The organism is Chloroflexota bacterium, from assembly GCA_009840355.1.
In the GTDB taxonomy this organism is placed as follows: Bacteria; Chloroflexota; Dehalococcoidia; order Lucifugimonadales; family JADFKI01; genus Bin90.
In genome coordinates this window covers 1-57,671 of sequence record VXNZ01000011.1, presented here as the reverse complement: position 1 = coordinate 57,671, position 57,671 = coordinate 1, and the positions used below count along the sequence as shown (strand labels likewise).

General features: G+C 57.7%; 56 protein-coding genes (1 of these 56 running past the window's edge). 29 read left to right on the top strand and 27 right to left on the bottom strand.

All coding sequences use genetic code 11. From position 1 onward, the window contains the following. The 3 genes from F4X57_02680 to F4X57_02670 all read left to right on the top strand — a co-directional run. Positions 1-175, top strand: the end of a protein-coding gene (locus F4X57_02680) for an electron transfer flavoprotein alpha/ beta subunit (protein ID MYC06075.1). Its footprint begins 1,715 nt before the window's first position; 175 of the gene's 1,890 nt are visible here — the last part of the coding sequence; its start codon lies beyond the left edge, outside the window; the stop codon is at positions 173-175. A gap of 233 nt (positions 176-408) precedes the next feature. After that, a complete protein-coding gene (locus F4X57_02675) occupies positions 409-603 on the top strand; it encodes a CDGSH iron-sulfur domain-containing protein (GenBank protein ID MYC06074.1) in 195 nt (64 codons plus the stop codon). Between the two features lie 141 nt (positions 604-744). Continuing rightward, positions 745-2,481 (top strand): NAD(P)/FAD-dependent oxidoreductase, encoded by a 1,737-nt coding sequence (locus tag F4X57_02670; GenBank protein MYC06073.1) that lies wholly within the window; start codon positions 745-747, stop codon positions 2,479-2,481. An 81-nt stretch (positions 2,482-2,562) separates the two neighbouring features. Here F4X57_02670 and F4X57_02665 read toward each other — a convergent pair whose 3' ends face one another. From F4X57_02665 to F4X57_02655, 3 genes are read right to left on the bottom strand one after another with little or no spacing between them, the layout of a single operon-like run. Beyond that, positions 2,563-3,066 (bottom strand): cytochrome c maturation protein CcmE, encoded by a 504-nt coding sequence (locus tag F4X57_02665; GenBank protein ID MYC06072.1) that lies wholly within the window; start codon positions 3,064-3,066, stop codon positions 2,563-2,565. Between the two features lie 60 nt (positions 3,067-3,126). Next, positions 3,127-3,450: a CcmD family protein gene (locus tag F4X57_02660; GenBank protein MYC06071.1), complete on the bottom strand. Its 324-nt coding sequence runs from the start codon at positions 3,448-3,450 to the stop codon at positions 3,127-3,129. A gap of 17 nt (positions 3,451-3,467) precedes the next feature. Then, complete coding sequence (locus F4X57_02655) at positions 3,468-4,196, bottom strand: cytochrome C assembly protein (protein MYC06070.1); 729 nt, start codon at positions 4,194-4,196, stop codon at positions 3,468-3,470. Between the two features lie 310 nt (positions 4,197-4,506). Between F4X57_02655 and F4X57_02650 the strand changes: the two genes are divergently transcribed. The 6 genes from F4X57_02650 (at position 4,507) to F4X57_02625 (ending at position 9,836) form a co-directional block, all read left to right on the top strand. Next, on the top strand, positions 4,507-5,328 hold the full coding sequence (locus tag F4X57_02650) for a class I SAM-dependent methyltransferase (GenBank protein ID MYC06069.1): 822 nt from the start codon (positions 4,507-4,509) through the stop codon (positions 5,326-5,328). Positions 5,329-5,410: 82 nt separating this feature from the next. Then, a complete protein-coding gene (locus F4X57_02645; GenBank protein MYC06068.1) occupies positions 5,411-6,343 on the top strand; it encodes an ornithine cyclodeaminase family protein in 933 nt (310 codons plus the stop codon). Positions 6,344-6,378: 35 nt separating this feature from the next. After that, positions 6,379-7,755 carry an adenylosuccinate lyase gene (gene purB, locus F4X57_02640; GenBank protein MYC06067.1) on the top strand — a complete coding sequence of 459 codons (1,377 nt, stop codon included), beginning with the start codon at positions 6,379-6,381 and terminating at the stop codon, positions 7,753-7,755. Further along, complete coding sequence (locus tag F4X57_02635) at positions 7,742-8,350, top strand: DUF402 domain-containing protein (GenBank protein MYC06066.1); 609 nt, start codon at positions 7,742-7,744, stop codon at positions 8,348-8,350. Before purB ends, F4X57_02635 begins: the two co-directional genes overlap by 14 nt. 253 nt (positions 8,351-8,603) lie before the next feature. After that, complete coding sequence (locus tag F4X57_02630) at positions 8,604-8,903, top strand: putative toxin-antitoxin system toxin component, PIN family (GenBank protein MYC06065.1); 300 nt, start codon at positions 8,604-8,606, stop codon at positions 8,901-8,903. 189 nt (positions 8,904-9,092) lie between these two features. Further along, the gene (locus F4X57_02625) at positions 9,093-9,836 is read left to right on the top strand and encodes a hypothetical protein (GenBank protein MYC06064.1); all 744 of its coding nucleotides are present in this window, start codon (positions 9,093-9,095) and stop codon (positions 9,834-9,836) included. Between the two features lie 58 nt (positions 9,837-9,894). Here the strand turns inward: F4X57_02625 and F4X57_02620 are convergent, their stop codons facing one another. Next, positions 9,895-10,311 carry a PPOX class F420-dependent oxidoreductase gene (locus tag F4X57_02620; GenBank protein ID MYC06063.1) on the bottom strand — a complete coding sequence of 139 codons (417 nt, stop codon included), beginning with the start codon at positions 10,309-10,311 and terminating at the stop codon, positions 9,895-9,897. A gap of 107 nt (positions 10,312-10,418) precedes the next feature. After that, complete coding sequence (locus F4X57_02615; protein ID MYC06062.1) at positions 10,419-10,922, bottom strand: GNAT family N-acetyltransferase; 504 nt, start codon at positions 10,920-10,922, stop codon at positions 10,419-10,421. A gap of 52 nt (positions 10,923-10,974) precedes the next feature. Here F4X57_02615 and F4X57_02610 point away from each other — a divergent pair, with 52 nt between their 5' ends. The 6 genes from F4X57_02610 to F4X57_02585 all read left to right on the top strand — a co-directional run bounded on the left by F4X57_02610 (position 10,975) and on the right by F4X57_02585 (position 14,164). Next, complete coding sequence (locus F4X57_02610; GenBank protein ID MYC06061.1) at positions 10,975-11,307, top strand: cupin domain-containing protein; 333 nt, start codon at positions 10,975-10,977, stop codon at positions 11,305-11,307. 173 nt (positions 11,308-11,480) lie between these two features. Beyond that, positions 11,481-12,191 (top strand): 3-oxoacid CoA-transferase subunit A, encoded by a 711-nt coding sequence (locus F4X57_02605; GenBank protein ID MYC06060.1) that lies wholly within the window; start codon positions 11,481-11,483, stop codon positions 12,189-12,191. 20 nt (positions 12,192-12,211) lie between these two features. Continuing rightward, positions 12,212-12,463 carry a hypothetical protein gene (locus F4X57_02600; protein MYC06059.1) on the top strand — a complete coding sequence of 84 codons (252 nt, stop codon included), beginning with the start codon at positions 12,212-12,214 and terminating at the stop codon, positions 12,461-12,463. A gap of 62 nt (positions 12,464-12,525) precedes the next feature. After that, on the top strand, positions 12,526-13,437 hold the full coding sequence (locus F4X57_02595) for a fumarylacetoacetate hydrolase family protein (GenBank protein MYC06058.1): 912 nt from the start codon (positions 12,526-12,528) through the stop codon (positions 13,435-13,437). Between the two features lie 39 nt (positions 13,438-13,476). Next, a complete protein-coding gene (locus F4X57_02590; protein ID MYC06057.1) occupies positions 13,477-13,830 on the top strand; it encodes a hypothetical protein in 354 nt (117 codons plus the stop codon). 64 nt (positions 13,831-13,894) lie between these two features. Then, positions 13,895-14,164: a DUF1640 domain-containing protein gene (locus tag F4X57_02585; protein MYC06056.1), complete on the top strand. Its 270-nt coding sequence runs from the start codon at positions 13,895-13,897 to the stop codon at positions 14,162-14,164. A gap of 345 nt (positions 14,165-14,509) precedes the next feature. On the opposite strand, the gene F4X57_02580 is transcribed toward F4X57_02585, so the two are convergent. Further along, positions 14,510-15,199, bottom strand: coding sequence for a hypothetical protein (locus F4X57_02580; protein ID MYC06055.1), 690 nt, complete (start codon positions 15,197-15,199; stop codon positions 14,510-14,512). Positions 15,200-15,471: 272 nt separating this feature from the next. Between F4X57_02580 and F4X57_02575 the strand changes: the two genes are divergently transcribed. Further along, positions 15,472-16,758 (top strand): MFS transporter, encoded by a 1,287-nt coding sequence (locus tag F4X57_02575; protein MYC06054.1) that lies wholly within the window; start codon positions 15,472-15,474, stop codon positions 16,756-16,758. Positions 16,759-16,923: 165 nt separating this feature from the next. After that, positions 16,924-17,601: a 3-oxoacid CoA-transferase subunit B gene (locus F4X57_02570; GenBank protein ID MYC06053.1), complete on the top strand. Its 678-nt coding sequence runs from the start codon at positions 16,924-16,926 to the stop codon at positions 17,599-17,601. A gap of 384 nt (positions 17,602-17,985) precedes the next feature. On the opposite strand, the gene F4X57_02565 is transcribed toward F4X57_02570, so the two are convergent. The 11 genes from F4X57_02565 to pyrR form a co-directional block, all read right to left on the bottom strand. Next, positions 17,986-20,577, bottom strand: coding sequence for an SMC family ATPase (locus tag F4X57_02565; GenBank protein MYC06052.1), 2,592 nt, complete (start codon positions 20,575-20,577; stop codon positions 17,986-17,988). 140 nt (positions 20,578-20,717) lie between these two features. Beyond that, positions 20,718-24,104 carry a carbamoyl-phosphate synthase large subunit gene (carB, locus tag F4X57_02560; protein MYC06051.1) on the bottom strand — a complete coding sequence of 1,129 codons (3,387 nt, stop codon included), beginning with the start codon at positions 24,102-24,104 and terminating at the stop codon, positions 20,718-20,720. Next, the gene (locus F4X57_02555) at positions 24,101-24,352 is read right to left on the bottom strand and encodes a hypothetical protein (GenBank protein MYC06050.1); all 252 of its coding nucleotides are present in this window, start codon (positions 24,350-24,352) and stop codon (positions 24,101-24,103) included. The genes carB and F4X57_02555 overlap by 4 nt, the downstream gene beginning before the upstream one ends. A 38-nt stretch (positions 24,353-24,390) precedes the next feature. After that, positions 24,391-25,146 (bottom strand): hypothetical protein, encoded by a 756-nt coding sequence (locus F4X57_02550; GenBank protein MYC06049.1) that lies wholly within the window; start codon positions 25,144-25,146, stop codon positions 24,391-24,393. A gap of 177 nt (positions 25,147-25,323) precedes the next feature. Then, on the bottom strand, positions 25,324-27,693 hold the full coding sequence (locus F4X57_02545; protein MYC06048.1) for an ABC transporter substrate-binding protein: 2,370 nt from the start codon (positions 27,691-27,693) through the stop codon (positions 25,324-25,326). A gap of 97 nt (positions 27,694-27,790) precedes the next feature. After that, positions 27,791-28,903 carry a glutamine-hydrolyzing carbamoyl-phosphate synthase small subunit gene (carA, locus tag F4X57_02540; protein ID MYC06047.1) on the bottom strand — a complete coding sequence of 371 codons (1,113 nt, stop codon included), beginning with the start codon at positions 28,901-28,903 and terminating at the stop codon, positions 27,791-27,793. A gap of 95 nt (positions 28,904-28,998) precedes the next feature. After that, complete coding sequence (locus F4X57_02535; GenBank protein ID MYC06046.1) at positions 28,999-29,622, bottom strand: hypothetical protein; 624 nt, start codon at positions 29,620-29,622, stop codon at positions 28,999-29,001. A 165-nt stretch (positions 29,623-29,787) separates the two neighbouring features. Continuing rightward, positions 29,788-31,116, bottom strand: coding sequence for a dihydroorotase (locus F4X57_02530; protein MYC06045.1), 1,329 nt, complete (start codon positions 31,114-31,116; stop codon positions 29,788-29,790). Further along, positions 31,113-31,967 (bottom strand): NUDIX domain-containing protein, encoded by an 855-nt coding sequence (locus F4X57_02525; GenBank protein MYC06044.1) that lies wholly within the window; start codon positions 31,965-31,967, stop codon positions 31,113-31,115. The genes F4X57_02530 and F4X57_02525 overlap by 4 nt, the downstream gene beginning before the upstream one ends. Beyond that, positions 31,939-32,973, bottom strand: coding sequence for an aspartate carbamoyltransferase catalytic subunit (locus F4X57_02520; protein ID MYC06043.1), 1,035 nt, complete (start codon positions 32,971-32,973; stop codon positions 31,939-31,941). Before F4X57_02520 ends, F4X57_02525 begins: the two co-directional genes overlap by 29 nt. Before the next feature lie 59 nt (positions 32,974-33,032). Continuing rightward, positions 33,033-33,563 carry a bifunctional pyr operon transcriptional regulator/uracil phosphoribosyltransferase PyrR gene (gene pyrR / locus F4X57_02515; GenBank protein MYC06042.1) on the bottom strand — a complete coding sequence of 177 codons (531 nt, stop codon included), beginning with the start codon at positions 33,561-33,563 and terminating at the stop codon, positions 33,033-33,035. A gap of 564 nt (positions 33,564-34,127) precedes the next feature. Here pyrR and F4X57_02510 point away from each other — a divergent pair. Together F4X57_02510 and F4X57_02505 are read left to right on the top strand one after the other, a co-directional pair. Then, positions 34,128-34,580 carry an NUDIX domain-containing protein gene (locus F4X57_02510; GenBank protein ID MYC06041.1) on the top strand — a complete coding sequence of 151 codons (453 nt, stop codon included), beginning with the start codon at positions 34,128-34,130 and terminating at the stop codon, positions 34,578-34,580. After that, positions 34,540-35,121 carry a GNAT family N-acetyltransferase gene (locus tag F4X57_02505; protein MYC06040.1) on the top strand — a complete coding sequence of 194 codons (582 nt, stop codon included), beginning with the start codon at positions 34,540-34,542 and terminating at the stop codon, positions 35,119-35,121. Before F4X57_02510 ends, F4X57_02505 begins: the two co-directional genes overlap by 41 nt. Here the strand turns inward: F4X57_02505 and F4X57_02500 are convergent. After that, on the bottom strand, positions 35,118-36,050 hold the full coding sequence (locus F4X57_02500; protein MYC06039.1) for a methionyl-tRNA formyltransferase: 933 nt from the start codon (positions 36,048-36,050) through the stop codon (positions 35,118-35,120). The two genes, F4X57_02505 and F4X57_02500, sit on opposite strands and share 4 nt — an antisense overlap. Before the next feature lie 111 nt (positions 36,051-36,161). Then, positions 36,162-37,175: a hypothetical protein gene (locus F4X57_02495; protein MYC06038.1), complete on the bottom strand. Its 1,014-nt coding sequence runs from the start codon at positions 37,173-37,175 to the stop codon at positions 36,162-36,164. Positions 37,176-37,342: 167 nt separating this feature from the next. Between F4X57_02495 and F4X57_02490 the strand changes: the two genes are divergently transcribed. The 3 genes from F4X57_02490 (at position 37,343) to F4X57_02480 (ending at position 40,790) form a co-directional block, all read left to right on the top strand. Further along, positions 37,343-38,659, top strand: a complete 1,317-nt coding sequence (locus tag F4X57_02490) for an MFS transporter (protein ID MYC06037.1) — start codon at positions 37,343-37,345, stop codon at positions 38,657-38,659. A gap of 115 nt (positions 38,660-38,774) precedes the next feature. Continuing rightward, positions 38,775-40,304: an ATP-binding protein gene (locus F4X57_02485; protein MYC06036.1), complete on the top strand. Its 1,530-nt coding sequence runs from the start codon at positions 38,775-38,777 to the stop codon at positions 40,302-40,304. A gap of 117 nt (positions 40,305-40,421) precedes the next feature. Beyond that, on the top strand, positions 40,422-40,790 hold the full coding sequence (locus F4X57_02480) for a cupin domain-containing protein (protein MYC06035.1): 369 nt from the start codon (positions 40,422-40,424) through the stop codon (positions 40,788-40,790). Positions 40,791-40,984: 194 nt separating this feature from the next. Here F4X57_02480 and F4X57_02475 read toward each other — a convergent pair whose 3' ends face one another. From F4X57_02475 to F4X57_02465, 3 genes are all read right to left on the bottom strand, one after another. Further along, complete coding sequence (locus tag F4X57_02475; protein ID MYC06034.1) at positions 40,985-41,401, bottom strand: thioredoxin domain-containing protein; 417 nt, start codon at positions 41,399-41,401, stop codon at positions 40,985-40,987. A 39-nt stretch (positions 41,402-41,440) separates the two neighbouring features. Continuing rightward, positions 41,441-42,406: a YceI family protein gene (locus F4X57_02470; protein MYC06033.1), complete on the bottom strand. Its 966-nt coding sequence runs from the start codon at positions 42,404-42,406 to the stop codon at positions 41,441-41,443. Between the two features lie 309 nt (positions 42,407-42,715). Next, positions 42,716-43,720 (bottom strand): hydrogenase expression/formation protein, encoded by a 1,005-nt coding sequence (locus tag F4X57_02465; protein MYC06032.1) that lies wholly within the window; start codon positions 43,718-43,720, stop codon positions 42,716-42,718. Between the two features lie 249 nt (positions 43,721-43,969). Here F4X57_02465 and F4X57_02460 point away from each other — a divergent pair, with 249 nt between their 5' ends. Continuing rightward, positions 43,970-44,680, top strand: coding sequence for an HAD-IA family hydrolase (locus F4X57_02460; protein MYC06031.1), 711 nt, complete (start codon positions 43,970-43,972; stop codon positions 44,678-44,680). Between the two features lie 580 nt (positions 44,681-45,260). Here the strand turns inward: F4X57_02460 and F4X57_02455 are convergent. Further along, positions 45,261-46,085 (bottom strand): SDR family NAD(P)-dependent oxidoreductase, encoded by an 825-nt coding sequence (locus F4X57_02455; GenBank protein MYC06030.1) that lies wholly within the window; start codon positions 46,083-46,085, stop codon positions 45,261-45,263. A gap of 98 nt (positions 46,086-46,183) precedes the next feature. On the opposite strand from F4X57_02455, the gene F4X57_02450 reads away from it, so the two are divergent. Together F4X57_02450 and F4X57_02445 are read left to right on the top strand one after the other, a co-directional pair. Then, a complete protein-coding gene (locus tag F4X57_02450) occupies positions 46,184-47,392 on the top strand; it encodes an LLM class flavin-dependent oxidoreductase (GenBank protein ID MYC06029.1) in 1,209 nt (402 codons plus the stop codon). Between the two features lie 61 nt (positions 47,393-47,453). After that, on the top strand, positions 47,454-48,122 hold the full coding sequence (locus F4X57_02445) for a hypothetical protein (GenBank protein MYC06028.1): 669 nt from the start codon (positions 47,454-47,456) through the stop codon (positions 48,120-48,122). A 336-nt stretch (positions 48,123-48,458) separates the two neighbouring features. Here F4X57_02445 and F4X57_02440 read toward each other — a convergent pair whose 3' ends face one another. Then, a complete protein-coding gene (locus F4X57_02440) occupies positions 48,459-49,181 on the bottom strand; it encodes a type II restriction endonuclease (GenBank protein ID MYC06027.1) in 723 nt (240 codons plus the stop codon). After that, complete coding sequence (locus tag F4X57_02435) at positions 49,171-50,130, bottom strand: site-specific DNA-methyltransferase (GenBank protein MYC06026.1); 960 nt, start codon at positions 50,128-50,130, stop codon at positions 49,171-49,173. Before F4X57_02435 ends, F4X57_02440 begins: the two co-directional genes overlap by 11 nt. 95 nt (positions 50,131-50,225) lie before the next feature. Between F4X57_02435 and F4X57_02430 the strand changes: the two genes are divergently transcribed. The 4 genes from F4X57_02430 to F4X57_02415 all read left to right on the top strand — a co-directional run bounded on the left by F4X57_02430 (position 50,226) and on the right by F4X57_02415 (position 54,325). After that, positions 50,226-51,284 (top strand): hypothetical protein, encoded by a 1,059-nt coding sequence (locus F4X57_02430; GenBank protein MYC06025.1) that lies wholly within the window; start codon positions 50,226-50,228, stop codon positions 51,282-51,284. A gap of 299 nt (positions 51,285-51,583) precedes the next feature. Then, positions 51,584-52,465: an amidohydrolase gene (locus F4X57_02425; protein ID MYC06024.1), complete on the top strand. Its 882-nt coding sequence runs from the start codon at positions 51,584-51,586 to the stop codon at positions 52,463-52,465. A 286-nt stretch (positions 52,466-52,751) separates the two neighbouring features. Continuing rightward, positions 52,752-53,903 (top strand): histidine decarboxylase, encoded by a 1,152-nt coding sequence (locus F4X57_02420; protein MYC06023.1) that lies wholly within the window; start codon positions 52,752-52,754, stop codon positions 53,901-53,903. Then, on the top strand, positions 53,882-54,325 hold the full coding sequence (locus F4X57_02415) for an ACT domain-containing protein (GenBank protein ID MYC06022.1): 444 nt from the start codon (positions 53,882-53,884) through the stop codon (positions 54,323-54,325). The genes F4X57_02420 and F4X57_02415 overlap by 22 nt, the downstream gene beginning before the upstream one ends. Before the next feature lie 110 nt (positions 54,326-54,435). Here the strand turns inward: F4X57_02415 and F4X57_02410 are convergent, their stop codons facing one another. Further along, the gene (locus F4X57_02410; GenBank protein ID MYC06021.1) at positions 54,436-56,082 is read right to left on the bottom strand and encodes a hypothetical protein; all 1,647 of its coding nucleotides are present in this window, start codon (positions 56,080-56,082) and stop codon (positions 54,436-54,438) included. A gap of 165 nt (positions 56,083-56,247) precedes the next feature. Next, a complete protein-coding gene (locus F4X57_02405; protein ID MYC06020.1) occupies positions 56,248-57,450 on the bottom strand; it encodes a PLP-dependent aminotransferase family protein in 1,203 nt (400 codons plus the stop codon). Positions 57,451-57,671 lie beyond the last annotated feature (221 nt).

Sequence of the window (57,671 nt, the reverse complement as noted above, 5' to 3'; positions counted from 1 at the left end):
GGCGCTGAGCGGCGTGTTCAATCACACCGTCGGCATAGGCAAGGCAGGCACGGTAGTAGCCATCAACAACACCGCGCGCGCCCCAATCTTCCGCGCTGCAGACTTCGGCATAGTAGGCGATTACACCGAAGTAGTCCCCGCGCTAATCAAAGCACTGAAAACTCGCGGCGCCTAATGTAAGACATGAGATAAGACACGGATAGGCGAAGTCGCCGCCCCGCCGGGTACGCAGATGTCCCTTCCCCCGTGGGAAAAGCCTAGAAAGGGGGGCAACCGAAATCCTACGCAGCCCCCGGAAACCCCTGCCGGAGCATCATCCGGCTATTGGGGAAAAGCCTTCCAATTTGGGAAATGGAAGGTTCGGTTATTGGCATGTAGTGCAAACGAGAAAGGTACAAGGAGGGTACAATGGCAGACACGACGGTTACTACGCGGAAGAATGGTCCCTACATGGTGCAGGGCGGCATCAAGATTGTGGACGCGGACGGCAACGAGGTCGCGATTGACGGCGACAGCGACATGGTTTTCTTGTGCCGCTGCGGCGAGTCCGCGAACAAGCCCTTCTGCGACGGCCAGCACCGGAAGGTAGGTTTCGAGGCATAGCCCGCGGAGTTATGCCTTTGGTATTGCGAGAGGGCTTGGCGAGCGTATGTATAACGACATTGCCAAGCCCTCTTTCATCGCCCGAGAAATCGAAGAATGCAAGCCATTTGCGAAATCGTTTGGAATAAGTGAGGCGGCTGAATGTCGGCTGGCAATCCTGTAATAGTCATCGGCGGCGGACCGGCGGGCGCTTGCGTCAGCACGCTGCTCGCGCGCATGGGCTTTCCGGTCGTGCTGCTGGAACGCGAGCGCTTTCCCCGAGCGCATGTTGGTGAGTCGCTGCTGCCCGGCAGCATCCCCATATTGGAAAGCCTCGGCGTGATGGATGAAGTTCGCAAAGCGCGTTTCACCGTTAAGCCCGGCGCGACGATGATCTGGGGCACGGAACGCGAGCCATGGAGTTGGCGCTTCAGCGAGACGCACGCCAGCAATCCGCATGCGTATCAGGTCTGGCGTCCCGAATTCGACGCCATATTGCTAAACAACGCACGGCGCTCCGGCGTCGATGTGCGAGAAGGCTGGCAAGTTGCGCGCGTCCTCTTCGACAATGACGGCGCCGCCGCCGCCGTCCGCTGCCGCCCGATGGATAACGCATCGTCACACGGCGCATCCGCCGGCGCATCATCCATGGATAGAGCCGCGGATAGAGCGACGGCAAGAGAATTATCGCCGGACGACCTATCGCCGACAGACGGCGTAAAAGCGGGCGCATTTCCGACGGAAGTCGAGCTACAAGCGCGCTTTGTCGTTGACGCGAGCGGGCAGAGCGGCGTGTTATCGAGACAGTTGGGGCTGCGCGAGTGGGACGACTTCTTCCGCAATCTCGCGGTGTACGGCTATTACAAGGGCGGCGCGCGCCTGCCATCGCCGGACGCGGGCAATATCCTCATCGAATCGCAGGCGGACGGCTGGCTATGGCACATCCCCTTGCGCGACGGATGGGCGAGCGTCGGCGCGGTCGTGGACGCGGAAGTGGGTCAGCGCGGCATCCGCGAGCAGGGCACGGTGCGTTTTCTGCAATCGCAAATAGCCGCCGCGCCATACCTCGCAAATATGCTGGAATCCGCAGAGTTGGCGACCGAGCCGGAGGTCGTACGCGACTGGTCGTACCGCTGCCGATCGCTGCACGGTCGCGGGTACATACTGGTAGGAGACGCGGGCTGCTTCATCGACCCGCTGTTTTCGTCGGGCGTGCATCTTGCGCTGACATACGCCGCGCTCGCCGCCGTCGTGGTCGCGTCCGCGCTCGAAGACCCAACGATTGCAAGCCCCGCCGCGCAGATGTACGAGCAGATGTATTACCGAGAGTACGGGCATTTTCGCGAGCTTGCGCGGCTGTTCTACTCCAGCAACCGCACGGCGGATTCGTACTTCTGGGAGGCGCGCCGTCTGCTCGACGACGACCCCGCATTGACTCCGCGACAGTCGTTCATCCAGCTCGTCGCCGGGCAGCCATCGCGCGGTTACGAGCGTGTCGCATTGTCTAAAGGAATGCTGCCACCGGCGTTCGGCAACAGTGTCGCCGCAGTCGAATCAGAACGCCGCCGCCGCGCACAAGGCTTGCCGCAAAACGTGCCACTGCAACTCGCGGCGGGCGCACGCCTGCAACGACAGCCCGTGCTAGAAGACGACAGATTCGTCTGGGGAGTAGGCTTAGTAACGGACGCGCATTCCGAAGGCATCCCCTGCAGCGCACTAGTCTCGCAATTGCTAAGCCGCCTAGACGGACAAGCCACCGCATCCGAAGCCATAGCATCCCTCTGCTCCTCCATCCCGCCGGAAATGGCGACACAAGCCGAGCAAGCCGCCATGCAAGCGCTTGAGTTGCTGTATGTGGACGGCGCGATTACGCCCTCGCTCGGAAATACGGAAGGCTAGGATGATAACTCAAAAGTGCTTTGATCCGGGCAAGTGTCGGTGTCTAGCAGTGGAATAGGGGACGGTGAATAGAATGCGTCCCTACGCCGCCGGCTTTTCGTAATCGCTGTAGTCGCCGGTGGACTCGTCGCCGGCTTCGATGTACTTAGAAGGGCATTTTACCAGCACGTTTTGGCTGTGGAAGATGCCGTCCGTGCCGTATTGCCCTTCGAGGATTATCTCGGAGTGGGGGTTGAAGAAGAGGTCAGGCAGCACGCCTTCGTAGTTCGCGGCGATGATTAGCGCGCCGTCTTGCGCGTCCGTATCAGTCAGCCGGAAATGCGCTATCGTAGAGCCGTCCTGGCGCACAAACGAATCCTCGACGAGACTACCGCTCACACGCACCAGCTTGCCGTCGGGCGTTGGCCCCATCTCCGCGAGTTCGCTGACCGTGTAGGAATACACCGTCGCGCTCTGGAACGCGATGAAGCCTAGGTAGCCGAGCGCGCCTATCAGCACTATCGCCGCGGCGATGAACTTGCCCTTGGACGCGAACAATCCACCTTCGGCTTGTTCCAATTCAGGTTGTATGGTGTCTTCTGTCATATTGTTCCGCTTGTCTTACAGTGCCAAAACCCGGCGCGTTGCAGTACGCCCTACGCACCCTCAATCTTCCTTGGCTTCTAGGGCGCGCTTGAGTGTTTCGATTTCGCGCTGCATCTCGCGCTGACGGCGAGACATCACGAAGACATACCCGAAGAACGCCGCCCAAGTGATTGCGTACACGGCGAACAGCCACGGCAATTCCGCCTCGCCTCGCCGCTGCTGCGCCGGTATGTCCGTCGTTGTGTCGAGCGTTATGGCGTCGGCTGACGTGCCGCTGTCGTAGGCGAGCGCGGCAGCGCCGGGTATCGCGGCTGTGGTCAGAATTATCAGGGCTGCTGCGGCTATGATGACGCTTCGCAAGGTATTTCTCCGGAGCATTAACATCTTTAGGACAAGGATATTCAGGATAGGCGTGACGCGAACGCTTGGTGCAGGCCGTCGAGCGCGGATTCGGAGCGGCGCAGATGGAATCGTTCGACCAGCAGGTGTATGTACAAGACCGTGAACGCAAGCACCGACACCAGCAGCGTCAGGTAGATTTTGCCAGACTCGATAGCATCCCTTTCAGCGGCGGCGGGACCTACATTCAATTCCGGGTGCGCTGAACTCCACCACACGGTCGCGAAGTAGATTATGGGCGCGTCGATAGCGCCGAAGAGTGCGATGACCGATGAGAACCGCGCAGACTGCGACCCTTTCGGGGCATAAGCGCGCACCATCAGGTAGCCGATGTATATGAACCACAACACCAGCGTCGTGGTCAGCTTGGCGTCCCATGTCCACCACCAGCCGAGGTCGCCGCGCGCCCAGATGACGCCCGTTACTAGGATGAGGCTCGCGAATATGACGCCTATCTCCGCCGTAGTGTACGCGAGATCATCCCACCACTGCCTGCCGGTTACCAGATGCGTGATGCTCGCCACCGCGACCACGATAATGGACAACATGCCAAGCCATCCCAGCGGCACATGGAAGTAGAAGATGCGCTGTGATACGCCGAGATTCACCTCGGTCGGCACCCAGAGGAAGACCATGTAGAGCGTTACGAGCATCAGCGCTGCGCTCGCTGCGAGAAGTCCGTTGCGTACTATCATGTTGTAAAATATATCACAAAGTCGTGTGCCTGTCATAGCAAGAGACGATTTCACAAATCCCTAATGTCTTCATTCCGCATTACTTTTATGTCATTCCGAACGCAGTGAGGAATCTTAAGCTTGTCCCTGCGAAGGCAGGGATCGTTAAATGCAGCCTGTTCCCAACTTTAGATTTCTCGCGTTGCTCGAAATGACAAGGATAAACCCCGTTTGTGAAATCGTCTTCATAGCAGCTAACATCGGTTCGATCTACGGGACAGGCAGGATGAACAGGCTAATTCCTTTTGCGCATAATTTCCGTTATAATTGCGCTGCGTAGTGGAGCGCCAGAATCAGGAGGAGCGCCATGACAACCCAAGACTATTCGTTCAGCAAGTTTTCCCAAAACTCCTTCTATGAAGGGCTAAATGCCCATTTGGTGGACATGGCGGACCTTAGCAGAGACAAACGCATCGTTGACCTCGCCTGTGGCACGGGCGGCGTAACGAGCCTTATCGTCGGACGATTGAACAACGCCCGCGATTCCGTGGTCATCGCAGTTGACCATTCCGCCGGCGCGCTCAAACAGGCGATGGAGAACCTGAGGGGCAGAGGAGACTCTGTCATCCAGTTCGTCCACAGTCAGGTTGAAGGACTGTCCGAATCGCTCAATAGGGAATCGGTGGACACGGTCGTGTTCTGCAACGCCATACACTACATCCCGGACAAGGACGCGCTGCTCGAAGACATAACGAGGTCGCTGAACCCCGGCGGCAAGTTCGCCTTCAACACATCGTTCTACGAAGGCAGCCATCCGCCCGAAAGCCTCGAATACTATCGCAAGTGGATGTTCAAGTCTATCCGCACGCTGCGGCGCGAATACGGCTTGAAGCCCACGCGCGCCGAGAAGGTCGAATCCCGCAAGCAGTTAACGGTGGATCAGTACCGAGAGCTGCTGGAAAAGCACGGCATGACAATCGTGAAGCAGGACATCGAGACGGTGCAGGTGCCGATCGAGGGCTGGCTGGACATCAGCGGCTTCCAGGATTTCATCGAAGGGACGCTGCCCGGCGTGCCGCTGAAAGAAGCGAGCGCCGCGCTGCAATCCGGCGTGCGCCAAACCTTCGAAGAGATGAACATCACGCATGTCCCCCGAAGCTGGCTCGGCATCATCGCGGTGCGAAGTTAATCCCCAGAAACTTACAAGGCTTATCATTGCCTACAGGGATTGACAGGATAAGCAACCTCAAGCAAATGACTGGCAATTCTCTATGTCTCCTCTGTGGATAACGGATGCCGATGTCAGACGCCTGCTGAGCGTGGAGGAAGCGATTCCTTTGGTGGAGGCGGTGCTGCGGCAGCAGGCGGTAGGCGCGGCGACGAACATACCGCGCGGACACACCGTCGCCGGGCCGGGCGTGATGCTCGCACACATGTCGGCGGCGCTGCACGAACAGGGCGTCTTCGGCTTCAAGGTATATTCCATCGTCGGCGGCGAATACCGCTTCTTCGTGTTGCTGTATGGCATGCAGACCGGCGACCTGCTCGCGGTCATAGAAGCGTCGTCGCTCGGGCGGCTGCGAACGGGCGCGGCGTCCGGTGTCAGCGTGATGCACATGGCGCGCGAGAACTCCGCTGAAATCGGCATACTAGGCAGCGGCTTTCAGGCGGACGCGCAGCTTGAGGCAATATGCAGCGTGCGTACCATTGAGCGCGTGCGCGTCTTCAGCCGCAACCCCACGAACCGCAGCGATTTCGCGCGACGAATGACGAACACGCTCGGCATCGAAGTGCAGGCGGCGGACAATCCCCGCGATGTCGTGGAACGCGCGGACATTCTCGTTACGATTACGAACTCTCCTACGCCCGTGTTCAGCGGCGAATGGCTGTGTCCTGGAACGCACATCTGCGCGGTCGGCGGCGCAAACGAGTATGTAACCGAGCTGGACGACGCCACGATTAGCCGTGCGGACATCATCGCCGTGGACAGCATCGCGCAGGCGAAAATCGAATGCGGCGAGCTGATGATGCCCACATCGCGCGGCTTGTTGCTGTGGGAGCAGGTCAGCGAACTGCATCAGATAGTCGGCGGCATGAAGCCGGGCAGGCGCGGCGCAGACGATATCACGCTGTTCAAGTCGCTGGGCATGGCGATGTGGGATCTCGCGGCGGCGAAGGCGGTTTACGATAGATATATCAGTTGACATGATGAACAGGATGTAGAGGATACATGACGATGCTGGCGATTAGGGCGATTACGCCGTTGGACGGACGATACGCGACTCAGGTGAGCGGGCTTGCCGACCACCTGTCGGAGTGGGCGCTCATCAAGCGGCGCGTTGAAGTGGAAGTGGAATGGCTGCTGGAGATGGCGGCGTGCGCGGACATCGCGGATATGCGCGCGCTGACCGGCGCAGAGCAGAACTACCTGCGCGGGCTAGTGGCAGATTTCGATGACGATGCGGCGCAGCGCGTGAAGGCGATGGAGCGTACGACGAATCACGATGTCAAGGCGGTGGAGTACTACATCCGCGAGCGTCTGCAAGGCACTTCGCTGGAAGATGTTAGCGAGTGGGTGCACTTTTGCTGCACATCGGAGGACATCAACAACCTATCGCACGCGCTGATGGTCAAATCTGCGCTTGAAAACGAATGGCTGCCGCAGGCGCGCGCGCTGGTGGACAGTGTTGCTGCGCTTGCTGAGTCCACGGCGGATACCTCGATGCTGGCATATACTCACGGGCAGGCGGCATCCCCAACCACGCTCGGCAAGGAGCTCGCGGTGTTCGTGTATCGCTGGCGGCGGCAGATGCGGCAGATGGAATGCGCCGAGTATCTCGGCAAGTTCAACGGTGCGGTGGGCGGCTACAACGCGCACGCCATTGCGTATCCGGACGCCGATTGGCAGGACATATCGCGCCGCTTCGTAGAGCGCTTGGGCTTGACGCACAACCCGCTGACCACGCAGATTGAGCCGCATGACTACATTTCTGAGATATTCCACGCGCTAATTCGCTTCAACACAATCACGCTGGACTTCGACCGCGACATGTGGTCGTACATATCGCTGGGCGTGTTCAGGCAGCGCGCGGTAGAAGGCGAAGTCGGCTCATCGACAATGCCGCACAAAGTCAACCCCATCAACTTCGAGAACTCGGAGGCGAATCTCGGCATCAGCAACGCGCTGTTGGAGCATCTGGCGACTAAGCTGCCCGTATCGCGGCTACAGCGAGACCTGACCGATTCGTCAGCGCTGCGGAACTTGGGACCCGCCATCGGACACAGCCTAGTTGGCTTGAAATCGGCGCAGCGCGGCTTGCGTCAAGTAGGCGTGGACGAGCACCTGCTTGCCGCCGAACTGGACGATGCGTGGGAAGTGCTGGCAGAGGCGGTGCAAACCGTAATGCGCAAACAAGGCGGCGAGGACGCATACGAATTGCTGAAGGGGTTTACGCGGGGGCAGCGTGTAACGGAAGCCGATATGCGCCATTTCGTCAAAGGGCTGGAACTGCCGTCCGACGACAAGAAGCGGCTGATGGCGCTGACGCCGGCGGGCTATACGGGGATTGCGGCGGAGCTGGTGGCGCGGATGGGCGGACTGGATGAATCCAATTAGCAGATGGATTCCCGGCGACCGGATAGTAATGCGAAGTGTCTGGGGTGACAGGATTCAGGCGGCGTGGCCAGTGACGGTGGTATGCGATACAACGGAAGCCCTTGTGCTCTATCTGGCTGCGGGCACAGTTTATAAAATGCGGACATACACATCCGAAGGTCGGCTGCCTATTGGCGAGTGGAATCATCTTGAGCGTGAATGGACAGCCGACATGCTCCGTATCATGCTCCCGGGCGATCAGCATGCCTATCTAGCATTTTGGGATCAAGAACTTCGGTTCAGTCGATGGTATGTCAATCTTGAGCGTGAATACATTCGGACAGACATGGGTATCGATTTCATCGATCATTTCTTGGACATCGTTATCGAGGCGGACTTGAAGACTTGGCGGTGGAAGGACGAGGCAGAACTCAGCCGAGCCGTATCGCTCAACCTTGTTTCTCGAAAACAGGCGGAGGAAATTAGAGCGGAGGGATGTTTGGCTTTGAGCAGACGGGATGCCGGAATACCTCCATTCGGGCAAGGTTGGGAATGTTGGACTCCCAATTCTGAGTGGTCTGTTCCTACGTTACCACTGGATTGGTGGGATTTGTAAGGAATGGGAAGGAGAATTAGCTATGAAGAAGACAATAACCATCACCGTGCCGGATGAGTTTGTTGCGGAAGTCCAAGCGCGAGGTGTCGTTGTATTTGAAGAGGATGTCCTAAATAGCATCTCGTGAGGATAGTATTCGACACCAACTATCTGATTTCTGCATTCATCAGCTGTGATTGTATGTGCGGGCAGCAACGCAATTCAATTGCTTAGAAACAAACAGATACAGTAGTCCTTTCAGAGTTTGTATTGACTGAATGAGTTCTGGCGAGTACTCATTCGAAAGTTTAGAGTTAGAGCCGAAGCGATTCCTAATGTCATTCAGTCTATACTCCCCGATGTGGAAATCGTCGAACCCGCTACTTTCCCCGCGCAAATTTGCCGCGACCCTGACGACGATGCGATTCTCGGCACTGCGGTCGCTGGCAATGCCGACTGCATTGTGACCGGTGACAGCGACCTGCTTGTGCTCGAACGCCTAGTCTGCGCCGGCGTTGCTATTGACATCATCACTCCTGTGGACTTCCCACGCTATGAAGAAAAGCGTTTGTAGCGCAAAAGTGCGTGCTTGGCGCAAACGCATACTGTGAACCATGTCTGTGAAATATGTTATGATTGCGCCGCGCAAGTCATGCTCCCATTCTAACTTTCCCACATTAAGCCCACATAATGGGAAGGGACTCCTGAATGCCAATTCATCCATCCAATCCCAACGAAATGCTAGGTCGGAAATAGTGAGCGCATGAGCCATATAGTCCCCTTAACTAGGGCGCGAGCCGTGTTGCTGGCTGCCGTTGCGCTGGCGGTCTTTTTGCTTTTAGCGGCGCTGACTAGCGATGCCTCCCACGCGTTCGGCTGGCCCAAGGACTTCGATGGCAGCGGCTCTGGCAATTCGGTCATTACGAATGCGGACGAATGCGACTCAACGGGCAGGTGCAAGATCGAGCTTGTCGGCGAATTTGACGCGGGCGAGATGGGCGTAGGCACACTTCAGTTTCGCTTTACCGAAGACTGGTCGGATGTTACCGGAGAGCGCGGCTCTTGCAGCGTTCCCGTCGAAGGCTCGAACAGCTTCACATGGGAGACGCCGGACGGCGATGGGCTGGTGATGGTGCAGACTCTCGGATTCGCATGCCCGTCGGACAACGGTGAGTTCTGGCAGTGGAAGCGATGGCTGCGTGTCGTAGAAGGCACGGGCAAGTTCGACGGCGTGCAGGGTACGGTGTTTGTCTCCGGCAGCCGCATTGTGGCGACCGGCGAAGATACGCTGACATTCGACGGCAGTCTCACATTCCCGCGAGAAGAGCGCGACGGCTGCTTCAGGGCATACTTCATCGGCGACATAATCGTGATACCGCCGCGCGATATGCCGCCGCCGGGGCAGCCTAGTCTCAAGCTCTGGCTATGCGCGGACGATGTGCGACTGCAGGGACCACACCCGCGCGAGGGCTACGAGATTTTTAATCCGTTGGAGCCGACGGGATAATGCGCATGGCGTAATGAGTTTACGGTGCGCCGGGTGATTTCGCCGCTGCCGTTACACGCTATAGCGCCGTGCCGTAGATGCGATCAGGCACGACCACGACCACGGCGCGCTTGTCTTCGACCATTGCGCGATCGTATTCCTCCCAGTCCGGGTGCTCGCCGGATATGGAGCGATACACTTCGCGGAACGCCTGCCGCAGTTCTCCGGCATCCGTGTTGTCCGCGGACAGGATGCGCGCCGTGCCTTCCAGCACCACGAATCCCCACCAGCTGTCCTGCGACACCAGCAGCGAACATCGCGAATCGCGCCGCAGATTGAGCAGCTTTGCGCGATCCTCCGTCGTGGTGAACGCCGCGCCGTCGCCGTATGCGCCCACGACGACGATGCTCAGCTGCGCCGCACCGTTGCGCCGGAACGTGCTGAGCACGGCCTTGTCATTTTTAGCGATAAAGTCCCTAACATTTTCTGGCAGCATCTTCTGTCCTCACAAATGCAGTGGCGGCGTGTGTAATGCGCCGCCTTGTCCAATCGTTCTTCCGCTTATGTTATTCACGCCGTCCAAGCGCCCCATACCCTTCACGACTAGAAGACAATCTCGTACATGTCGTAATGCGAGTGGCTCATGCCGAGCGCGCCGTAGGTTTGCTGCGCCACAGTGTTCGTGCGTTCGACATACAGGCGAATGCCGCAAATATCGTCGCGCCCATCGGTCATTGCGAGAATGTGCTCGTACAGCGTGCGATAGATGCCCTTGCGCCGCCAAGCCGCATCGACATACACACTCTGAATCCACCACCAAGTCGCCGCGCTCCAATCGCTCCACTCGTATGTGATGAGCAGACTGCCCACGACCTTGCCCGTATCGTCATTATCGTCTGAATCGCCGCCCGCATCCCCGTCCGCTTCATCCGCGACAGCGACGATGTAAAAGCCCTTCAACGGGTCGTCGAACACCGCCGTAACGCCGAGCCGTATGGTGTCGGCGTCGAGCGTTCTGCCTTCCGTTTCCATCGCCATCGCCTGCTGAAACCCGGCGATTCGGTTTATGTCCGCGCGAGTTGCGTCGCGCACGCTTATGTTCGTCATGCAATCTAGTTTATGATATGCGCGGCAAACTTGGAAGGGAGTATGGAAGTCAATGGACATATTTGAAATGGCAGACCTCATATCGGAGCAAGGCGAACTCGGCGAGCGCTACCTCGAATTCTTCACTGCGGACACGGACACACTGAGCCTCGGACTGTATGTGCTGCCTGCCGGTGACGACGACCCGCAGCAGCCGCACACTGAGGACGAAATCTACTATGTCGTCAGCGGCTCGGGCATGCTTCGCGTCGGAGACGAAGACAGGCAAGTGCGGGCGGGGATGGTCGTGTTCGTGGAAACGGCGGCGCCGCACAAGTTCCACTCCATCACGGAGACGCTGACGCTGTTGGTCGTCTTCGCGCCGCCTCGTCGCTCAAGGGCGTAGGCGAATTAGCATCGATGGGCGGGATGGGGATGGACAGGTTGGGTAGGATGGTGATTGATTCGTCCCGCCGCCCAAGCCGCCGCGCTTGTCAAGCATGGTAGAATCCGCCATGTTAGAATCGGCAGTAGGCGGCAGCATAAGGGCGGAATAACCATTTTGGGGCAGTTGAGCGTATGGCGATAAATAAAGTTGTGGCGTCCTTCGACGATGCGGTTGCGGATATTCCCGACGGCGCGACTCTGATGATAGACGGCTTCGCGGGACCGGGCGGTACGCCGCAAAATCTCATCCGCGCGCTGCGAGACCACGGCGCGCGCGATCTAACGATTATCAGCAACACGGCAGGGCTTGCGAGCGTCATCGGCTTCGGCACGATACCCGGCGACCGCCCGATAGACATCGGTATCCTCGTGGACAATGAGCAAATCAAGAAGGTCGTGGCGTCGTTCCCCGTGTCGCCGTCGCCATCGCGCCCGACATCGTATGAACGCGCGTACAGAGAAGGCAAGGTCGAGCTGGAACTCGTCCCCCAGGGGACGCTCGCGGAGCGCATACGCGCCGGCGGCGCCGGCATACCGGCGTTCTACACGCCCACAGCCGCCGGCACGCTGCTCGCCGAGGGCAAGGAGACGCGCGATTTCGACGGCAAGCCGCATGTGCTGGAACACGCGCTCAAGGCGGACTACGCGCTGCTGCGGGCGTACAAGGCAGACCCGCTTGGTAACATCGTTTATCGAGGCACATCACGCAACTTCAACGGCGTCATGGCGACCGCCGCGCGCACGACCATCATGGAAGTTGACGAAGTGGTGAATGTCGGCGACATAGACGGGCACGGCGTCCACACGCCCGCGATATATGTCAACCGTATCGTCAAGATATAAAGCCTAGAAGGGCTGACGCTATGGAACTCATAGTCACTATCCTGATCGTAGTCGTCATAGCGTTGGTGATTAGGAAATTCGCCACACCTTCCGACTACACGGACGCCAAGGGCAGGAATCGCTGCGGACGATGCAAGAAGATCGTGTATGGCGACGGGGAAAGCGCTCACAGCGCGGCTGAGAATGCTTTGAGCAGAGGCATGTATCTCCGCGCCTACTACAATAACCGATGCGGCTACTGGCATCTGACTTCCCAGCAGCCGCGATACTGACGGTTTTGCTCTTGGCTGATAAACTAGTTCAATGGAACATCTACTAACGAAGGGAGTTAAACATGAAACTGGTATTCTTCGACGACTTTAAGCTGGGCGCGCTCAAAGGCGACAGTGTAGTTGACCTATCGGACGCGGCGAGCCACATCCCGCATGTCCGCCCGCAGGACATCCTGTCAGGGCTGATAGCCGACTTCGACACGCACAAGCCGCACATCGAGCAGGCGCTCGCCAACAGCGACGGCGTGCCATTGGACAGCGTCCGCTTGCGCTCGCCCGCGCCGGGGCCTCTTAACATCATCTGTATGGCAGTGAACTACATGGAGAACGGCACGCGCTCTGAGCTTGCGCCTATAAACGCCTTCAACAAGTCGCCGAACGCAGTGATAGGCGACGGCGATACTATCCTACTGCCGGATGTGGGCGCAACGATATTCGAGCATGAGGCGGAGCTTGGGCTGGTCATCAGCAAGCCCGCGTGGCAGGTCAAGGCGGAAGACGCCTACGACTACATCTTCGGCTACATCAACTTCATCGACGTGTCCGCGCGCGGGATTCCGGCGTTCTACCAGATGAAATCACGCGAGACCTTCGCGCCGATGGGTCCGTATCTCGTGACCGCGGACGAAATCGCCGATCCGCAAAGTCTGCCCGTCAAGCTGTGGGTCAACGACCGTCTCTGCCAAGACTTCAACACCGACGACATGGCGCACAAGATCCCGCGCGTAATCGAGTGGGTAACATCCGTGCACTCGCTCGGACCGGGCGATGTGGTGGCGACCGGCACGAACCACTTCGGCCTGAGCGCGATACAAGACGGCGACACTATCGACATGGAAGTCGAGGGGCTGGGCAAGATGCACCTAAATGTGCGGGACGACCTGAAGCGCACCTGGGGTAGGGAGACGCGCCACGAGTGGGAGTCAGCCGGCAACGAAGGCACCACCCCGCAGCTGACGGGGAAGTATGCGTAGGCTCTGACTCCTATCGAATGCCAGAATGGAAGGGATGCTATGTCCAGAGAGCCGCAGCGTGATTGGCGTTCGGAAGTGGCAAGGTTAGATACCAGCGCCAGCCATGAGAACCTGAACACACAGGTAACGATATTCAGGTGGATTCTGCGCCTGATATTCCTTCCTTTCTGGCTGCCCTTCTACCTTTACGGAGTGGCGAAGCGGCGCAGGGCGATAAAAGAGTTCGTCTTGGAGCGCGCGAGGAACAGGTTTGTTGATGCCGCGCTAATCAGTGAAATCGCTCTCGCCTGGGCAGAGGCGCACCCGGATGACTATCCGTTGGGCGAGTATGACCCTGGTTTGGGCAAGCTCCGCAGCCGCTTCAGGCGTATCATCGAGAGCGATAGCCGTTAGCGCGCCGATTAGGAACCGCGCTCATCAATCGAGGTGGTAGAATGGGCAGAAGGGAGGAAAGATAATGGCTGTTTCCACTTTCGACACGCTGCGCATAGCCAATGCCCTAAAGGATGCGGGCTTCGATGATGAACAAGCTAAGGCAATCGTCGTCGCCATTCAGGATTCGCTCGGCGAAAATCTTGTAACCAAATCCGAGCATGCCGCTGGGCTATCCGACATGAAATTGGCGATAGCCGAGTTGCGCGCGGATATGCACCGTTCATTTTGGGTGTTGGGCGGCGGGTTGGTGATGATAATGGTCGCGCTGTTCACCCTGTTCGAATTGCTCTGACGGCGCCAAGCCTGCGGCGAAGCTACGATGAAAGGGACGACGTTATGGCAACCAGTTCCGTTTGACACGTTGCGCGCGGCGCAGGCGTTGCGAGACACCGGCTTCGACGAAAAGCAGTCAGAGGCGATAGTCGCCACTATCCAGCGGTCGCTCGGCGAGAATGTTGCAATCATCGCATTGATTGCTATAGCGTGAGGAAGTCCCGCGCAAAGATAAGCGCTCTTGCGCGGGGTCTTTCTTTGCGCGTTGCTCTGGCAAGACAGGCGGCGAGCGTATGTTGTGTCCGCCGCCTGTATGATTAAGGCGAGCTATTTCAGCTGCACTTTGTAGAGGGCGCAGTCGAAGCTATGGCAATTTATCACCTATCAGTCCCATAATTTTGTAATTCTTGCTTCTGAGTCCAGCTTTGATGTGGATTACATCGGGATCATCTAAGAGATTCAGTATAGCGTCATCAAGATGCTCTTTGATTGAGTTAGTCAATACAATCCATGGGATTTCGCTATCGGCTGACGAATTTCTTAAGAGTTTGATGAACTCCCTTGATGCACCCCTTTCTTGTTGTAGTATAGATTCAAGAACGGGTCTTCTGTTCACTAACAATCTCCGATTTCTGCGGGCATGATTGTCATTCTTTCCGTGAATTTCGCACTCTTGCTGCCACGACATGAAATGCAGACGATACTCCTTTTGGCTCTTAGTCGAGTGAACTTGTGCCTTCAATCTCTTGTCGTCACGCCAGTGAGGTATCGTATGCAATGGTGTGAAAGGGTTGAAGTCAGATTCACTGTCCAACTTCGGTGAGGACATCCCGATTAGAACTACCGCATCTGTGCCTTTCAACTCCTTGACAGTCATGGGTATCCCATATAACGAATGTCCATCACCATACCTCTTCATCTCTCGATGTAGTTTCTTCGAGTAAGACTCGCCATAAATTTCTATGATAGTCGATTCAGGAATTTTGGCGAGTTCGTTACGAGTTTGCTTGTGGCATTTCTTCAGGTTGTCCAAGGATTTATTTAGTTCGTTCATAATTCGCTCCATTCACAATTTCGTTTAATCACAAATAAAAACACTCCAAATCGGAGTGTTTCAAATAATTTGGGCGCAGGTCGCCCGCCGTATGTGTGTTCCCTGTCGCTAAGTCATGCTCAAACCTCCTTTTTTTCATGCCTCATAAAGGAAAGATGCGCTCCCTTGCGAGAACGCTTATTGTGAAATGGGTAAATCTCCCCCGCTCCACTTCAGCAGTATTATACTACATATAGGTTTCTCTGACCTAATCTCCCGTGTTTAAGCCGTGCATGGCTTCGAGAATCGCCAATTTCGCTATTCCGAAAGTTCGCCAGTTCTTTAAATTAATGCTATCTCCAACTTCGCATCCTGACGGCATAGAACGCACATCCCTGCGAGGGTGGATCGTGCTGATGCTGTGCCAACTGCAGCTGAGCAGCCTGCGCCTATCGTCGTTCGTGCTGGGTGTGCTGCTGCCGTTTATCGCGCAAGACCTCGCGCTTAGTCCGGTGCAAGTCGGGTTGCTGCAAGGCGTGTGGTGGGTTACGGCGGCGGTTGCGCTGCTGCCGTTCGGCGTCTGGTTCTCGCGCTACCGTCCCGTCTCAATTACTTGGCTTTCGATGCTTGTGGTCGCGCCCGTGCTGCTTCTGCAAGGGCTTGCGAACGGCTTCCTTATGCTGTTCGTGGCGCGTTTTCTGGCGGTTCTGTTCCACTCGCTCACGATAGCCGTGCGCCCGCTGCTGTTCCATCAATGGGCAGAAAGGCGGCAGTATGCCCTAATCAACGCGGTCGGCTTGTCGTTGCACAGCCTGCTGCTTGCTATCGCGGTCAGCGCCGGCGCGCTGCTGATAGTCTGGCTCGGAAGCTGGCGAAGCGCATACTACCTGCAGGCGGCATTCGTCGCAGCTCAGGCGATTGCCTTCGTTCTCGTCGCGCGTGAGAGCAAGGCACCGGCGCAGGACATCGACGATGCCCTGCAAAACCAGCCGACTAATCCCCTATCGGCGCTGCGAAAATACAAGCAAGGTTGGCTAATCGCGATAACGATGTTCTCGCTGGCATCGGTGTGGACGGGCATCGTAACATTCCTGCCCACGCTGCTGCAGGAAGACAGAGGCATCGAAATAACGCTGGGCGGACCTCTGCTGGGTTTCCTGTATTACGGCCTGATACCCGGCGCGCTTGCGGGCGGATGGGTAAACTGGAAGTTCAGCAATCGGCGGGTGCTGCTTGCCGTTCCCGCGCTGCTGAATGTGCTGCTTGCGCTCGCCATCGTGCTGACAACCGACACGATGCTGCTGGCTCTGGCGATTACGGCGCTGGGCTTGGTGTGGATAGCAGTGCCCGCGCTAGAGATGCTGCCGTTCGAGTTCGACGACATACGCCCGCGTGAAGTGGCGGCAGTAAGTGCGCTGATAGCCATGTTCGCGGGCTTGGGTTTTGCAGCGGGCCCCATTATCGTGGGCGTGGTCGCTGAGTTAAGCGGCGGATTGCAGACGGGTCTCGTGGTGATGGCGCTAACATCGGGAATTGGCGTAATCGCGGGCTTGCTATATCCTCCATCGCGCGGGGATTAGCCCATGTTGTCATCTGCACGCCAATTGGCATCGGAGTTTATTTGCTTGTGAATGCTATGCCAAATCTGTCTATCTGCCGAGACGATAGCATATTTTCATTGGGTAAATATGAAAGTCTGGTACACTGACAGTCTGAAACGCCGACATACTCAGGAGTTACGCACGATGGCAGCAACGGAAGAGAAGTACAGGCTGGACAGGGAAATCATCGCTATGCGCGTGGCGAAGGAGTTGCAAGACTGCGATGTGGTGAACCTCGGCATCGGCATACCTTCGTTGTGCTCGCAGTTTGTGCCGGAAGGACGCGATGTGCTGTATCACAGCGAGAGCGGCGTGATGAACTTCGGCCCGATGGCGGAGGAGGGTGAAGAGGATGTTGATCTGACGAACGCGAGCGGGCATTTTCTGGCGTGGCATCCGGGAATGTCGTTCTTCCACTCCGCGGACGCATTCGCGATGATTCGCGGCGGGCACATCGATGTAACCGTGCTTGGCGCGCTGCAAGTATCGGCGTCCGGCGACCTCGCGAACTGGATGCTGCCCGAGCGTGGCGTTGGCAATGTGGGCGGCGCTATGGACCTCGCCGTTGGCGCGCGGCGCGTCATCGTCGCGATGGAACACACCGACCGCAGCGGCGGGTCGAAAGTCGTGCAAGAGTGTACCTACCCGCTAACCGGCAAAGGCTGCGTCGATCTGATAGTTACGGACATCGCCGTGATGGAAATAACCGCCGACGGCTTGGTGCTGCGCGAAATCGCGCCCGGATGGACTGCGGAAGAAGTGCAAGCCGCCACGGACGCCGACTTAATAATATCGCCGGATTTGCAAGAGATTGAGCTGTAGCGCGCACACCCACTCCTAGATTCACGTCTGCCTATCGACGGAGATATTCTTGTAGCAAGCGCTCTGACTATTTTGGAATGTCGCATTCGGCCTGTCAGAGAAGGAAGTATCAAGGTGCTGTGGTATTTTGACAACTTCTTCGAAACGAGAATTGAGGAAATAGCGCCGCTCACACGAGAAGCGTTGGACAAAGCGACTTTGATTAGGGCGCAGTAAGGGTTTTCGACGCCGGATTCCATACATCTTGGCGCAGCGCTGGCATACGGATGCCGTGTGTTCCTCACAAACGACTATCGCCTCGAAATCTTCAGCGATATTGGAATTGAAGTAATCGGAGCAAGTGTGTAGTTGGGTCGAGTATATTTCAAGCGGCGGCGTGGCAGCTCACACCACCGCAAATGTGGACCCGCGCTCGCTCTTGCGCACTTCGATGCGGACGGGGAAGGCTTCTTTCATCTGCTCGATGTGCGTGATGACGATTATTTTCTCGAATTCGTCCTGGATCGATTGGATTGCCTCCGTCAGGCGCTCTTGTCCAGACCTGTCTTGCGAGCCGAAGCCTTCGTCTATGAAGAGCACAGGCAGCGGCGCGCCGGAGCGTCTCGCGAGCAGTCGAGACAGCGCAATGCGCAGCGCGAAGTTGATGCGAAACGCCTCTCCGCCGCTGAATGTCAGGTAGTCGCGCGTGCCGAGTTCGTCCCCGATGCGGATCTCCAGCCGCTCCGATGTGCTCTCGTCCAGCTCCAACTTCAAGCTCATGCGGTTGTCCGTAACGCGACCCAAAATCGCGTTGGCGTCGTCTTGCAGCTGCGGGATAGCGCTCTCGATGACGAGCGCCTGTATGCCGTTCTTGCCGAACGCCACGGTCAGCTCGTCGTAGATGCTCTTGTCGCGGGCTAGGCGTTTGTGCTCTTGCCGCAAAGCGCTTATCTGCTTTTCCAAATCCTCGCAGCGGCTGATGTTGCTTTCAAGCACGCCGCGTTCTATCTCGGCGCGCCGCAGTTCGTCCGCCAATTGTTCACTCTGCGATACGGCGGCGGACAGCGCGGTCGTGAGCGAGGGCAGCGATTCCAAGTCTTGTGTCAAAGCGGACATTCGCTCGTTCGCGGCTTCGATGTCTGCTTGGCGCTCGGCGAGCATCTGCCGCGTGGTGTGCAGCGCCTCATCGACGGCGGGAAGATTCGCCTGCGCCTCATTGAGCGCGTGATGCGCCGCGTCAAACTGCCGCAGTTCGCTGACATTCTTGCGCACTTGCTGGTGCGCCTCCGCGTCGTATTCCAGCGCGGCTATGGTCGTTTCCAACCCGGCGAGTTCGTTGCGTTCGTTCTGCGCGAACGCCTTGTCTTTCAGCGCGCGTTCCGTGTCCGTGAGTGCTGTGCGCGCGGCAGCCAAGTCTTCCTGCGCTTGTAGCGAGTCCTGTTCGTCGCGCTTCAAGTTCGCGTCTTCCGCCGCGAGCGCGCGGCTTGAGGAATTGTGCTTCGCTTCCAAAGCGGCGACTTCTGCGGCGGCCCTCTTCCCCTTGTTCGTGAGCGCGTCGATTCGTATGGCGTTCTCGCTGTACGCCGCCTTGCTTTCAACTCCCGTGCGCTGGTATTCGGCGCGGAGATGCTGCTGCCCGTCCGCGCCGAGCGGCTGGTTGCACAGCGGGCAGATGGCATCGCCTTGTTCAAGCATATCGAACTTGCGGCGCGTGTCCTGCATCTGCGCCATCAGCCGCTCGTTGTCCTGCGTGAGCGTCCGGATGCTGGTGTCGATGCCAGCCGCGTCCTTGCGCTGCCGTTCGACGGCACCCGACTGTTTTGCGAGTGTAGCGTGTCGCTGTAGCAGCGCCTCCTGTTGTTCCTTAATCTGCGTCAGGCGATTGGCGCGCGGTTCCAGCTCGGCAGAAATGCGCTGCCGCAATGTGCGCCGCGTCGATGAGATGCGCTCTTCCTGCAGGGCAATCGCCTGCGCGAGCGCCGCACGCCGCGAGTCTAAGCTGCTCTTCTGTGATAGCGCTGTGTCCAGCCTTGCGATCTCAGACTGCGCCGATTGGAGCGCGTCGTAGCCTTGCACAATCTGCGGCGCATTGGCGATGGTCTTGCGGTAATTGTCGGCTCGCCCTTCGTCGGCAACTACCCGTTGCCGCAGCGTGCGGGCGTCTGCTTGCGCCGATTTCACACGCTGCTCAAGGGTGGCGAACTCTGTTTGGAGCGATTGCAGTCTTTGCACTTCGGCGCGAAGGCATTCGACCTGCTTGCGCTGCGATGCCGCTTGCGGCGTGGTTTCCGCGATTGCGGCGTTCACAGCGGCGAGACGCTGCTCGTATTCAGGCTTGCGCGCGGTCTCTTCCGAGTGCAGGTTGATCGCGGTGAGTGCCTGCTGCATATCGCTCCGCAGGCTGCGACTGCGCGTGTTGGCGTCATCGGACAGACGCTGATAGTAAGACAAATCCAGCACTTCGGCGAGGCATTTCTTGCGCTCCGTGGGCGTGCTGGTGGTGAACAGGTCCGCCTGACCCTGCGCGAGATACGCGGTGTTGACGAATGTCTTGAAATCCATATTCAGGATTTCGCTGATACGGATGCCGGTCTCCCTGACGGTATTGCGACTGATAGAGCGAAAAGTCTCGCCGCCGTCGTCGGTCGCAATCTGTAGTTCGAGAGTTGTGCGGCTGTTCTTGCCGCGCACGCCGACGGTGTGCCTGCGGACGACGCGGTAGAGTTGGTCGCTCGCCGTGAAGTCCAATTCCACGCTCATGTCGGTCTGCCCCATGTGCATCAGGTCCGCCATTCGGAGCGCATTGATGCTGCCCGTGCCGGTAGGAGTGGCGCGCGCAACGCCCCAGAGCGCCCAAGTGATAGCATCGAGCAGCGCCGTCTTGCCGTGCCCATTATCGCCGCAAAGACAAGCGACATGGATGCTATCAAAGTGCAGCGCCGGCACGTCGTCGCGGTAGCACATAAAATTCTTGACGCTGAGTTTGAGGGGGATCACAGGTGGTACCTCGCGAACAGGAATTAACAACGATATACAGGATGGGTAATATGTGATAGTTGGCGTCTGCTGTCGCAGACGCTGCAGGGCGCAGGGCGTTACACGCCTTGTCGTCTTCCCGTGTGAGTACCGGGAAAATATCACGACCTGTTGCGATACTCCGGCAGCGGCTTAATGCTGTAATTCGCCGCTCCCCCTATCAGGCTTTCTACGGCGGCGCGGGCGGTGTCTAGCGATGTGAAGCAGGGGATGCGGCGGTCCACGCCGGCGCGGCGTATCTCGAAGCCGTCTTCTAGCGATTCGCGGTCGCCTTCAATTGTATTTACCACCGCCGATACTGTGCCGTCCGCGATGATGTCCACCGTGTTGGGATGCTCGCCGGTGTGCGCCTTCGGTATGGCAAAGGCGTCTATGCCAAGCCCGTGAATCAGCCGCGCCGTGCCTTCCGTGGCGAACAGCGTGTAGCCCGCATCCGCGAGTTGGCGTATCATCGGCACGGCGTCTGCCTTGTCCCTGTCCGCGATTGTCAGTAGTATCGAGCCTTGTTCCGGCAGCATCATGCCTGACGCTATCAGCGCCTTCGCCACCGCCGACGAGAAATCCTCGTCTATGCCCATCACCTCGCCGGTCGATTTCATCTCCGGCCCAAGATATGTGTCCACGCCGGATAGCTTAGACATTGAGAACACCGGCGCCTTCACCGCGACTAGCTTCTGCCTCTTCCACAAGCCGCCTTCATAGCCCGCTTCAGTGATGCTTTTGCCCAGCATCGCCTTTATCGCGAGCCTAATCATCGGCACACCCGTTACCTTAGATATGAACGGTATGGTACGGCTGGCGCGCGGGTTCACCTCTATGACGAACACCTGAGTGTCCTGATTGCCGATTGCGCCGCCTGTCGCAGGGCTGCGATACGCCTGCCCGCCGACCACGACATACTGGATGTTCATCAGCCCCTTGACTTGCAGCGCGCGGCCGATGCGCGTGGTGTAATCGACGATTGTGTCAACCTCAGCCTCGGTCAGTGTCAGGCCCGGGTATATCGCCATGGAGTCGCCGCTGTGTACACCGGCGCGTTCTACATGCTCCATAATGCCGGGAATGAGCACATTCTCGCCGTCGCACACGGCATCCACTTCTACTTCGCGTCCCTCGAAGTACTTGTCAATCAGCACGCGCCTGCCCATTCCCGCCTCGAATGCGTGCGTCATGTAGCGCACAAGCTCGGTGGCATTCTGCACGATTTCCATCGCCCTGCCGCCCAGCACATAACTCGGGCGCACCAGCACAGGGTATCCCACGCGCTGCGCGACATTCAGCGCTTGTTCCAGGTTGCTGACCGCCGCGCCTGGTGGATTGGGGATGCCCGTTCTCGCTAAAAACTCCTCGAACAGGTGGCGGTCGGACGCGATGTCGATGGAACGCGCCGTAGATCCCAGTATCGGCATCTCCACGCTGTCGAGCGTCTGCGATAGGTTGATCGCCGTCTGTCCACCGAACTGCACGATGGAAGGCGGGAAGTCCAACTCGGAGCCGTCTTCGGTGAGCGCTTCGTTTTCCAGAATGTCCAGCACGCTCTCTTCGTCAAGCGGCTCGAAGTACAGGCGGTCGCTGGTGTCGAAGTCGGTCGATACGGTCTCCGGATTGGAGTTCGCCATGATGCTGGAGACGCCCTCTTCGTCGAGCGCCCAAGCCGCGTGCACAGAGCAGTAGTCGAACTCGATGCCCTGCCCGATGCGTATCGGCCCGCTGCCCACTACGAGCGCCTTGCCCGTGTTCATCGGTATGGCTTCGTTCTCTTCTTCGTATGTGCTGTAGAAGTAGGGCGTGAGCGCTTCGAACTCGGCGGCGCAGGTATCCACCATCTTGTACACGGGACGCAGGTCCCACTCGTGGCGCAGGTCGCGGATTTGCTGCGCGGTGCGGTCGGTCAGCTCGCCAATCTTTACATCCGAAAAGCCGAGCCGCTTCGCGCGCCAGAGCCTGTCCGCGTCCAAGTGCGAAGACAGCAGTTCTTCTTCCATCAGCGCGATGTTCTGGAACGCGCGCGTGAACCAGGGGTCGATGCCGGTCGCGCGCGAGAGCGCTTCCGGGCTGACGCCGCGCCGCAGTGTGTACAGCAGTGCCCACAGGCGTTCGTCGTTCGGGTTCAGCGGCAGCCGCGCGCCGTTCAGCCCTTCCAGCATTGCATCAGTGTCGCCGCCGCTCGCCCGTTCCGCGCCATTCTGCGCCGCATCAGCATCGCCGAGACGCCAGCCTTCGCCTTCCCAGAGTATGTCGCGGTTGGTGATTTCCAGCGAGCGCACCGCCTTTTGGAACGCCGCCTCAAACGAGCGGTCGATAGCCATCACCTCGCCGGTCGCCTTCATCTGCGTGGTGATGGAACGGTCGCCCGCCGGGAACTTGTCGAATGGCCAGCGTGGAATCTTCACCACGCAGTAGTCGAGCGCGGGCTCGAACGCGGCGACAGTCTGCTGCGTTACGGCGTTAGGGATTTCGTCGAGGCGCTTTCCCACGGCGATCTTCGCAGCGACACGTGCGATGGGATAGCCTGTCGCCTTGCTTGCCAGCGCAGAACTGCGGCTGACGCGCGGGTTTACCTCGATGATGTAGTATTCGTTGTCCCTGCCGCCGCCGTCGGGCAGCGTCTCGCTGACAACATCGCCCGGCGCGAGCGCCATCTGTATGTTACAGCCGCCTTCGATGCCAAGCGCGCGGATTATTTTCAGGCTGACAGAACGCAGCAGCTGGTATTCCTTGTCGGAGAGCGTCTGACTGGGCGCGACCACGATGCTGTCGCCGGTATGCACGCCCATCGGGTCAATGTTCTCCATATTGCAGATGGTGATGCAGTTGTCGGCGGCGTCGCGCATCACCTCGTACTCGATTTCCTTCCAGCCGATGAGCGAACGTTCCAGCAGAACCTGACTGATGGGGCTTGCGGCTAGACCGCTTGCGACGATGGTGTTGAACTCGTCCATCGTGTGGCAAATGCCGCCGCCCGTGCCGCCAAGTGTGTACGCCGGGCGCACGACCAGCGGCAGCGGCAGCGTCTTGAGCGCTTCGTGCGCCTCTTCCATAGATTCGACGATTGCGCTGGGCAGCACCGGCTCGCCGATGTCCGCCAGCAGCTGCCTGAACAGCTCGCGGTCTTCTGCGTTGCGGATGGTCGCTAGGGGAGTACCGAGCAGGCGCACATCGTACTTTTCGAGCACGCCGGCGTCCGCGAGGTCCACGGCGAGGTTGAGTCCTGTCTGTCCGCCGAGCGTGGGCAGCACGCCGTCCGGACGCTCCGCGGCGATAATGCGCGTTAGCACTTCGACCGTCAGCGGCTCGATGTACACGATATCGGCGATGTCTTCGTCCGTCATAATCGTGGCTGGGTTGGAGTTCACCAGCACGGTGGTAACGCCTTCTTCGCGCAGCGACTTGCACGCCTGAGTGCCGGCGTAGTCGAACTCTGCCGCCTGCCCAATAACGATGGGCCCCGACCCGATGACAAGGACTTTGGAAGGTTTTTCGTTCACTGCTTTCTCGATTCCTCTATTTCAACTGTGATTTTTATCCCCTTGATTTCGTACTGGTCCGACCAGAATTCTTCTGCGCCCAGCAACTCATACACCATTGCGTCGAAGGTTTGCATCGGGTTTTCGGCGCTGGTTTCGCCCTCTCCGCCGTCCCAAAACGTAATGCCTTTGTGTATCGTTCTGGCGCGCCCGTTCTCGAATTCGTAAGATACTTTGAGATTTGATCTAATCTCATCTGTCGTTGTCATTGCTGGAGTCCTCTTGGTCCCTATAAACGCATTTGCATTTAGGTCTGACTGATACCCTTCACCCTAAGATACTCCGCCATCTTGTCCGGGAAGTTCACGGTTGCGCCGTCTGCGCCCACATCTACGACATGGCGCATAAGGTCCTCGTTGTACAGACCCTGGCAGCGAACTACGAATCCTTCGGCGCGAATCCTATCCACCAGGTCCGGTGTCGTTATGTCTGCGCGAGGGCATATCTGTGTCAGACCGAGTTCCTTCGACTGCTCAATAATAGAGTCGTCCCATGTCGCGACGGGTCCCATCGGCACAAGCCAACCCTTGGGTAGGACGGAATCGTAAGCTGCTGCCTCTTCAAGCCATTCCTTGCGGAACGAAGTTATGGTTACACTATCCGTCAAGCCATAGCCGCGCACCATGTCTATCGTGCGCCGCGCCAGTCCGCCCGCAATCTCACGCTGCTTTATCTCGATGTGAAAGTACAGCCTACCTTTGTAGCACTCCAGCGTCTCGCCCAACGATCGTATCCGCTCTCCTGCGTATTCAGCGCCGAACCAGCCGCCCGCGTCCATCGCGCGGAGTTCCGCCAGAGTGAAGTCCGCTACTCTACCTTGAGCGTCCGTCGTCCTGTCCACCGTGTCGTCGTGGATGACCACGATGTGGTCGTCGCGCGTCAGGTGCACATCGAGCTCGATATGATGCACACCCATCGCCAGCGCCTTGTCGTAGGCGGCGAAAGTGTTCTCCGGCGCATACGAAGACGCGCCGCGGTGCGCGACATTCATGAACTTCCGCACGGTCTATTTCCTTTCGGTGGGCATAATTGCCGCACGCTTATCCCTTCTCTCTTGATGAGGGTGAGCCAGATGTGCGATCCTCAGATTTATCACATTTGACCAATCCCCTTCGACCACAGATATTCAGCCATCTTATCGGGGAAGTTGACGGTCACGCCGTCAGCCGGTACGCGCTACCTATTCGGGCGCGATTGCCCTCAGAGATACATTGTCAGACCCTTGGTTATCCTTGGGGCCGAATTCGAGCTCAAAACCGCCTATGTCTATAAGCGTGGTTTCATCAAAGACGTCAAGGAAGCACTCCCGTGTGACATCAAGACCACACTCTTGCAACCGCGCGATTGCCAGACGTCCCGCCATATAGCCTTCCAGCGAGATAAACTCGGGTTCTGCCTCGGAGTCGTATGCGGATAGGGCGGCCCGATACCTGGCGACCAGAGAGTTGCTTTCATCGGTGGGCGGAGGCGTCACCTCGGTCACGAAAACGTCTTCTAGGGATTGGTCGAGTTCCGCAAGCCGACTCTTGAGCGCGTCGCTGCTGACGAATGACACCGCCATGAAGATGGGGGCATCCGTAAGCCTGAGGCGCGTGTATTTGATGAATTCGGCCGTCGGAGTGTAAGAACCGATGATGATGACAGCGTCCGGCTCGGCATTGGCGATACGATAAGCTGCCGACTTCACTGCAGAGGTGTTGCGGATGTAATACCAGGCCGCTACCAGTTCCATGCTATCCCGCTTTTCCAGCGCATTTTTAACTCCTTCCAGCCCGTCATGGCCGAAAGAGTCGTTCTGATACAGCACCGCCACCTTGTTCTTGCCATTCTCTTCTAGGTAATCAACCATAGTCTCGGTCTCATCGTGGTAGGATGCCCGCACATTGAGCACATTGGACTGATCATCGCGTCGGATCAACTGCGTACCGGTGAACGCTCCCACGAAAGGAACGCCGCTGGCTTCCACCGTCGGCAACGCAGCGCGAGTAGTCGGCGTGCCCACTGAGCCAATCAGCCCGAATACACGCTCCCTATTAATCAGCTGATTCGTGCCTGAAAACGCAAAGAAGGGTTCGTAATGGTCGTTGAGTGTCTTAAGCGTCAGTTGTCGGCCATTGACGCCGCCCGCCTGATTCACTTCGTGGAAAGCGGCCAAGATGCCAAGTCGCACCCCTTTGCCTAATGCCTCCGAGGGTCCCGTCAAAGCGGCGGATTGCCCAAACTTAATCTCACTGTCAGTAACCCCCGGCACCATGGCCACTGCCACAGGCGCCGTTGACGGTTGAGAGTCGCCCTGTATGTCTGCCACAATGCCGTCAACTTCAAGCAGTAACTGGCGCTGAACGTTCGCGACCTTAGCAACCAAGACTCGCTCCTGTGTTATCAAGGCGAGTCGATGATACAAGCCGTCGAAGAGGTTGTTATCTCCCTGCCCGCGGTCGAACATTTCCTGAGTGAGTTGGAGCACTTCATCCAACTCGGGGTCCCCAAGCTCCCGCAGATATTCAATGTCCCGAGCAGCGGCGGCAGCCCTCCCATCGAATAGCTCGTGGAGTTGCCCTGCCAATGCAGGATTATCCTGCGTACTCGCCCCAAAGAGCGTGGGGGTTGCAAGATCCAAGGTTGACGTCAAATTTGTCAAATGTATGTAGCGGAGTAATTCTTCTGTGGAGTGACTATCTGAATCAGCCACCAGTTCATAGAATTCGTCGTCTAAGCTGGTGGTGGTAGCAGGGACTATTACTATGGCGCTGTCTTCAGTCACGCTCCGCCTGTTTGCTAGACCGGCAACGAGCAAACCCCACAATGGCTGCCTGCCTTGCTGGATGACATCCGCGTCGGATCCCATATCTCTCACTAATCTAGTAATCTCGCCGGTCCGCTCGGGGCGGGCTGCCTCGGCAAGTATCGCCAGTTGCGCTTCCATGTCTGCCTTATGTTCGTCTATCACCGTCTCAGATTGAGTAATGCTGTCCGGCGTCATCGCAGGAGTAGTAGGGCCGGACAAGGCAACCAACTCACCGGCAAGCCTAGAAATACGAACCGCGGCGGCGAGGGCTTGGACGTCGGAGTCAAGAGCCTGTACCTCTTCGTCAGGGTCTCCCTCTACTTCCAGCAACTGCCATGCCGACCAATTTACGGGTTCTGCGCCCGGGCTGCTTTTGCTGCCTACACTGAACTGGTACTGCGCTGCTCCGTTAGTCGGATTGCTGACCGTTAAGGTGTGCGTAGTCGTTTCGCTTCCGTCAACATTATAGGTCAGGACGAGATTCTGCCAGTCCTGACCGGCGTAATGAGCGTCCCAGGCAGCATCATTGTCCACCCAGCGAATGACATAACCCAAAGCGCCGGACACCGCCTCCCAAGACACCACCACCTCGCCGGGATTGGCGCCATTGACCGCCTGCACGTTAGCGGGAGCGGGGGTGGTGGGCAAACCCGTTTGCGCCTGGGCTTCGTTGTCCGGTACCAGCCACCCAACAACGGCGGCAAATGCAACCGCGACAATAATAGCCATGACCGGAAGTGCAATGCGTTTCATCTTCATCATATAGTTTATATCCAGAGCCTTATTTTCATTGTCGCTAACTTCAACGAATCTTCTGATGAAATATAGTAGATTTATAGCAAATTTTGCAGTTATCGCGTCACCCCTCCGCGTAGTCGATCATCTCCATGAACCTGTCGAACATATACTCGTTATCGAGCGGACCCGGGGACGCTTCCGAATGATACTGTATCGTCATCACAGGCAACGATGTATGGCGCAAACCCTCTACGGTGTCGTCGTTCAGGTTGATGTGGCTAACCTCGACCTCTGACGGCAGTTTGTCCGGATCGACAGCGAAACCATGATTCTGCGCGGTGATGTTTACCAGCCCTGTCTGCAAGTCTTTGACTGGGTGGTTCGCCCCGCGATGCCCGAACTTGAGCTTGTATGTGCTGCCGCCTACCGCGCGTCCGACGACCTGATTGCCGAGGCATATCCCGAACACCGGCAGCCTGCCGAGCAGCCCCTTGGTCGTCTCAACGGCGTAGTCCAGAAGCTCAGGGTCGCCGGGCCCGGGCGATAGCATGATGCCGTCCGGGTTGCGCGCGAGTATGTCCTGCGCCGACGCGGTGGCGGGCATGGCGACAACTTCGCAGCCGCGAGAGCGCAGCATCCGCAGGATGTTGTACTTCAAACCGAAGTCGCTGACTAGGATGCGGCGCGTGGTCTCAGGGGCCGGCTGCTGCCAAAGCGGGCTGTTCCAGTCGTATGCGCTCTCAGTCGAAACCTGTCGCACGAAGTCCAGATCGCCGTAAGCGGGGATTTCTTCTAGGCGCGCCAAAGTCTTTTCTGGCGGCTCTCCGACGCCGATTGCGCCCATCATCACGCCCTGCGTGCGTAGTCGGCGGGTGATGGCGCGCGTGTCCACGCCGCTAATGCCCGCGATGCCCTCGGATTGCAGGTATTCGTGCAGCGTCATGTCACTGAGAGAATGGCTGGGGCGAAGGCTATGTTCGCGTACTACGAAGCCGGAGACCTGGACGCGGCGCGATTCCACATCGCGCGAGTTGATGCCGTAGTTGCCGATGAGCGGATAAGTGGGCACGACAATCTGCCCGGCAAACGACGGGTCGGTCAGCATCTCCTGATAGCCGGTCATGGAAGTGGCAAAGACAACCTCGCCAAACGCGGAAGACTGCGCGCCAAACGCATACCCGCGATAAGTAGAGCCGTCTTCAAGAACTAGGTGGGCTGGTGTTGGTTTTGGCATTGGTTTGTGGGTACTCCGATATTTCTCTTGCGAATTATAAGGTCTTACAAAATGACTTGTGCGCTCAATCATCCTTAGGTGAGTTTCGGCTTCTTCTATGCAGCTTCTGCCAGACCGTAATGAAAGGTCTCTTTAAGTGAGGCAATTACAATCTTCGACTGGAAACGCCGAAGGTAGACATCAGTGTATTCCGCGACCATGCTGAAACCAGTATTGTATTCAGGCAGTGGCTGTTGCGCACTAAATGGGCTCCAACTCAGGAGCACAGACTGTCCCATTTTGACTATGGCGTTATGCTTCTTGCTTTTGTTTTCTAAATAGTCAAAGGAACTGTCTTCAGGTTTTTCGAGCCAGACCGAGAGATTCAATGCAGGTCCCCGACCAATGTTTTCAAATTGGGCATCTATCCCACTTGTTCCGTAAGACCGGAGTGTCAACAAAACAATCGGAGCAAAGGAATTTCGCTCTGAGTCAACAGCAACTCTTACTGCTTCCTTAGTTGTGTTGACTTGCTCCGAAGTCGCCTTGTAAGTCTTATGAATGGCCTTTGCATATACAATCGTAACAATGACCAGAACCACTAAGGTAAAGGACTGTACTGCGGCGTTAGGGTCAAGATCAGTGACATACGAGGAAATGACAAGTGCCACCAATACTAGAAGACCAAATCCGCACGAGATTGCCTCGGTCTTGTAGTCCGACCAGATTTTATTTGCCAAGCCTCTCATCCTGCCCAACTGAGTTACCCTTCTTACTGCGTTACCAGTCCTCTTCCGGCAGCGATGCCAACTGCATTTACATCAGTTCATCGTCAAGCGCCGACGATTCTATAGCATAAACCCTGTCCAAAGCCCCGCGAACTTCCGAATCTGATAGGTTTGTCACTATTGCACCACCTCCCCGCTAACCAGCGTCGCATGCACTCTCCCACGCAGGGTGGCGCCCTGCAGCGGCGTGTTCTTGCCTTTGGACGCGAACTGCGCCGTATCCACAACCCACTCCTCATCCGGGTTGATGATGGTGATGTCCGCTACGGCGCCTTGTCGGAGCGTGCCGATGTCGTTGCGGTGCAGGAATCGCGCGGGCGATGCAGTGAGCTTATCAATCAGCAAGGGCAGCTCTATCGCGCCGCTGTGCACCAGCTCCATCAGCTGCCCGAGCGCCGTCTCGAACACGCTGATACCGAACTCCGCCTCGTGGAATGTGCACTGCTTGCCGGTGAAATTGTGCGGCGCGTGGTCGGTGGCGATGAAGTCGATGACTCCGTCGCGCAACCCGGCGACCAGCGCGTTCATGTCCTTCTTTGCGCGCAGCGGCGGGTTGACCTTCGCCGTGGTGTCGTAGGCGGCGGGCGTAAGCGGCGCAAACATGCAGTTGATAGAGCTGCCGTCCGCCGTTCTGCCCAGCGCCGCAACATCCGTCATCGTTAGGTGATGCGGAGTAACCTCCGCGCTCACATTCGTCATGCCGCGTTCCTTCGCGCGGCGCACCAATTCGAGCGAGCCCTCCGTGGTCAAGTGCGCCACATGGTAGCGCCCGCCCGTAAGCGCCGCGAGTTCAATGTCGCGCCCGACCATTATGTCCTCGGATGCGTTGGGTATGCCTTTTAATCCGAGCCGATTGGACACCCAGCCTTCGTTCATAGAGCCGCCATGGAACAGCGACGGCTCTTCGCAGTGGTTGATAACGGGCAATCCTACCGCCGAGCTGTACGCGAGCGCCTGCCGCATGATGTTTGCGTTGAAGATAGGGTTGCCGTCGTCGCTGAAGCCGATAGCACCCGCGTCCGCAAGCTCGCCCATTTCCGCGAGTTCCGCGCCTGCGCTGCGCTTCGTTACGCTGCCGATAGGCAGCACGCGCACGGTCGCCTCGTCGCGCGCCTTGCGAAGCACATACTCCAGTGTGGCGGCTGTGTCCATTGCCGGGTTCGTGTTGGGCATCGCGCAGACGGTCGTGAAGCCGCCGCGCGCCGCCGCAAGCGTTCCGGATGCGATGGTCTCTTTGTCCTCGAAGCCCGGTTCGCGCAGGTGGCAGTGCACATCAACGAAGCCGGGCGCCACGACCATTCCGGCAGCATCGATGACTGCGCCGTGCTCCGGCGGCGCGATGTTCTGCGCCACACCGCTTACCACGCCATTTTCCACAAGCAAGTCGCAAATGCCGTCCATGTCCTGCGACGGATCTATCAGCCTGCCGCCCTTGATGAGAATCATTCCTGAGTGCGCCACTCGCTCTCTCCTTGCAGCATTTCCAACATCGGCTCTACATAGTCGAATAGGGGAAGTTTCACTGAGCCGTCCCACCAGGCGAATTCGCAGTGTTCGTCGCCCAGTACGACATCTCCGGCAGCCTTCACGCCGAAGACGGCGTGAACCCGTCCCAAGTAGTCTTGGTCGTCTGCTGCCCAGTAATCGCAATAGTCGAAGAGATAGTCGGCTTTGCCCATGGTCAATCCGGTCTCTTCGCGCAGTTCTCGTTCGACGGCATCCGCAGGTAGTTCGCCATCTTCAATTCCGCCGCCCGGGAATTCAAACTCTACATCCTGCGGTTCCCTCACGAGCAGGACTTTGCCATTTCGAATCACTATTGCGGTAGCCCTGTGTCTAATTCTCCTTTCTATTATGCCCACGCGGCGCAGTATCGCGTTCACATGCGGATGTACCGGTACATCGGGACCACCGCCCCACCAAGCGTATTCCACTACAAGTGGATCACGCGAAATGTCCACAGCGCCGTCCGCCTCAACGCTGAAGACATAGTGGTGGTTATACTTGCCGTCGTGCGTGAACAAATACTGCACAGCGGTCGCGGTCAGCGTTGTCTCCTCTTCAAGTTCGCGTACTACGGCATCTTCAGGCGATTCACCCTCGTCAATCCCGCCGCCGGGCAGCATGAACGCGGGTCTGAACTTGTCGCGCACAACCAATATGCGGCCGTCACGGACAACAATGGCGGTCGCCCTTTGGCGAGGCGTTTCAGTCAACTTTATCCTCCCTATCCCTGTCCTAAGCTTGTCGAAGGGCTGTCCATTGATATTAGCTAACGCGCGGTGTAACTGCCGCATACAGCAGCGCCATTCGCACAGCTACTCCGTTCGTGACCTGTTCTTCGATGACCTGCTGTGCGCCGTGCGCCACTTCCGGGTCGATTTCTATGCCTTCGTTCATGGGCCCCGGGTGCATTACCAGCGCGTCGGGCTTGGCGAGCTGCATGCGGCGCGGCGTGATGCCGTACATCCGCGAGTATTCGCGCAAAGTGGGCAGGTGTCCCGCTTCCTGCCGCTCCGATTGCAGGCGCAGCGCCATCACCACATCGGCATCGGCGAGCGCGCGTTCCACATTCGTCTCGACTTTCACGCCGGCGAAGGGATGCTCGGGCGCGCCGTCCTCTATGCCGTTGCCGATGCCGCCTAGGAAGTCGGACGGTATCAGCGTTGGCGGCGCGCATAGCGTTACATCTGCGCCCATCTTCGTCAGCCCCCATAGATTGGAGCGCGCCACACGGCTGTACAACAAGTCGCCCACGATGACGACCTTCAAGCCTTCGACTTTGCCGAAGTGCTCGCGGATGGTGTACAGATCAAGCAGCGCCTGCGTGGGATGCGCGTGCGTGCCGTCGCCCGCGTTGATGACGGCAGAGTTCAGGAAGCGCGATAGGAAGTGCGGCGCGCCCGAGTGTGGGTGGCGCATCACGATGATGTCCGCGTTCATCGCCTGCAATGTGAGCGCTGTGTTGTACAGCGACTCGCCCTTTTCCACGCTGCTCCCGCTGCCGGATACATTTATCACATCCGCGCTGAGTATCTTGCCCGCCTGCTCGAACGACACGCGCGTCCGCGTGCTGGCTTCGTAGAATAGCGTGATGATGGTCTTGCCGCGCAGCGTTGGCACTTTCTTGATGTCGCGCTGCAACACCTCGCGCATCACTTCCGTGTTCTGCAGCACCACCTCGATCTCTTCGCGCGTGAAATCGTCCAGGTCAAGGATGTGTCGCGGCGTGGCTGGTCGCGCGCCGTTCGTGTGTGGCAGCGGCGCTTGCCGCACAGGTCCGCGGCGAGTTGTCGTCGTCATCAGTCGCTCTCCATCAGGGTTTGCCCTTCGACAAGTCGGTCAAGTCTTTCACTTTAGAATCACTCCCTCATCAGCGCAATCTGATCGATGCCGTCTATCTCGCTCATATAGACTTGCACAGATTCTTCGCGCGATGTCGGCACATTCTTGCCCACATAGTCCGGGCGAATGGGCAACTCGCGGTGTCCCCTGTCCACGAGACTGGCGAGCTGTATTTCACGCGGTCGTCCGAAGTCGTTCAGCGCGTCCATGGCGGCGCGGATGGTGCGCCCGGTGTACAGCACATCGTCCACCAGCACCACGCAGCGCTCGTGCACGCCGGACGGGATGCTGGTGTGCATTAGTCGTCTTCCGCGCTCTGCGATGTCGTCGCGGTACAGCCCGACATCCAGCTCGCCGACCGGCACATCGACGCCTTCGAACTGGCGAATGAACTCGGCGATGCGCTTTGCCAGCCACACGCCGCGAGTCTGAATGCCGACCAGCACGATGTCTTCGACACCGCCGTTGCGCTCCAAAATCTCGTGCGAAATGCGGACGAGAGCGCGTCGTATTTCGTCCGCGCCGAGTATGCTGCGTTCAGTTGAAATAGCGGGCGAACTACCGGGCGCGCCGCCGCTATTCGCGCTGTCAGGCAAGGAATTGTCCAACAAAAAAAACCTCTCGCCGGGCGGCAAGAGGTCAGACGATCAGCACTGTCGTGCAACCGGCACACAACTGCGGCAAAATCGTCGTCTCCCTTGCCAGCCTCTCCGGACTGAGTTAAAGGGGCATTCTCTAGATTTGCTGCTACCATTGTACAAGCAGCGGCGTACACGCTTCAAGGAAGATTACGCGATCTTTTACCATATCTATCCTGCTCATACTGTTAGTTGATAATGATTGGTCATTCCGAGCAGGGCGAGGAATATGAAATCGTCATGGCAAAATCGTTCAGATATTTCGGAATCATCACTTCGCTTCGCTGCGTTCGGAATGACATTGAGGCGTGTGCTATCTTGTTCATACTGTCAATTAAGGATGAAATCAACATCGGTGTACAGAATAAGCAGGATGGAATGGGATTGTGGATGGTGCGAGACGCGCCTTGACGCGCTTTCGCGTAAGACACTAGAATAGCGCGGAATACGGTTCGCAAGGCAAGGAACGGCGTATTGGCTGATGTGATTGAAATGGAGTCTATGGGCGGCGTGGTGGCGCGGACGCGCGGCGGCGACGTGGAATTCGTAGTCTGCGGGTTCGACGCGCAGCAAGGCAATGTCGTCTGGGGGCTGCCGAAGGGAACGCCTGAAGACGGCGAAACGCGCGAACAGACCGCCCTGCGCGAGGTGAACGAAGAGACAGGTTTGCAAGTTCGCATCGATGACTTCGTGGGCAGCATAGACTACTGCTTCGCCCGGTTCGATGACGGCGCGCCTTGCCACAAGGTCGTGCACTTCTACCTGATGAGCGCGTACGGCGGCGACCTGTCGCTGCACGACCACGAATTCGACTATGTGCGCTGGCTTCCTGCGCCGGAAGCCTTGAGGACGCTGACTCACGATAACGAGGTCCGAGTTGTTAAGAATGCCCTTCAGCTTATCTCGAAGAAAGCCCGAACCGGCTGAACCCATCTCGCTTGAAGGCAAGAAGGTGGAGCTTCGGGAGAAGCGCATCGAGGACGCACTCAACGACTACACTTGGCGGGTGGACGACGAACTCGCCAAGTTAGACGCCACACGCCCGTTAAACATGGCGTACAACGACTTCTTGCGATACTCGCAGGAAGAGATAGACTACCCTAGCGCACGCTCCAAGCGCTTCGGCATCGACGACCTGACGGGTAAGCACATCGGCAACTGCATGTACTATGACATAGACACGCGCCGCCGCGAGACCGAGCTGGGCATAATGATCGGCGACCGCGCGTACTGGAGCAAGGGCTACGGCACGGATGCCGTGGACACGCTGCTGAAGTACATCTTCACGCAGACGAACTTGGAGCGCGTATATCTGCACACGCTGGACTGGAATCACCGCGCGCAGAGGTCATTCGGCAAGTCAGGCTTCCGCCAAGTCAAGCGCGTACGCAAGCGCGGCTTGGACTTTATCCAAATGGAAATCCTGCGCGACGAGTGGGAGAAGATGCAGGGTTTAGGTGAGGGCTAGTCACCAAACCTATCCCCCACCTTCAAGCCAACTGCTTCAATCCACTCGGGCGCGTTCACCTTGCGCTGGCGTCCCTGCTGCACTCTGCCTACGAAGATAGATCCGCCGTTCGCCGCGATGCGGAAGCCATCGTCCGTGATTTCCGTAACCTCGCCTGGTGCCCCGCCTGCATCGCTGTCAGACTTGCTCGCGCGGAAGAAGCGCACGCTGTCGTCTCCGAATGTCGAGCCGGAGCCTGGGCTGGGGTCGCTGCCGCGAATCAAGTTGTAAACCTCTCCGACCGGCTTGTCCCAGTCTATGACCACGTCCTCAGCTCGGCACCAACCTTCGTAGGTGGCGTCGTCGTGGTTCTGCTCAATGCGCGGCGCGGTGCCCGCCTTGACCATATCGACCGCCTCGACCATCGCGTCCACGCCCATCGGGAACAGCCTGCCGAAATACACCGAGCCGAGCGTGTCGTCCGGTCCTATCTCGGTCTCCTTTTGCAGCAGAACGGGACCGGTGTCCAAGCCCTTGTCTGGCCAGAATACCGTTAGCCCTGTCTTTTCCCTGCCGAAAATGATGGGCCAATTGATAGAACTCGGACCGCGGTGCAACGGCAGCAGCGACGGGTGATACTGTATCGTGCCCTGTGTTGGCGCTTCGAGAATTGCGTCCGGCACGATGTCGGTTACGAACGCCATCACGCACAGGTCGGCATTCAGCGCCAAGAACGCGTCGATGCAGTCTTGGTTGCGCATGCGGCGAAACTGCAAGACGGGGATGTCATGCCCCTCGGCGGCAGTCTTGATTGGGTCGGCCGGTCTGCCTTCCCTATCCGGCGGGCAGAACACGCCCACAATGTTCTCGTCGTGCTCAACGAGCGCGTTCAGCACACTCTCGCCAAATGCCGCTTGCCCAATAAGCGCAATCCTAAAGTCGTCAGCCATGGAAATCTCCTTCGGGGAAGTGTCGGTATGTCAGTCGGGTATGTCAGTTAGTCAGTCGGCGAGTTAAATCGCCATTCCTGTGGCAGCAGGAATCCATTATCCGGTTGTGTGTCAGCAGAGTTTCAGATCGCTAGTCTTGCTCGCGGTCTTCAGTGAATCTAAAGTTACATAACGCTGACCTTTCATCACCCAACCCACTCGCTTTCCACCCTTACCTATCAGGTCATTAGCGATAGGCTTGTCTAGCGTTATAGTCTCAGGATCATCAGGGCCGCTCAAAAAGATGATCTTGGTCTCCGCATTGAAATTCTCAATCTCATTGCATTGCTTAATTCGCTTGAATATCTCGTTAGCGAGTTCCCTCTCTTGAGAGTCTTCAAGTGAGTCGATTTCTACCTGCCTCGTAAAGTTAATGGGGCCTACCACCGACTTCACTTTAGGCACAATGATCTTGATTTCTTGGCCTGTGTAAAAGGCAATATGGTTTGAAGGCTTGGCCAGTCCATATCCTGCTCTATATCCGCTGATGAAAGGCTCTGCAACTTTGCCTAAAGCGTTATACGCCGGCCAAGCCCAACCGGCAGAAGCCACCGCGACTCTGTCGGCAGAAGATATTGTAAGTGCTTCGTGATCGAGAAATGAACTAAACTCTCTTAGCAGGTAATCATCCATCGATAAAGGTGGTGCATCTTTGCTGTCGAGTATTTCTGACACTATGTTGTCCAATTTCCTGAAGTTCGCCCATACGATTCTTTCTCTATCATTTTTACTTATAGAGTTGCTATCTAAATTAGTTGGTCTATCGTCGTCAGGAATGAGTACGAGCAGTTTTTCGTTGGGCTTCACTGCTTTCATGTGGTTTCTGATCTGTACAACGCCTACTTTATCGTGTTCTATCTTAGTCTCTATCCATACGCTATGCCCGGTCTCGATTTTGGCATCGGGTATGGAATCAACCCCTCTTGGTTGATTGGCAAATGTGACAAGCCCAAACTCCTCGTCTCCCAACAATCCCTCAAGTATGCGATTCATGTTGGCTACACTCAGCCGCTCAAGCACAGCAAGAAAAGTGGCAGTAACGCGATTCTCCCCTTGACTATATGTCGAAAACAGCGGCGTGGTCATCTTCTAATCCCCCCAGTGTATTGGCGCGAGCCTATTACCAGTCAGTTATACCACCATCGCACCCCAACGGCAATCAACATCCTCCGCATCCTGTAAGTCCTAGCAGTCCTCATCCCGCTGACAGACTGACTTACTGATGGACTGAAACACTGATATACTTGCTACCTATGCTTAAAATCATGCGCGCGCTGCGCCCTAAGCCGATTCCCATTTACGCTGGTTGGTGGGTCATATCCGCGCCGTTTCTTGCCGCTATGCTCACTGTCGGATCGGGGCAGTACGCCTTTGGGCTGCTTATCCCGCCGCTGGAGCAGGAGTTCGGCTGGACGCGCACGCAGATAAACTTCTCGCTGTCCTTCACGGCGGCGGGCAGCCTCATCGCGCCGTTTCTAGGTCGCGTCATGGACAGGCACGGCGCGAAGAACATCCTAGCGGCGTCCATAGCGCTCATCGCCGTCAGCTACCTGCTGCGCCCGCTCATGACCGAGTTATGGCACTGGTATGCGCTCAGCTTCGTGCAGTACTTTGGCTTCGCCGGCGCGTCCATCCTGCCGGCAGGCAGGCTCGTGGGCATCTGGTTCCAACGCTCGCGTGGGCGTGTGATGGGCATAACGCTCATGGGTAACAACTTTGGTGGCATGACCTTTTCGCCGCTGACCACGCTTGCGCTTGGGATGTCGTGGCACTGGGCGTTCATCAGCCTGTCGCCGTGGCAGGGGACATACCTGCTGTTCGGAGCAATCGGGGCATTGCTGACGGTCTATGCGCTGCTGGTGGTGCGCGATTTCCCGACGCGGGCGCAAGTGCGCCGTCAAGCGGTCGAGGAAGACGACGGGCCGGACGATGCGCCGGTCGTGCTAACAGGCTGGTCGCTGCGCGAGGCGCTGCGGACGAAAGCATTCTACGCGATGACGCTGGCGGTGATGCTCGGCTCTTTCACATACAGCGCGGTGCTGACGCAGATGGCGGCGCACCTGACGGAAGAGGGCGTTTCGGCGGGTGTGGCGGGATTCGCGCTGGGACTACTGGCGGGCTTTGGAATGCTCGGCAAGTTCGTGATGGGGCTGCTCGCCGACCGCATAACGGCGCGCTACGCTCTGATGATGGACTTGCTGGGGCAGGCGGGCTTTCTTGTGTTGCTCACTTACTTCGCGGGGCAATTCGTCCCGCTGCCGGCGTTCATACCCGTAGCGGAATTGCCACTCGTCTGGATATTCGTGCCGCTGTTCGGCTTCTTTCTGGGCGCGTTCGGCGCGCTTTTCCCGCTCATCGTGCAAGACGCATTCGGCATTCGGTACTATGGCAGCATCATGGGCGTGATGAGCATAACGATGGCAGTGCCCGCGTTCGTCGGACCGCTTCTTGCGGGATGGTCGTTCGACTACACGGGCAGCTACCGCTTCGCGTTCCTGTTGGTCGCGGCGCTCTTCTTCACCGGCGCGATTGCGCTGACTCAAGCGGGCACCCCCAGGCGTAGGGAATAGCGTGGTAGCGTCTCGCTTTGAAATATCGAGCAGTCTATACGGCAGGTCGTAATTCAGACTGAGACACTGTCAATGTAGTAGCGTTGACTTTTTAGTGTATATTGTATGTATAAAGATGAAGGGGGAAGGAATAATGATTGCAAGTAATCAGACTTCGCTCTTTGTTGACGATGGACTTCCAAATGAGCTTATAAGCGATTTGCGTCGCCTAAATCCTTGGTGGGAGCATGCCTCCATGCCTCCCCAGCCCAAAATGCGCCGCCATCTCGTAGGGCAGATACGCCGACGGCTGGAAGCCAGGATTGCTCCGATAGTGGTGGTGCGAGGCCCGCGCCAAGTGGGAAAGACAACGGCGCAGTTCCAAATCATTTCTGACCTGCTCGCCGAAGGCGTGCCTCCCACAAGTATTCTGCGTGTCCAGTTCGACGAATTGTACTCGCTCAGAAATTTGAACGAGCCTATTCTTCGCATTTCCGACTGGTTTGAGCGTCAAATAGCTGCTGCGAGATTCAACACATTAGCGGGCGAAGGTCAAAGAGCATATCTCTTCTTCGACGAGGTTCAGAATCTTGACGGCTGGAGCGCCCAACTCAAATCCCTGGTCGACAACTCCGCAGTAAAGGTTGTGGTCACGGGGAGTTCGGCGCTCAGAATCGAGCGAGGGCGTGATAGCCTTGCGGGACGCATCAACACGATCGAAGCTGGCGTTCTCTCATTGACCGAAATCGGCGTTCTTCGAGAGTTGGAGACGCCTGATCCATTTCTACCTGACAATGGGTTAGGTCCACTTTTAGACAAGGACTTCTGGCTGGACCTACGCGCTCACGGACAGGCCCAAGCGAAACTTAGAGACGAAGCCTTTTGCCACTTTTCGGAAAGAGGCGGATATCCACTCGTCCATAATCTCAGGGATGTTGATTGGCATACGCTTGCCGACCAGCTCAACGAAACGGTTATCAAGCGGGTCATTCAGCACGACCTTCGCCTGGGCGAAAGGGGACGCAAGAGGGACCCACAATTGCTTGAAGAGTTGTTTCGTCTTGCCTGCCGATATGCGGGGCAAACCCCAACTGTGTCCACTCTTGCCGAGGAAACACGTCTGTCCCTTAGCGCCAACATCGGCTTTCAGCGAGTAACTTCCTATCTGAGATTTCTCGATGACACTCTTTTGCTCCGGTTGATTCCGCCCCTTGAGATCCGCTTGAAGAGGAAGAGAGGAAGTTCAAAGCTGTGCTTGGTTGATCATGGCTTGCGCGCAAGCTGGCTTCAGGAGCAGATTCCCTTAACTCCAAAAGCGCTGGCGGATCGTCCCGAACTTTCCACTGTAGCCGGACATTTAGCAGAGAGTATCTTCGGTTCGGTCGCTTCTACGATTGCCGGACTGGACATCTCTCACTTGCCAGAGCGAGGCATAGACCGGGAAGTGGATTTCGTTTTGACGATTGGTTATCAGCGCCTACCTGTGGAGATTAAGTATCGGCGCAGGATACATCCTTTGCAGGACACTCTGGGCATTCGGTCATTTATGGAGAAAGCAGTCAATAATGCGCCTTTCGGCATACTAATCACCCAAGACGATGCAGTAACCGTTGATGACCCTCGAATAGTCTGTATGCCACTTTCGACTTTCATGCTACTCAGGTAATTATTTCGCTGCGAAAACTGATGCTCTCACAGGTAGCTGATCTATGCTAACGGAGGCGCGCAGTCATATAATAAGCAGCATCTGAATCGATAGCGCACAATTCAAGGAGAACAGAAAATGCAGGTTATCCGAAATGGGCAGAACGAGCCGGAAGACCGCTCGGACGCGCCGATATTCTACGGCGGCAAGGTTACGGGCGAAGGGATTGTCGGCGACGGTATGAGCGGCGACTTTAACTTCAACAAGGTCAGCTTCTTCAATGGCGCGAAGAACAAGTTCCACACGCACACGAGCGACCAGATTCTGTTCGTGCTGGGCGGCAAGGGCTATGTAGCCACCGACTCGGAGCAGATAGAGGTAGGCGAGGGAGACACGGCGCTAATCCCTGCCGGCGAGCGCCACTGGCACGGCGCCGTCGATGGCGAAGACTTCTCGCACATCTCGCTAACGCATCCTACCAGCCAAACTACCGTGTACGACGACTAGGCTCTGTGGACATTTCTGATTTTCAGCCCGTCATTCCTGCGGAAGCAGGAATCTAGTGTCTGCAAGCAGCGTTAATGAGATAAAATGGCTGCGTTTTGAGATTCTGGATTCCCGTTTTCACGGGAATGACTCAAATGTCAACACGCCCTAGTTATCAGTAATCAGATATGCCATTGCGGTATCGCTTTGACTGACTACTGATTACTTTCCTCAAGCGCGGCTTCGATGGCGGCGCGATAGACTTCGTAGTCCGGTCCGCCCACGCGCTCACCGTTGACGAACACGGAAGGCGTGCCTCTGATGCCGCGTCCCATGCCGTCGATCTGGCTTGCGCGGATGCGCTCGAAGTGGCGGCCGCTATCGAGGCACTCCATAAATGTCGGCAAGTCCAGTTCCAGGCTTTCGGCGGTGGATTGCAGCCAAGCTAGACCGAACCTGTTCTGTCGCGCGTCGTCCCAGTTGTCGAATATGGCGTCGTGATATTCCCAGAACATGTCCTGCTCGGCAGCGCACTCCGTGCCCATCGCGGCGACGATGGATTCCTGACCGATGACGATGAAGTGGCGATACACGAAGCGCACATCGCCCGATGCCACATAGTCTTCGATAATCTGTCGCCCTGGCCCGAGGGCGAATGTGCGGCAGTATGGTCACTGGAAGTCTGAGAACTCGATGACCGTTACCGGCGCGTTCTCATCGCCTAGAAACTGCGCGTACGCCGTATTGTCCGCGCTATCGACATTTATCGCGCCCGCTTCCTCGAACGCTCCCACGAACTCTAACTCTAGCTGGAAACTATCTTCCACGCTGAGCACGACCGCGACGCTAGGCTTGTCTATACCGAACTGCTCGAAGGTAACCACCACGCTCGCCAGTCCGCTTATCGTATCGCCGAACTCCGCGACGACATCCCAGGTTACCTCGCGAGTCTGGTTGCGAACGGTCAGGTCGCCGGTGATGGTGAACTCGACTGTGCCGCTTGCATCGCTGAGCGGTGATGGCAGCCCTTCAGCCGAAGTGGGGCTGAACACAATCGCGGGATATTCTGATGTCAGCAGCGTTCGCTCGCGGACATAGCCATCGCGGCGGTCGCTGTCAGTCGTCAGCGACGCGGCTTGCATAACGATAGCGCTGCCTTCCGCCACAACACCGCCATCGTCATCGAACACGACGCGCCCCACCACCTCGGTAGTCTCACCGACGGCGGTGAAGAACCCTCTGCCCGCCAGCTCTTCATCGATCATGTACCGTGCAACAGTGCCTTCTCCAAGGACAAAGTGGTTCGCGCCCGATCCGCTTGACGCCGCCGTTGCAACCGGCGCAGTCACGGGCGCCTCCGTAGCGGTTGACGCAGGCGCGGCTGTTGCCGCAGGTTGAGTCGCCGATGCCCGTGGCTCCGCGGTTGCCGTGGGTGCGGGTTCAGGCGTAGCGGTGGGCGCGGGTGCAGATGTTGGCGCTGCGGTGGGTGCCGCCGGTGCTGCTGCTGTGGGCGCCGGCGTGTCCGCCGTAGCAGCCGTAGTTTGCGGCTCTGCCTGCTGCGAGCACGCGGCAAGAACCACCGCAAGCATCATAACAACGAGCACGCCAGCCGCCACCCTGCCAATGGAAAAGGGCATAGTGCTAATACTCCGTATCATAACTTTCGCATAATCGCTGCATACAGCATAGCACAGGGCAGGGCGGGGGATGGCGGCGTAGCTTCTTCACTCGCCGTCTTATCTATCCTGTCCATCGATGCTAATACCCGTCTCCCTTCAATTCCACAAGCAAACAACTGCGCTGTCATTCCGATACGAAGTGAGGCATCCGAAATCCTAGCACTGAGCCAGTAGGAGGCTTCAAATTCATCCCGATGCTCGGAATGCCATGGTTGGCAATGGACTTGTATGAAAGGGAGGTGAACGACACGCAATCTCACGGCAACGCTAGTCCGCAAAGAACCGCGCCAATTCGTCGCGGGAGAAGGTGGGAAGCGGGCGCTCTTCGCCGTTTGTGGTGATGCGCAAGCCGGCGGACTGCGGGGTGATGCTGCCGATTATGCTGGCAGGGATGCCTTCGCTGCCTAGCGCATCGATGACGCGTTCGGCGTCCGGTGGCGACATAGTTGCGAGCAGCGCGCCGGATGCGATTAGCCCGAGCGGGTCGAGCGAGAGCGCGTCGCAGATTGCGCGGCACTCGGGCAGTATCGGGATACGCGCCGCGTCAATGGTCAGACCTACGTCTGCCGCCGTCGCGAGTTCCAGCAGCGCGGAGGCTATTCCGCCTTCTGTCGGGTCGTGCATGGCATGTACGGTTGCCGTGTCGCAGGCTATTGCCGCAGCACGCGCCACGCTTATGCCCGGAGTGAACAAGAACGCCTTCGCGCGCTCGATGACCGCCTGCGGCACACCTTTCGCCGCCAGCGCGTCCTCTGCTTCGCGCGCCAGAATCGATGCACCTTCTATCGCCACGCCTTGCGTCAGCACGATGCTGTCGCCGACCTGCGCGCCGGATGTCAGCACGACCTTGTCCTTGTCCACCTCGCCGAGCATCGCGCCCATCATCACGGGACGCGGCAAGCCGTAGGTTATCTCGGTGTGTCCGCCGATGAGCGTGATGCCAAGGGAGTCGCACGCCTCAATCAGTTGCGAGAAAATCGTAGCGGTCTGTGTTTCGGTCGTGCCTTCGGGCAGCAGCAGCGTCGCCATCAGCCAGCGCGGAGTCGCGCCCATCGCCGCCAAATCGTTCGCGTTGACCTGCACCAAATACCAGCCGATAAGATCGGTGGCAAATGTGATGGGATCGGTCTTGGCGACGAGATACCGGTCGCCCATGTCGATGAGGGCGGCATCTTCCCCGGCGCGCGCGCCCAACACCACACGCGGGTCGCGCACATCAATGTCAGACAGCAGCCGCGAAAGCAACTCCATCGGAAGTTTGCCAGCAAGCATATTTAGTCAGTCAGTCTTTCAGTATGCCAGTTAGGTCAGTAATAAGGTAACATAGACAGTCAGGAAACTGACCGACTGAAAGAGATACGATTTCACAAAGGCCTTTCATACCTGTCATTTCGAGCGAAGCGAGAAATCTAAAGTCGGAAACAGGTTTGCGTGCAACGATTTCAGATTCCTCACTGCGTTCGGAATGACAACATTAGGGATTTGTGAAGTCGTCTTTGAAAGACTGATGAACTGACGACCATGATAACTGCAGTATTCTTCGATCTATACGGTACATTGGCCGGTTTTCGCCCCTCGCGCTACGAGATACAGTCGGAGGCGCTCGCGGACTTCGGTATCACCGTGACGCCGGACGGCATTCTGCGCGGCTACTACCTTGCGGACGCATTTATGTCGCAGCAGAACGCCACGAAGCCGGTGCGTAGCCTGTCGCGCGAGGAGAACCAGGTGTTCTTCGCCGAGTATGAGCGGCGTGTGCTGCGTGGCGCGGGCGTTGAGGTGTCGCAGGAGCAGGCGTGGGAGATATGGCGGCGCATACGGCGCATCGACTACGCGCTCGCGCCGTTCGACGACACGATACCCGCGCTAGAAGCGTGCAGGCGGATGGGCTTGATCGTCGGGCTAATCAGCAACATGAACCGGAACGGCGATGAGCTGGCGGACAGCCTCGGACTACTGCCGTATCTGGATTTCTCAATAACATCGCACGAAGTCGGCGCGGAAAAGCCCGACCCGTTGATATTCGAGCGTGCGCTGGGACGCGCGGACGCGCGTCCCGAATCTGCGGTGCATGTAGGCGACCAGCTGACATCCGATGTGGCGGGTGCGCTGAATGTGGGCATTAGCGCCGTGTTGCTGGACAGGGACGGCAACCACAGGGATTACAAGGCACAGCCGCGCATCACCGACCTATCCGAATTACCGGAACTATTGGAGACAATGAGCGACTAGAAGTCGTCGTCAGCCTTGCGCCTGCGCCGCTTCCCCACGACCTCGACCGTTTCGGCGGCTACCACCGGCGAAATATAAGTGTCTCGCTTCTGTGCCTTCTTCTTGGGCTTTTTAGCCTCACGCTTAGGGACACTTCCTCGCGGCATAACTTTCACCTCCCTAATTGGTGTTGGCTCGACTGTTATCATCGACACATGTCATCGTCACAATCGCAACAGTCGCACTTGCCAGAGTTTAGACGAGATTCAAGAATATGTAAAGCAACGCTACGAAAACGCATCTTCCGTCGCTGTGCGCTATCGCCGGAGATGGCGGATGATAGCGACCGCCGCCTCAGTCTCACAAACGCTGCACTATGCTACCGCGCCCACTACCACAATCAGCAGTCCCAAGCGCACGAACAGTCGATTTTCCATCTCTTTCACGTCAGCTCTTGTGGCAATATGTTCGTGACCGCCTTCCAAACGGCTCACCCGGCTATCTACGCCTTGCACCTTGTCACTTAAGTTTTTGACATCTTCTACTGTTGCTATATGTGTATCAAATCTGCAACCTTGCGCACTTATACTTTAACAGACGCTTAGCCAAAGGTGAATGGCGGTGGCTGCCTGCCGTCGATGTCGGTAAAGCCGTATTCTCGCGCGAGTTCGCCGGTCTTGTAGGCGTTGCCGCTTCGTCGCATCACATCGGGATCCGTTGCAAGGGTGACGACGGCGCGCCCCGCGTATCGCGGCGATTCCGCGATTGCCAGCTCGTCGGCGGACGCGAACCGCTCCACGCGCTCGGTGCGCGTCAAGCCCGGATATAGCGCGAGCGCGACGATCCCGTGCTGCCGCAATTCCTGCGCCATCGCGAACGCCATGCGGTCCACGGCTGCCTTGGCGATGTCGTACATCACCTGCCCGCGATACTTGTCCTCGTCGCCCGACGATATGTTCACGATGAGTCCGCAGCTCTGCGGTACCATCAGCGGCACGGCGAGACGGCTCGCCGTGTAGTGCGCGCGCACGCCGGCGTTGAACATCAAGCCCCAGCGCCAAAGCGGCTGCTCCCAGAACGGCGCCACGAAATCCACATCGTCGATGCGCTCGTAGCCGCCCCAGACATTGTTCACCAGTATGTCCAGCCTGCCCTGTTCGCGCGCAATCTGCTCGAACAGGTCGCGCACATCGGCGTCATTCGTGTGGTCGCAGCGTACGGCGATTCCTGTGCCGCCAGCCTGCGTTACCAGCGCAGCCGCGCCGTTCACATCGCCGCCCAGCGATTCCGTTGTCGCGCTTCTGCTTACGCTGCGCCCGGTTACATACACCGTCGCGCCCGCAATGCCCAGCTCGTGCGCGATACCGCGTCCGACGCCACGGCTGGCACCCGTAACCAGCGCGATTTTGCTCGATAATTCGGTCATATTTGCTACTTTCCATCGCCGTTCAGAACTTGTCGCTTGTTGACACTTGATTATGTCGGACTACAATAAGCCTATCTTACATAATTTGGAGGCGCGTCATGATTACGAAATTCGACAGCCTGTATGCCGGGCATGTGGACATGGACAATATCGGCTATGCGGGCACAGCGGTGAACGACCGCGTTTTCGACAACGACCATCTGGCGAGCGTCTATTCCAAGACGGACGCGATAGCCAAGACGATGGATGCGAACGGCTATGACACATTCTGGCTTGCGGAGCACCATTTCCAGCCGGAGGGCTACGAGTGCATACCCAATGTGCTGATGAGCGCGGTGCATCTGGCGCACATCACGGAACGGCTGAACATCGGCTGCGGCTTCAACATCGCTCCGATGTGGCATCCGCTGCGACTGGCGGAAGACTACGCGACTGCGGACATCCTGACCGGCGGGCGCGTTATATTCGGCGTTGGACGTGGTTACCACAGCCGCGAGATTGAGTCGTTCGGCTCGCCCCTGTTCGACCAAGAGGGCAACCGCGACCTGTTTGAGGAGCAGGTGGACATCATCTTCAAGGCGTTCAACGAAGACTCGTTCTCACACCACGGCAAGAACTACACCATCCCGCCGAGCGTGCCGTATCGCGGCTATGAACTCGAGGAGATAACCCTCGTGCCGCGTCCGATGCGCTTACCTGTCGAATGCTGGCAGCCGATACAGAGCGCGACTCCTCGCGGACTGGACTTCATGGCGAAGCACGGCATCAAGGGCATCATCGGCGGCGGCGTAGCAGAAGGCGGTGCGATGCACCGCGTCGTGGAGGCGTTTCGAGAGGCATACGCGCGCACCGGCGTTGACTTAGAACTCGGCGGCAACCTGAGCTTCGGCTATCACTTCTACCTCGCCGACAGCAAGGAAAAGGCGATACGAGAGGCAGCCGCGCTGTTTGAGGAAAACCTGAAGATGTTCGGACCGCTGCGTCTGGTGCGCGCACTCAGCGAAGAGCAAATAGACGCGATGAGCGATCCGAGGCGCGCGCCAAACTCCGATCTGCCGCGCATCGAAGGCGCAGTCGAAGCGGGAGGATTCCTATGCGGCACGCCCGAAGAAGTCGCCGCCCAGCTAAAGCGCGTGGAAGAGGCATATCCTGGCTTAGACAGAATAAGCGTAAGCCAGCCCGTAGGCACAGCCGAGGCAATCATCACTGAGCAGCTCCAATGGTTCGCCGAAGAAGTCATGCCCGCGTTCAAGGGGAGCGCATCAGCGCGCGAATCTGAACTGGAAGCGGTGCCCGGCGACGACTAGGCGGTTGGATGAAAATACCACTGACGACTTTTGAGCGTTAACACTTGAAAGAGGAGAAAACATGCCAAACAAAAAAGGCAGCGCCCTGCTGATGGTCTGGACAGAAGTCCCGGCCGATAAGGAGGACGACTACAACGCCTGGTACAACGAGGAGCACATTGCGGAGCGGCTCGCCATCCCCGGCTTCCTGAGCGCCGCTCGCTACGAATCATCATCCCCCGGCGCGCCCAAGCACCTCGCGATGTACGAATTGGAGAACATCGACGTGATGACGTCGGATGCGTACCTGAGCGTTCGTGCCAACCCGACAGAGTGGACGAAGCGCTGCTCACCGGATGTGATCGCCACGACCTACATCCGCAACACGTACGAGCAGATATTCCCGGCAGACGTCGAAGAAGGCACGGCGCAGAGCGGGATGGCGGCCGCGTTGCAAATCGGACGAATGACCGTCCCGCCGGAACTGGATGCCGAGTGGAACGACTGGTACAACAGCGTCTATGTGCCCAACTACATGAAAGTGCCGGGCTGCATACGCGGCAGGCGCTACCGCGCCGTTGTCGGCGAGCCCGCATACCTCACCGTGTACGAATTCGAGCATCCCGAAGTATCGCAGACCGACGAATGGAATCGGCAGCGCGCCATAGACCCGCGCAACGAACGCTGGCAGAACACGATGGAGCACGCGGCGGGTTCGCCGGGCGTGTGGGTGAAGACGTTTGAGTTGTAGTAGATGGCCTGGGATGAATAGGATAAGGGGATGAGGGGACGGCGTGGAAATTGCGCTGTTATTTCGTCCCCTGCTCTCGCTTTAAGCAGGTTACTTCCCCTTTGATTTCGAGCATGAGCAGTTGACATACTCGCCGCGCTCGATCGTCGCAAAACCTTTAAGCGCCTTCTTCTGCACGATTGGCGACTTGTACGGCTTGAACCGCTCTTCGATTCTCGCCTTTTCCTCAAGGCTGAATTCTTTGTCCATTCGTGCTGCCATCGCTGTCCCCTTCCATTAGTCAAATCATTGGAGCCAGTGTAATGACTTAATGAAGGACTCACAACATCCCAAAGATTACTCATCCCATACAAAAGGCGTTCCCGCATCAAGCGATATATGTTGCACACGCCACGAAGCCAATTGCTTCAACCTGCTGAGGCTGATTCTAGCGCGAAATGGTTCGCCTCGACTTGGAGCGTTCCTGCCCGCAAGCCAAAATGTCTGCTCCGGCGTCGGATTGTAGCGGTCTTGCAGTATCCCGTTAGGCAGACATGTTACGGACATGCTTTCAAGCGCTTTCTGCAATGTCTCTGAGCCTTCGGAGTAGTTGTACTTGACGAAAACCGTTGTAACGAGATATTCGTCATTCTGAACGTTGAGGATTCGCGGCAATGTTCCCTGTTCATCTACGGGTGCGCCGGCGCGCATCTGCCTGACGCTCATGGATGTTTGCGCTGTCTGTATCGTAACCGTTCCCGCGCCTTCAATCTTTTCTGCTTTGGAATCTACGAACAACGCCTGTCTGACAGAATACTCAGGTTGAAATACATACCTAGCCCTCTTGTAATCAATCTTCCCGAATAGCCTTACGGGTATGGTCGAAGTGCCCATACGATCCATGGCTTCGCGGGTGATGTCTTCGCCAATGTCTGCCACAAGGTCGGTTTCGTGAATGAAGAATTCGCCGGCTTCGTTTCTGAAATCGTAAATCGCTTGAACGACCATACGCAGTGTCGCCTTCTCGACTTGTTCAAGAAGGGTTAGATTATGCAACAGCGATTGCGGCTCAAGAGACATAAGCCTCGTCCAATGTTTCTTTGCAGCGTCTTCTGGCAAGCTCGGCGTAATCAGCCAGCAACTCTATGCCAAGATAGCTACGCCCTTCCCCAATCGCGGCGACCGCCGTCGTGCCGCTCCCCATAAAGCAGTCCAGCACCAAATCACCGGGCGCGGAGAATAGGCGGATTACTCGGCGCGGCAGCTCAATCGGGAATTGCGCCTCATGCTCTACATTCGCGCGCACCGACGGGATGTCCCAAACGCCCCGTGAACCCCACTCGCCCCATTCCTCTTTACTCAGGCGCGAGCGGTCAATGGTCGTAATCCCCGGCTTCCAAAAGACATAGATGTACTCGAACTCATCCACCGAGCGATATGAAAGACTATGCCACCTGCTATTTTCCCAACAAGCATCCTTTACCCACACGCGGCGGTCGTATAGGTAAAATCCCGCTTGGGCTGCCCAATCTTCCACCAATCCGCCCACTATCTTCACTTTTCGCTGAACCGCGTACTTTCCGCCCCGCACATTATTGTTGTTGAGTCGCCTGTCAATCGTCTGCTCGCTGCAACCCAGCAATTCGGCAAGTTGGTATCTGTTGAACGCGGGATGCGCCTCTTGCGCCGCCAAAACTTGCTCTCGCGTAATTTTGACCTTCTTGCTGGAAACATTATCCGCTTGGATGCGCGGCATTTCAGGGTCAGGAAACGCTAGTATGTCCGCTATATTGATAGCGAGAAATCCGCCTGGCTTCACAATGCTGAAGTGTAGTGCTATAACCTCACATAGAAGTTCTTGCCAGTCGTCGAAAGAAAGGCTCTTTTCATAGGATTTGCCCACAAAGTATGGCGGCGACCAGAAGCTCAGATCGATGGACTCGTGGCAAATTTGCCTGAGCAATTTGCGGGCGTCGCCGCAGTAAATCTCATTGGCTTGCAGTTGCCTGATATCTTGTAGCGTAGTCATCGCTGTCCTCACTCACAATAAAGTGTATCATGAACACAAGCTATACAATGCGCGCTGACTTGGATTTACGGGTTATAGAAAACGGAGGCGCACTAATGACCACCACAAACGGACACCACCAAACCCACATCTACATCGGCATCGCCGGCGAAGGCGACGCCATCGGGCAGGGCGGCATGCTGCGGCGCGCGCTGGGCGATTCCGAGTGGCTGAGCATCTCCAACGGGCTGCCCGCGAATCCGCAGGTGCGCGCGCTCGCCATCCGTCCGGACGACCCGTCGGTGATTTTCGCAGGCACGCAGGACGGACCGTATCGCAGCGACGACCGCGGCGAATCTTGGCGCGCGCTCGATGCGCCGAAAGCCGATGTCTGGTCGCTCGCGTTCAGCCCTGCCGACCCGGACACGTTGTACGCCGGTTACGAACCCTGCGCCATCGCGCGCTCTCAGGACGGCGGCGACACTTGGCAGAAGATGGACACTAGTCGCGTGCAATACCCGGATGTCACGACATACATGCCGCCACTCGCCAAGCGCGTCATCGGGCTGTGCGCCGATCCGTCCGAGCCGGACGATGTTTACGGCGCGATAGAAGTCGGCGGACTGATAGCCAGCAGAGACGGCGGCGCGTCCTGGGATTCGCTCACCGACGGGCTTTACCGTGACAATCACACGGTTGACCTGCACGGCGTTCAGGTGAGCGCGGCGGCGCCCGGCACGGTGTTCATCATCGCGCAGGTGGCAATGTTCCGCAGTCGCAACAAGGGGCGAAACTGGGAACACATCCGCTTTGGCGAAATGTTCCCCGGCGGCTCGTACTGCCGCGGCTTGCTCGTATCGCCGGACGACCCGCGCACGATATACCTTGCGGCAGGCGCGGGCGGCGGCGGCGCTCCGTCCGGCACGCAGGAAGCCGGCGCGCTCTTCCGCAGCGACGACGCCGGCGAAGTCTGGCAGCGCCTGGACATCGGCGACGAACCGCCGGGCAGAATGTTCCAAGTGGCGATAGACCCGCGCGCGCCTGACAATGTGTTCTGCGTTACCAACTACGGGCACTTCTTCGCCAGCGCAGATGGCGGCGATAGCTGGATTTCCGAGAAGATTCCGCTAGACTTGCAGCGCGGATACCATGTATATCCGATGGTGAGCGGATAATAACGGGACTGAACACGGGACGGAACAATAGGCTGTGCAAGAGGCAAATATGCTTAAATCTATCGGCATGTCCGTCTTGATGTTTTTTTCGGAGTGATTATCCGGCTGGTCATTGACTATAACCCCACCTACCGAAGCATACATTCCGGCGAATGCGATTTGTTGACGGAGGCATGAGTTCTAGGCTTGATACTGGCAGTCATCGCATTTTGTCCGTTATCATAACCATAGGCGCTTATGATAAAGAGAAGTTCAGGATGTGGTGCGCTTCACGCTGAAGTTACAGGCCAACAGATACGATGAAACAGGGCAGGAGAAACAACATGGATGAGCAGACTCCCACCATTGACTCGCAGGTGCATGCCTACGAGCGCGACAGCCCCGATCGTCCCTGGCAGGGCTTTCTGGATGGACCCGATGAGGTTACGGGCGACGACATGGTTGCCGCTATGAACGCGGTGGGCGTGGACGGCGCGCTACTAGTGTCGCCGTATTCTATGTATCGCTTCGATCCGAGCTACGCACTGGAAGTCCACACGAAGCATCCCGGTAAGTTTGGCGTCATACGGCCGTTCAACCCTGAGTCTGAGACAATTGACGATGATATGGCGGAATGGACGGCGACTCCCGGAGTCGTGGGCGCGCGCATAATGCTCACTTACGGAGATTACGATGACGGTTCGCATGCGGGGTTGAACGCCATCGTCGCCGCGGCGGGACGCGCAGGCGTTCCCGTGAACATCATGTCAACGGGCAAAATGCATGTCGTGGGAGAACTTGCGCGGCGCAATCCGAACACGCAGCTCGTCATAGACCATGTGGGGCTGGATCAGCCGCGCCACCCACCCGCGCCGACGGAGCCGTGGGCGGATCTGCCGGCCGTTGTGGCGATGGCTGCGCTCGACAATGTGGCAATCAAGATTTCGGGCGCGTGCACGCTGGCGCATGAGCCGTTCCCATATCCTGATATATGGGAGCCACTTGGACAGCTTTTCACTGCGTTCGGATTCGAGCGCTGTCTATGGGGAACGGACTGGACGCGGGCGATACATGTGCTGACATACGAGCAAGGCGTGGCGGCGTTCCGCGTAACGGACTCGCTGTCGGATTCCGAGCGCACTATGCTGATGGGCGGCGCGCTGACGCGAATATACAACTGGTCGCCTGATCCTGACGCGTAGATTTCGCAGAAATGAAAGACGATTCCATGACGAGGGTTTGCTCGGGACAGGCTTTAACCATCCCCCATTCCCCCATTAACGGGTAGGATGGGTAGGTATTTGATTCTCGTATTTGACATGGCGTGATTCCGTAGGGGCGACCGGCCGGTCGCCCCTACAAACACATCCGATACCATTGTATTCGGCATATACCTGTCACTATCAGCCCATTAAGGCGGAAGGGGACTTATGAAATCGTCTCAAGGTCTCAAGTTTGAAATCGTCTCAAGTTAAGGAACGAACCGAGATGGATACAGGAACTTCTGTAAACCGGAATCAGAACCAGGACAAAATCGACGCGCGCATTCAACAAACACTATCGGCGTTCAGCCGGCTCAGTCCGTTTTCGGCGGGCTATCCGGTCAACCAGAACTTCGATTACACCAGCTTGTACCCGTTGCTCGCCTACGCCGCGAACAATGTCGGCGACCCGTTTGGGCATTCGCGCTACCAGTCTAACACTCACGAAACGGAGCGAGAGGTGGTAACCGCCGTCGCCGAGCTGATGCGCCTGCCCGTTGAAGATGCTTGGGGATATGTTACCGCCGGCGGCACAGAAGGCAACATGTACGGCATATATGTTGGGCGCGAGCTGATGCGCGACCCGGTGGCGTACTTCTCACAGGATACGCACTACTCCGTGCTGAAGATTTTGCATGTGCTGAACATCCGCAACATCATGATTCGCAGTCAGGACAACGGTGAGATGGACTACGACGACCTGCGCGAATCGATACGCATCAACCGCACATCGCCCGCGCTGATTGTCGCCAACATCGGCACGACGATGAAAGGCGCGGTGGACAACCTTGACCGCATCAGGGAGATAGTGCAGGAGTTGGCGTTGCCGCGATACTACATTCACGCGGACGCCGCGTTCCACGGCATGATACTGCCGTTCGTGGATGACCCGCAGCCGTTCGGCTTCGACAGCGGCGTGGATAGCATCGCAGTGTCCGGGCACAAGATGTTCGGCTCTCCTCTGCCGTGCGGCGTAGTCGTGACAAAGAAGGAATACACGGCGCAAATCGGCAGGGCAATCGAGTATGTCGGCGTATTGGACACGACGCTGCTAGGCTCGCGCAACGCGATTACGCCGATGATAATGTGGTATTCGCTGACGAAGAACGGCGTCGATGGATTCCGGCGCATAGTCGCGGATATGCTCGACACCGCCGAGTACGCGGTACAGCGGTTCAACGAGAACGGCATACCGGCATGGCGCGCGAAGAACAGCCCCATCGTCGTGTTTCCCCGACCGTCGTCGTATGTGCTGTTCCAGTGGCAGTTGGCGCCGATAGACGACATCGCCCACCTGATAACGATGCCCCATGTAACCCGCCAGATGATAGACGAGGTAGTTGCGGATTGCCTCGAATGGCCGCCGGAGACGACATGACCCAGAATTCAGACCAGCAGTCGGCGCAGCGCCGCATCATAGTCATCACGGCTGCGAAGCCGGGTGCGTTGGCGCGCGTGACCACCGCGCTCGCCGAAAAAGACATAAACATCGAAGACATAGACGGCCGCAACGCCGGCGACCTTGGCGTCATTAGGCTGCGGTCGGACGACGACGACGCTGCACTGCGCGCGCTGCTAGAAGCCGATCTGCGCGCCATAAGCTCGGACGCCGTGGTATTCCGCCTGCCGGACAGGCCGGGCGCGTTGGCGAGTGTATCGCAGCTCTTCGCCAGCCACGACATCAACGTGCGCGCCATCCACATCGCGCAACGCATTGAAGGCTACGGCATAGTAGCCGTAAACACCGACAACGACCAACTGGCCCGCTCCCTCCTGGACGAAGACTCCCTGCTGTCGTAGGGGCAACTCTTACGCCCATGCCGTAGTAGCCGGGATAAGCCTGCCATGCGCCGGGTCCACCGCGAGCCGCAGCCCTTCCAAAGTATATGCGCCCAGCAGCGCGCGGGCGTTCAGATTTCGCGTCCCTGCGCGCTCAGGACTATCATCTCCAGAACCTCGTGGCTGGAAATCGAGCCGATGAACTCCCCCGTCTCCGAGTCCTCAACCGGCAGTACGGTCAGAGAGTTCTCCGTCATTCGCTGTAGGGCATCCTCGACGAATTCGTGAGAATAGGCACGGGGCGTATTGTGGCGCAGCACCTGTGTAAGCGAGGTGCGCTCCCACTCGCTGCGCGGCAAGTAACGCAGCATGCCGAGGGAGACTATGCCGGCCAGCTTGCCCTCTTCCACGATGACATAATCGTGCTGCTCCGGCAGGAGCCAGCTTTCTGCGAATGCCTTGACCGTCATCGACTGCTCTGCGTAGCTACGGGAGCGGTCTAGGATGTCTTGCACCCTGAATCCTTCCAATGCAAAGCGATACAGCGAAGGTGGTATTTGGTCTTGCGGAGTGGTCTCTTCGGAGTGATCAATCCTCCTAATCGCAAAACTGATGCCAAACGGCGTCAGCAGGATATACGCGAACATCACCAGAACCAGCAGTGATAAGATGCCACTGTCGATAGCTTCGGTATGGTGCAGCACGAGAAGAAGCGCGATTTCTGCCACACCCTTCGCCATCAGCCCTGCGGCTATTGCAAAGGGCGCGTCAATCCGTGTGATGTATGCACTGATGAAGGATGCGACGAATTTGCCGAGCAGAGGCACGAAAACGAGCGCCAGAATGGTCTCAATCGGCAGCTTCACGAAATCTAAGCTTAGGTGTAACCCGGCCGACGCGAAGAACAGAGGTACGAAAAACCCTTCAGCCGTGCCTTTCATGCCCGGCATAATATCCCGGCGAACCTGGTAGGGCAGTAGAGATAGGGCGCCTCCGAAGAGCAACGCTCCCAGCGAGCCGTGCAGCCCGACCGTTTCCGCTCCCACAACTACGAGGAACAGCCCGCCCAGCAACAGCCCGAACGAGAGTTGCGGCACCTGAAGGAAGCGATGCAGCAAGACTATTATTCTGGGTAGAATCCTGACGGAGAAGAACCATGTTACCGCGGAGAACCCGACAATCTGCCCAACAATCATTGCCATGCTGAGCAAGTTGAGCTGGTGGGCGCGTCCGCTTGCGCCAAAGTGCTCGGTTATTGCGAAGCCAACGACGAACAGCGAGATAAGCTCGGCAATAATCACAGCCGTGAATATCCGGACGCCAACAGGCTCTCTGATGCGTCCTTCATCAATCAGCACTTTGGCGACCACTCCAAGGCTGGACAGGGACAGCACTCCGGCAAGTCCAAGCGCCTGGGTGAAACTGAGATTCAAGCCCAGATCAAACAGAAAGTCGGTAGTCACTGCCAGCGAAATCAGCAGCGAAATGGTCACGGATAGTAAAGCGGTAAGAAACAGGCGACCCCGAATAGACGCAAGGAAGCCTCGAATGTCCAGTTCCTCCAAGCCGATTAGGAAGAAGAAGATGAAAATGCCGAGGCTCAGGACAATCTCGATTTCGACGCCCGGTTCGACCAGTCCGGTTAAAGGACCGAGGATTACGCCCGTCGTCGCGTAGGCAATAATCGAATTAAGGCCGAAGCGCTTGAATACGCCTTCCAGCAGCTTGGCAACGACAATCATCGCGCCGATAGCAAAGAGGGAGTCGTGGAGTTCCAACGCGTAACGTCCTTCCCAGGCTCAAAAGCGAATTTGCAGCGCGGACGCTAATGAGATAGTAAGCCAGCGCCTAGTCAGAAACCATAGGAATTAGGAATTATGTCCATTTGTGAAAGATGGTTGCAATAGAGCCTATGTGGGGATGGCCTATGTGGGAACGGAGGATCAGGGCAGCTCGCCCTCTCGCCGGAACACATCCGCCAATTTCGCCACGCCTTCCCATATATCTTCAACGGACGGGAGCGCGAAGCACAGACGGATGTAGTTCGCGGCGGCTTCCGGGTCTGCCGACCAGTCGGGACCCGGATTGAATGCGATGCCTTCTTCGAGGGCGGGCGCGACCAACTCTCGCACATCAACACCGTCCGGGAACTTCATCCACAGGTACATGCCGCCTCTGGGCATCTCGAACTCCACATTCGGCCCGAACGACTCGCGCAGCGCGCCGCCGAGCGCGTCCCGCTTGCGCTGCAATGCCGCGCGCAGGTCTTGAATGTGCTCGTCGTAGTGGTTCGTGAAGTAGTCGCCGACTATGAGCTGGTCCATCACGCCGCTGCCGGCGTCTGCCTTGGCGGATATGAAGCGGCTCATAATCTTCCAAGGCGCGACCATATATCCGAGCCGCATTGCGGGGCCCAAGTTCTTGGAGAACGAGCCGATGTGCAGCACCCGGTTCGTGTCGTCCAGCGCCTTTATCGCGGGTTCGTACTTGTCCTCAAACACAAGATCGGCGTAGCACTCGTCCTCGAATATCGGCACGCCGTACTCGGCGCTCAACTCGAGCATCCGGTGGCGGCGCTCCATGCTCATCACGGAGCCGTTGGGGTTTTGCAGCGTGGGTATCGTGTAAATGTACTTCGGTCGGACGCCCTTGCCGCGCAATTCTTTGAGAATGCGTTCCAAGTCTTCCATCACGATGCCGTCATCGTCAATCTTGACGCCGACGAAGTTGACATTGCGCTTTCGCAGGAAGTTCAGCGCGCCGGAGAAGCTGAACTCCTCCACGATGACCGTATCGCCCTCTTCCAGCAGCACGTCGTTGATAATCTGAATGCCCTGCCCGGAGCCGGAGGTAATCAGCACTTCATCAGTTGTAATCTCAATGCCGCGATGCGCCCTGAGCTTGTCAACCACGAACTGGCGCAGGGGCAGGATGCCTTGCGGCCCGTCAAGGCTGTACATAGACATGTACTTGGGGTCGCCGCTGAACACATTCGTCGCGGCTTCGATAAACCCTTCCATCGGCACCGAGTCGGGGTCGCTATGCCCGCCGATGAAGTTGTATTTGGGGTGTCCTTCAAACTGAGCCGCGGGCGCGGGCAGGTCCTTGTTGAAGAGCGTCGAATAATCGAGGGCGTTGCCGGTCATGGGGATGTGCCTCCAAATGGTATTAGCGCGTGCCTATACGCTGGCAAGCGCGGGAATGGAGGCATAGTATCATCGCGCAGATTGCTTGTCTAATGGCGCGGAATAGCCACAAAAAGGCACAAGAGGATACAGAGTTGGGTTAAGGGCTGCGGTTGTTGATGGGGATGGTTAGCTTGGGAGTGGGGATTTGGGCTGCTGCGGTGTGCTTGCGGTCGCGTCCT

Excerpts from the sequence above, each read along its gene's own strand:
- F4X57_02645 (MYC06068.1), top strand. The coding sequence starts at position 5,411 with ATGTCTCCTCTGTGGATAACGGATGCCGATGTCAGACGCCTGCTGAGC.
- F4X57_02435 (MYC06026.1), bottom strand. The coding sequence starts at position 50,130 with ATGACTACGCTACAAGATATCAGGCAACTGCAAGCCAATGAGATTTAC.
- F4X57_02605 (MYC06060.1), top strand. The coding sequence starts at position 11,481 with ATGGCGATAAATAAAGTTGTGGCGTCCTTCGACGATGCGGTTGCGGAT.
- F4X57_02595 (MYC06058.1), top strand. The coding sequence starts at position 12,526 with ATGAAACTGGTATTCTTCGACGACTTTAAGCTGGGCGCGCTCAAAGGC.
- F4X57_02485 (MYC06036.1), top strand. The coding sequence starts at position 38,775 with ATGAAGGGGGAAGGAATAATGATTGCAAGTAATCAGACTTCGCTCTTT.
- F4X57_02585 (MYC06056.1), top strand. The coding sequence starts at position 13,895 with ATGGCTGTTTCCACTTTCGACACGCTGCGCATAGCCAATGCCCTAAAG.
- carA (MYC06047.1), bottom strand. The coding sequence starts at position 28,903 with ATGCCAAAACCAACACCAGCCCACCTAGTTCTTGAAGACGGCTCTACT.
- F4X57_02415 (MYC06022.1), top strand. The coding sequence starts at position 53,882 with ATGGCCGCCGGAGACGACATGACCCAGAATTCAGACCAGCAGTCGGCG.
- F4X57_02530 (MYC06045.1), bottom strand. The coding sequence starts at position 31,116 with ATGATTCTCATCAAGGGCGGCAGGCTGATAGATCCGTCGCAGGACATG.
- F4X57_02520 (MYC06043.1), bottom strand. The coding sequence starts at position 32,973 with ATGACGACGACAACTCGCCGCGGACCTGTGCGGCAAGCGCCGCTGCCA.
- F4X57_02460 (MYC06031.1), top strand. The coding sequence starts at position 43,970 with ATGATAACTGCAGTATTCTTCGATCTATACGGTACATTGGCCGGTTTT.
- F4X57_02430 (MYC06025.1), top strand. The coding sequence starts at position 50,226 with ATGACCACCACAAACGGACACCACCAAACCCACATCTACATCGGCATC.
- F4X57_02660 (MYC06071.1), bottom strand. The coding sequence starts at position 3,450 with ATGTTAATGCTCCGGAGAAATACCTTGCGAAGCGTCATCATAGCCGCA.
- F4X57_02470 (MYC06033.1), bottom strand. The coding sequence starts at position 42,406 with ATGCCCTTTTCCATTGGCAGGGTGGCGGCTGGCGTGCTCGTTGTTATG.
- F4X57_02450 (MYC06029.1), top strand. The coding sequence starts at position 46,184 with ATGATTACGAAATTCGACAGCCTGTATGCCGGGCATGTGGACATGGAC.
- F4X57_02420 (MYC06023.1), top strand. The coding sequence starts at position 52,752 with ATGGATACAGGAACTTCTGTAAACCGGAATCAGAACCAGGACAAAATC.
- F4X57_02425 (MYC06024.1), top strand. The coding sequence starts at position 51,584 with ATGAAACAGGGCAGGAGAAACAACATGGATGAGCAGACTCCCACCATT.
- F4X57_02615 (MYC06062.1), bottom strand. The coding sequence starts at position 10,922 with ATGACGAACATAAGCGTGCGCGACGCAACTCGCGCGGACATAAACCGA.
- F4X57_02665 (MYC06072.1), bottom strand. The coding sequence starts at position 3,066 with ATGACAGAAGACACCATACAACCTGAATTGGAACAAGCCGAAGGTGGA.
- F4X57_02620 (MYC06063.1), bottom strand. The coding sequence starts at position 10,311 with ATGCTGCCAGAAAATGTTAGGGACTTTATCGCTAAAAATGACAAGGCC.
- F4X57_02505 (MYC06040.1), top strand. The coding sequence starts at position 34,540 with ATGCCCTTCAGCTTATCTCGAAGAAAGCCCGAACCGGCTGAACCCATC.
- F4X57_02405 (MYC06020.1), bottom strand. The coding sequence starts at position 57,450 with ATGACCGGCAACGCCCTCGATTATTCGACGCTCTTCAACAAGGACCTG.
- F4X57_02610 (MYC06061.1), top strand. The coding sequence starts at position 10,975 with ATGGACATATTTGAAATGGCAGACCTCATATCGGAGCAAGGCGAACTC.
- F4X57_02445 (MYC06028.1), top strand. The coding sequence starts at position 47,454 with ATGCCAAACAAAAAAGGCAGCGCCCTGCTGATGGTCTGGACAGAAGTC.
- F4X57_02570 (MYC06053.1), top strand. The coding sequence starts at position 16,924 with ATGGCAGCAACGGAAGAGAAGTACAGGCTGGACAGGGAAATCATCGCT.
- F4X57_02495 (MYC06038.1), bottom strand. The coding sequence starts at position 37,175 with ATGACCACGCCGCTGTTTTCGACATATAGTCAAGGGGAGAATCGCGTT.
- F4X57_02545 (MYC06048.1), bottom strand. The coding sequence starts at position 27,693 with ATGATGAAGATGAAACGCATTGCACTTCCGGTCATGGCTATTATTGTC.
- F4X57_02480 (MYC06035.1), top strand. The coding sequence starts at position 40,422 with ATGCAGGTTATCCGAAATGGGCAGAACGAGCCGGAAGACCGCTCGGAC.
- F4X57_02500 (MYC06039.1), bottom strand. The coding sequence starts at position 36,050 with ATGGCTGACGACTTTAGGATTGCGCTTATTGGGCAAGCGGCATTTGGC.
- F4X57_02625 (MYC06064.1), top strand. The coding sequence starts at position 9,093 with ATGAGCCATATAGTCCCCTTAACTAGGGCGCGAGCCGTGTTGCTGGCT.
- F4X57_02440 (MYC06027.1), bottom strand. The coding sequence starts at position 49,181 with ATGTCTCTTGAGCCGCAATCGCTGTTGCATAATCTAACCCTTCTTGAA.
- F4X57_02525 (MYC06044.1), bottom strand. The coding sequence starts at position 31,967 with ATGCGGCAGTTACACCGCGCGTTAGCTAATATCAATGGACAGCCCTTC.
- F4X57_02490 (MYC06037.1), top strand. The coding sequence starts at position 37,343 with ATGCTTAAAATCATGCGCGCGCTGCGCCCTAAGCCGATTCCCATTTAC.
- F4X57_02555 (MYC06050.1), bottom strand. The coding sequence starts at position 24,352 with ATGACAACGACAGATGAGATTAGATCAAATCTCAAAGTATCTTACGAA.
- F4X57_02635 (MYC06066.1), top strand. The coding sequence starts at position 7,742 with ATGAATCCAATTAGCAGATGGATTCCCGGCGACCGGATAGTAATGCGA.
- F4X57_02580 (MYC06055.1), bottom strand. The coding sequence starts at position 15,199 with ATGAACGAACTAAATAAATCCTTGGACAACCTGAAGAAATGCCACAAG.
- F4X57_02655 (MYC06070.1), bottom strand. The coding sequence starts at position 4,196 with ATGACAGGCACACGACTTTGTGATATATTTTACAACATGATAGTACGC.
- F4X57_02650 (MYC06069.1), top strand. The coding sequence starts at position 4,507 with ATGACAACCCAAGACTATTCGTTCAGCAAGTTTTCCCAAAACTCCTTC.
- F4X57_02465 (MYC06032.1), bottom strand. The coding sequence starts at position 43,720 with ATGCTTGCTGGCAAACTTCCGATGGAGTTGCTTTCGCGGCTGCTGTCT.
- F4X57_02590 (MYC06057.1), top strand. The coding sequence starts at position 13,477 with ATGTCCAGAGAGCCGCAGCGTGATTGGCGTTCGGAAGTGGCAAGGTTA.
- F4X57_02455 (MYC06030.1), bottom strand. The coding sequence starts at position 46,085 with ATGACCGAATTATCGAGCAAAATCGCGCTGGTTACGGGTGCCAGCCGT.
- F4X57_02575 (MYC06054.1), top strand. The coding sequence starts at position 15,472 with ATGGCTTCGAGAATCGCCAATTTCGCTATTCCGAAAGTTCGCCAGTTC.
- F4X57_02600 (MYC06059.1), top strand. The coding sequence starts at position 12,212 with ATGGAACTCATAGTCACTATCCTGATCGTAGTCGTCATAGCGTTGGTG.
- F4X57_02675 (MYC06074.1), top strand. The coding sequence starts at position 409 with ATGGCAGACACGACGGTTACTACGCGGAAGAATGGTCCCTACATGGTG.
- F4X57_02670 (MYC06073.1), top strand. The coding sequence starts at position 745 with ATGTCGGCTGGCAATCCTGTAATAGTCATCGGCGGCGGACCGGCGGGC.